Source organism: Microvirga sp. KLBC 81 (assembly GCF_003075415.1).
Classification (GTDB): Bacteria; Pseudomonadota; Alphaproteobacteria; order Rhizobiales; family Beijerinckiaceae; genus Microvirga.
This window is the reverse complement of the sequence record NZ_QDAH01000013.1, coordinates 1-57,671: the sequence shown is the minus strand read 5'-3', so window position 1 is coordinate 57,671 and position 57,671 is coordinate 1. Positions and strand designations below refer to the sequence as shown.

General features: G+C 62.3%; 48 protein-coding genes (1 of these 48 running past the window's edge). 16 read left to right on the top strand and 32 right to left on the bottom strand.

Translation table 11 applies throughout. The features are described from left to right. Together DC522_RS11415 and hutH are read left to right on the top strand one after the other, a co-directional pair. Positions 1–156 carry the 3' end of a sn-glycerol-3-phosphate import ATP-binding protein UgpC gene (locus tag DC522_RS11415; protein WP_116528835.1) on the top strand. Its footprint begins 924 nt before the window's first position, so the window shows 156 of its 1,080 coding nt (coding positions 925–1,080); the start codon falls outside the window, past its left edge; its stop codon occupies positions 154–156. Between the two features lie 360 nt (positions 157–516). Then, the gene (hutH, locus tag DC522_RS11410) at positions 517–2,148 is read left to right on the top strand and encodes a histidine ammonia-lyase (protein WP_116528834.1); all 1,632 of its coding nucleotides are present in this window, start codon (positions 517–519) and stop codon (positions 2,146–2,148) included. Positions 2,149–2,197: 49 nt separating this feature from the next. On the opposite strand, the gene DC522_RS34265 is transcribed toward hutH, so the two are convergent. Then, entirely contained in the window at positions 2,198–2,503 is a 306-nt protein-coding gene (locus DC522_RS34265) for a hypothetical protein (protein ID WP_133239262.1), read from the bottom strand. Between the two features lie 77 nt (positions 2,504–2,580). Here DC522_RS34265 and DC522_RS11400 point away from each other — a divergent pair, with 77 nt between their 5' ends. After that, positions 2,581–3,096: a GNAT family N-acetyltransferase gene (locus DC522_RS11400; protein WP_116528884.1), complete on the top strand. Its 516-nt coding sequence runs from the start codon at positions 2,581–2,583 to the stop codon at positions 3,094–3,096. Here the strand turns inward: DC522_RS11400 and DC522_RS11395 are convergent. The 8 genes from DC522_RS11395 to DC522_RS11360 all read right to left on the bottom strand — a co-directional run bounded on the left by DC522_RS11395 (position 3,054) and on the right by DC522_RS11360 (position 11,116). Then, positions 3,054–3,533 carry an N-acetyltransferase gene (locus tag DC522_RS11395; protein WP_245444095.1) on the bottom strand — a complete coding sequence of 160 codons (480 nt, stop codon included), beginning with the start codon at positions 3,531–3,533 and terminating at the stop codon, positions 3,054–3,056. The two genes, DC522_RS11400 and DC522_RS11395, sit on opposite strands and share 43 nt — an antisense overlap. Continuing rightward, entirely contained in the window at positions 3,530–4,768 is a 1,239-nt protein-coding gene (locus tag DC522_RS11390; protein ID WP_116528832.1) for an allantoate amidohydrolase, read from the bottom strand. Before DC522_RS11390 ends, DC522_RS11395 begins: the two co-directional genes overlap by 4 nt. Before the next feature lie 67 nt (positions 4,769–4,835). Next, complete coding sequence (locus DC522_RS11385) at positions 4,836–5,879, bottom strand: NAD(P)/FAD-dependent oxidoreductase (protein WP_116528831.1); 1,044 nt, start codon at positions 5,877–5,879, stop codon at positions 4,836–4,838. A gap of 73 nt (positions 5,880–5,952) precedes the next feature. Next, a complete protein-coding gene (locus tag DC522_RS11380; protein WP_116528830.1) occupies positions 5,953–6,267 on the bottom strand; it encodes a 2Fe-2S iron-sulfur cluster-binding protein in 315 nt (104 codons plus the stop codon). A gap of 133 nt (positions 6,268–6,400) precedes the next feature. Further along, positions 6,401–7,114, bottom strand: a complete 714-nt coding sequence (locus DC522_RS11375) for an ABC transporter ATP-binding protein (RefSeq protein ID WP_116528829.1) — start codon at positions 7,112–7,114, stop codon at positions 6,401–6,403. Beyond that, positions 7,111–7,887: an ABC transporter ATP-binding protein gene (locus tag DC522_RS11370; RefSeq protein ID WP_116528828.1), complete on the bottom strand. Its 777-nt coding sequence runs from the start codon at positions 7,885–7,887 to the stop codon at positions 7,111–7,113. The genes DC522_RS11375 and DC522_RS11370 overlap by 4 nt, the downstream gene beginning before the upstream one ends. Beyond that, a complete protein-coding gene (locus tag DC522_RS11365; RefSeq protein WP_116528827.1) occupies positions 7,884–9,731 on the bottom strand; it encodes an ABC transporter permease in 1,848 nt (615 codons plus the stop codon). Before DC522_RS11365 ends, DC522_RS11370 begins: the two co-directional genes overlap by 4 nt. A gap of 179 nt (positions 9,732–9,910) precedes the next feature. Beyond that, a complete protein-coding gene (locus DC522_RS11360; protein WP_116528882.1) occupies positions 9,911–11,116 on the bottom strand; it encodes an ABC transporter substrate-binding protein in 1,206 nt (401 codons plus the stop codon). A gap of 154 nt (positions 11,117–11,270) precedes the next feature. Between DC522_RS11360 and DC522_RS11355 the strand changes: the two genes are divergently transcribed. From DC522_RS11355 to DC522_RS11340, 4 genes are all read left to right on the top strand, one after another. Next, a complete protein-coding gene (locus DC522_RS11355) occupies positions 11,271–12,464 on the top strand; it encodes an amidase (protein WP_116528826.1) in 1,194 nt (397 codons plus the stop codon). Positions 12,465–12,540: 76 nt separating this feature from the next. Then, a complete protein-coding gene (locus DC522_RS11350; RefSeq protein ID WP_116528825.1) occupies positions 12,541–13,422 on the top strand; it encodes an SMP-30/gluconolactonase/LRE family protein in 882 nt (293 codons plus the stop codon). A 4-nt stretch (positions 13,423–13,426) separates the two neighbouring features. Further along, complete coding sequence (locus tag DC522_RS11345; RefSeq protein ID WP_116528824.1) at positions 13,427–14,437, top strand: aldose epimerase family protein; 1,011 nt, start codon at positions 13,427–13,429, stop codon at positions 14,435–14,437. 74 nt (positions 14,438–14,511) lie between these two features. After that, positions 14,512–14,718, top strand: coding sequence for a hypothetical protein (locus DC522_RS11340; protein ID WP_133239261.1), 207 nt, complete (start codon positions 14,512–14,514; stop codon positions 14,716–14,718). 21 nt (positions 14,719–14,739) lie between these two features. Here the strand turns inward: DC522_RS11340 and DC522_RS11335 are convergent, their stop codons facing one another. Both DC522_RS11335 and DC522_RS11330 read right to left on the bottom strand, forming a co-directional pair. Beyond that, on the bottom strand, positions 14,740–16,809 hold the full coding sequence (locus DC522_RS11335; protein WP_116528822.1) for a M3 family metallopeptidase: 2,070 nt from the start codon (positions 16,807–16,809) through the stop codon (positions 14,740–14,742). A 206-nt stretch (positions 16,810–17,015) separates the two neighbouring features. Further along, positions 17,016–17,795, bottom strand: coding sequence for a dienelactone hydrolase family protein (locus tag DC522_RS11330; RefSeq protein WP_245444093.1), 780 nt, complete (start codon positions 17,793–17,795; stop codon positions 17,016–17,018). A gap of 184 nt (positions 17,796–17,979) precedes the next feature. Between DC522_RS11330 and DC522_RS11325 the strand changes: the two genes are divergently transcribed. Further along, the gene (locus tag DC522_RS11325; protein WP_116528821.1) at positions 17,980–20,004 is read left to right on the top strand and encodes an AI-2E family transporter; all 2,025 of its coding nucleotides are present in this window, start codon (positions 17,980–17,982) and stop codon (positions 20,002–20,004) included. Positions 20,005–20,006: 2 nt separating this feature from the next. On the opposite strand, the gene DC522_RS11320 is transcribed toward DC522_RS11325, so the two are convergent. The 10 genes from DC522_RS11320 to bcsN form a co-directional block, all read right to left on the bottom strand. Beyond that, positions 20,007–20,990, bottom strand: a complete 984-nt coding sequence (locus tag DC522_RS11320) for a peptide ABC transporter ATP-binding protein (protein WP_116528820.1) — start codon at positions 20,988–20,990, stop codon at positions 20,007–20,009. After that, positions 20,987–22,003 carry an ABC transporter ATP-binding protein gene (locus DC522_RS11315; protein WP_116528819.1) on the bottom strand — a complete coding sequence of 339 codons (1,017 nt, stop codon included), beginning with the start codon at positions 22,001–22,003 and terminating at the stop codon, positions 20,987–20,989. The genes DC522_RS11320 and DC522_RS11315 overlap by 4 nt, the downstream gene beginning before the upstream one ends. A 2-nt stretch (positions 22,004–22,005) precedes the next feature. Continuing rightward, positions 22,006–22,917 (bottom strand): ABC transporter permease subunit, encoded by a 912-nt coding sequence (locus DC522_RS11310; protein ID WP_116528818.1) that lies wholly within the window; start codon positions 22,915–22,917, stop codon positions 22,006–22,008. After that, positions 22,914–23,924, bottom strand: a complete 1,011-nt coding sequence (locus DC522_RS11305) for an ABC transporter permease subunit (protein WP_116528817.1) — start codon at positions 23,922–23,924, stop codon at positions 22,914–22,916. The genes DC522_RS11310 and DC522_RS11305 overlap by 4 nt, the downstream gene beginning before the upstream one ends. A gap of 64 nt (positions 23,925–23,988) precedes the next feature. After that, positions 23,989–25,590, bottom strand: a complete 1,602-nt coding sequence (locus DC522_RS11300; RefSeq protein WP_116528816.1) for an ABC transporter substrate-binding protein — start codon at positions 25,588–25,590, stop codon at positions 23,989–23,991. 336 nt (positions 25,591–25,926) lie between these two features. After that, positions 25,927–27,993 carry a tetratricopeptide repeat protein gene (locus DC522_RS11295; protein ID WP_116528815.1) on the bottom strand — a complete coding sequence of 689 codons (2,067 nt, stop codon included), beginning with the start codon at positions 27,991–27,993 and terminating at the stop codon, positions 25,927–25,929. Then, positions 27,984–29,078, bottom strand: coding sequence for a glycosyl hydrolase family 8 (locus DC522_RS11290; RefSeq protein ID WP_245444092.1), 1,095 nt, complete (start codon positions 29,076–29,078; stop codon positions 27,984–27,986). Before DC522_RS11290 ends, DC522_RS11295 begins: the two co-directional genes overlap by 10 nt. Further along, entirely contained in the window at positions 29,075–31,291 is a 2,217-nt protein-coding gene (locus tag DC522_RS11285; RefSeq protein WP_165820124.1) for a cellulose biosynthesis cyclic di-GMP-binding regulatory protein BcsB, read from the bottom strand. Before DC522_RS11285 ends, DC522_RS11290 begins: the two co-directional genes overlap by 4 nt. Positions 31,292–31,651: 360 nt before the next feature. Beyond that, entirely contained in the window at positions 31,652–33,847 is a 2,196-nt protein-coding gene (gene bcsA, locus DC522_RS11280; RefSeq protein ID WP_116528813.1) for a UDP-forming cellulose synthase catalytic subunit, read from the bottom strand. A 175-nt stretch (positions 33,848–34,022) separates the two neighbouring features. After that, a complete protein-coding gene (gene bcsN / locus DC522_RS11275) occupies positions 34,023–34,982 on the bottom strand; it encodes a cellulose biosynthesis protein BcsN (protein ID WP_116528812.1) in 960 nt (319 codons plus the stop codon). Positions 34,983–35,335: 353 nt separating this feature from the next. Here bcsN and DC522_RS11270 point away from each other — a divergent pair, with 353 nt between their 5' ends. After that, positions 35,336–36,523: a multidrug effflux MFS transporter gene (locus tag DC522_RS11270; protein ID WP_116528811.1), complete on the top strand. Its 1,188-nt coding sequence runs from the start codon at positions 35,336–35,338 to the stop codon at positions 36,521–36,523. On the opposite strand, the gene DC522_RS11265 is transcribed toward DC522_RS11270, so the two are convergent. After that, entirely contained in the window at positions 36,514–37,413 is a 900-nt protein-coding gene (locus DC522_RS11265; protein ID WP_205769612.1) for a LysR family transcriptional regulator, read from the bottom strand. The genes DC522_RS11270 and DC522_RS11265 overlap by 10 nt on opposite strands. A 142-nt stretch (positions 37,414–37,555) precedes the next feature. Here DC522_RS11265 and DC522_RS11260 point away from each other — a divergent pair, with 142 nt between their 5' ends. From DC522_RS11260 to DC522_RS11250, 3 genes are read left to right on the top strand one after another with little or no spacing between them, the layout of a single operon-like run. After that, on the top strand, positions 37,556–38,755 hold the full coding sequence (locus DC522_RS11260) for an acyl-CoA dehydrogenase (protein ID WP_205769610.1): 1,200 nt from the start codon (positions 37,556–37,558) through the stop codon (positions 38,753–38,755). Between the two features lie 14 nt (positions 38,756–38,769). Continuing rightward, positions 38,770–39,576, top strand: a complete 807-nt coding sequence (gene dapB / locus DC522_RS11255) for a 4-hydroxy-tetrahydrodipicolinate reductase (RefSeq protein WP_116528808.1) — start codon at positions 38,770–38,772, stop codon at positions 39,574–39,576. 5 nt (positions 39,577–39,581) lie between these two features. Then, positions 39,582–40,754 (top strand): CaiB/BaiF CoA-transferase family protein, encoded by a 1,173-nt coding sequence (locus DC522_RS11250; protein WP_116528879.1) that lies wholly within the window; start codon positions 39,582–39,584, stop codon positions 40,752–40,754. 27 nt (positions 40,755–40,781) lie between these two features. Here the strand turns inward: DC522_RS11250 and DC522_RS11245 are convergent, their stop codons facing one another. Next, positions 40,782–41,351, bottom strand: coding sequence for a TetR/AcrR family transcriptional regulator (locus DC522_RS11245; RefSeq protein WP_116528807.1), 570 nt, complete (start codon positions 41,349–41,351; stop codon positions 40,782–40,784). A 144-nt stretch (positions 41,352–41,495) separates the two neighbouring features. Here DC522_RS11245 and DC522_RS11240 point away from each other — a divergent pair, with 144 nt between their 5' ends. After that, a complete protein-coding gene (locus DC522_RS11240) occupies positions 41,496–42,629 on the top strand; it encodes an efflux RND transporter periplasmic adaptor subunit (RefSeq protein WP_116528806.1) in 1,134 nt (377 codons plus the stop codon). Positions 42,630–42,640: 11 nt separating this feature from the next. Beyond that, the gene (locus tag DC522_RS11235; protein WP_116528805.1) at positions 42,641–45,724 is read left to right on the top strand and encodes an efflux RND transporter permease subunit; all 3,084 of its coding nucleotides are present in this window, start codon (positions 42,641–42,643) and stop codon (positions 45,722–45,724) included. A gap of 216 nt (positions 45,725–45,940) precedes the next feature. Here DC522_RS11235 and DC522_RS11230 read toward each other — a convergent pair whose 3' ends face one another. From DC522_RS11230 to DC522_RS11200, 7 genes are all read right to left on the bottom strand, one after another. After that, positions 45,941–46,393 carry a Fur family transcriptional regulator gene (locus DC522_RS11230; protein WP_116528804.1) on the bottom strand — a complete coding sequence of 151 codons (453 nt, stop codon included), beginning with the start codon at positions 46,391–46,393 and terminating at the stop codon, positions 45,941–45,943. 201 nt (positions 46,394–46,594) lie between these two features. Continuing rightward, a complete protein-coding gene (locus DC522_RS11225; RefSeq protein WP_116528803.1) occupies positions 46,595–47,002 on the bottom strand; it encodes a Fur family transcriptional regulator in 408 nt (135 codons plus the stop codon). 165 nt (positions 47,003–47,167) lie between these two features. Beyond that, positions 47,168–48,343, bottom strand: coding sequence for a Gfo/Idh/MocA family protein (locus tag DC522_RS11220; protein WP_116528802.1), 1,176 nt, complete (start codon positions 48,341–48,343; stop codon positions 47,168–47,170). A gap of 14 nt (positions 48,344–48,357) precedes the next feature. Next, a complete protein-coding gene (locus DC522_RS11215) occupies positions 48,358–49,419 on the bottom strand; it encodes a sugar phosphate isomerase/epimerase (RefSeq protein ID WP_116528801.1) in 1,062 nt (353 codons plus the stop codon). Between the two features lie 254 nt (positions 49,420–49,673). Next, positions 49,674–50,624: a substrate-binding domain-containing protein gene (locus DC522_RS11210; RefSeq protein ID WP_116528800.1), complete on the bottom strand. Its 951-nt coding sequence runs from the start codon at positions 50,622–50,624 to the stop codon at positions 49,674–49,676. Positions 50,625–50,690: 66 nt separating this feature from the next. After that, complete coding sequence (locus DC522_RS11205; protein WP_116528799.1) at positions 50,691–51,689, bottom strand: ABC transporter permease; 999 nt, start codon at positions 51,687–51,689, stop codon at positions 50,691–50,693. After that, positions 51,686–53,206, bottom strand: coding sequence for a sugar ABC transporter ATP-binding protein (locus tag DC522_RS11200; RefSeq protein ID WP_116528798.1), 1,521 nt, complete (start codon positions 53,204–53,206; stop codon positions 51,686–51,688). The genes DC522_RS11205 and DC522_RS11200 overlap by 4 nt, the downstream gene beginning before the upstream one ends. 259 nt (positions 53,207–53,465) lie before the next feature. Between DC522_RS11200 and DC522_RS11195 the strand changes: the two genes are divergently transcribed. After that, on the top strand, positions 53,466–54,584 hold the full coding sequence (locus DC522_RS11195; RefSeq protein ID WP_116528797.1) for a LacI family DNA-binding transcriptional regulator: 1,119 nt from the start codon (positions 53,466–53,468) through the stop codon (positions 54,582–54,584). Here the strand turns inward: DC522_RS11195 and DC522_RS11190 are convergent. Continuing rightward, positions 54,524–54,904: a hypothetical protein gene (locus DC522_RS11190; RefSeq protein ID WP_116528796.1), complete on the bottom strand. Its 381-nt coding sequence runs from the start codon at positions 54,902–54,904 to the stop codon at positions 54,524–54,526. The two genes, DC522_RS11195 and DC522_RS11190, sit on opposite strands and share 61 nt — an antisense overlap. Positions 54,905–55,248: 344 nt before the next feature. Here DC522_RS11190 and DC522_RS11185 point away from each other — a divergent pair, with 344 nt between their 5' ends. After that, on the top strand, positions 55,249–55,662 hold the full coding sequence (locus DC522_RS11185) for a VOC family protein (protein WP_116528795.1): 414 nt from the start codon (positions 55,249–55,251) through the stop codon (positions 55,660–55,662). 27 nt (positions 55,663–55,689) lie between these two features. On the opposite strand, the gene DC522_RS11180 is transcribed toward DC522_RS11185, so the two are convergent. Continuing rightward, entirely contained in the window at positions 55,690–57,321 is a 1,632-nt protein-coding gene (locus DC522_RS11180; RefSeq protein WP_116528794.1) for an alpha-D-glucose phosphate-specific phosphoglucomutase, read from the bottom strand. Positions 57,322–57,671: the final 350 nt, after the last annotated feature.

The window sequence follows — 57,671 nt, the reverse complement described above, 5'->3', positions numbered from 1 at the left end:
CAGCTCTTCCACGGCAAGGTCGCTGGCACGGAATTCGTGGTGCAGGCCTCCACGGGCCAGATCCCGGCGGAAACCCGCAAGCTGACCCTGTCCATCGACCCGGCCAACGTCCATCTCTTCGACCCGCAGACCACGAAGCGTCTCGGTCGGTTCTGAGAGTTCTGCACCCTTCCTTCCCCACGGACCTCGGGTGTTCCCGACTTGCGGCGGGGAGGGATGAAAGGCGGGGGGCGCAAAGTCGGAGCGCAGCGCATGATCCGGAGAGCGCACGACAGCCCTCCAGCGTCATGGCCGGGCGTGTCCCGGCCATCCCGATGAAGAAAAGCGCGACCCTCCACCGAAGCGGGATCACCGGCACAAGGCCGGTGATGACGCAATCCTGCTGGATAAACCTCTCATCCGGTCGCACCACCCCACCCCGGCCCCTCCCCGCAAGGGGGAGTCGCACCCTTGGGGCGGCTGTTGCGCGTTTACGGCTGCCCCATTATCCCTTTAGGAAGAACGTGAGGGATAGCGATGACGGTCAAGCTCGACGGAGCGACGCTTCAGATCCAGGATGTGGTGCGCGTGGCGCGGCCCGATGCCCAAGGGCGCTTTGCGCAGGCGGAGCTGGCGCCGGAGGCGCGCGAGCGGATTGCGGCGACGAGGGCCTATATCGACCGCACCTGGATGCATGACGACGCGCCGCTCATGTATGCCTTCAACACCGGTGTCGGCCTGTTCAAGGACCAGCGCGTGCTGATCGCCGACATGGCGGCCTATCAGCAGAAGACCGTCTATGCCCACGCCACCGGAATCGGCGAGCCCTTCTCGGAGGACGTGACGCGCGCCATGATGCTGTTGCGCGCCAATGCCTTTGCGTCGAACTATTCCGGCCCGCGCGTCGAGCTGGTCGAGCGTCTGCTCGCTTTCCTCAATGCGGGCCTGCACCCGGTCATCCCGCAGAAGGGTTCCGTCGGCGCTTCCGGCGATCTCGCGCCGCTCGCCCACATGGCGGGCGCCGTCTGCGGCTTCGAAGAGGCTCACATGGTCTATCAGGGCCGCGTGATGCCGGCGCGCGAAGCGATCCGTGCCGCGGGCTTCGAGCCTGATTTCGAGCTTGGCGCGAAGGACGCGTCAGCGCTCATCAATGGCTCGACGACATCGCTCGCCCTCGCCTCTCTCGCCACCAGCGACGCGTGCCGTATCCTGAAGCATGCGGATATCGCCATGTGCCTGTCGCTCGAAGCCATGCGTGGCGAGCTCGCGGCCTTCGATCCGCGCGTGCACAGGGCGCGCCCGCATCCGGGCCAGGCCCGCGTCGCGCGCAATCTCCTGCGCATTCTCGAAGGCTCGAAGCGCTGCTCGCAAGGCGCGCGCGACATCGTCTTCCCGGACGAGCTGCGCCAGCCCGGAACGCCGGCTGCTCCCCGCGTGCAGGACGTCTATTCGCTGCGCTGCACACCGCAGGTCCACGGGCCTGCCGTGGAGGCCGTGGAATATGTGGAGCGCATCATCGGCACGGAGATGAACTCCGCCACGGACAACCCGCTGATCTTCGACGATGGCCAGGGTGGCTATGTCTCGATCTCCGGCGGGCATTTCCACGGGCAGTACATGGCGCAGGCCATGGATTTCCTCGCCATCGCCATGGCCGATCTCGGGTCGATCTCGGAGCGTCGTCTCGCGCGCCTGATCGATCCCACCATGTCCTACGGCTTGCCGCGCAACCTGCTGGCCGGCAAGCGCGGGCTCAATACGGGCTTCGCGACGGTGCAGTGTTCCATGTCGGCATTGGTCATGGAAAACCGCGGCCTTGCCACGCCGGGCTCGGTGGATTCCATCCCGGGCAAGTCCAATGCCGAGGATCACATCTCCAACTCCACCTGGTGCGGGCGGAAAGCGCGGACCATCGTGGAGAACGTGGAGCAGATCGTGGCCGGGGAACTGCTGATGGCGGCACAAGCCCTCACGCTCGTGGAACCGCTCGCCAGGGATTATCCGCTCGGCAAGGGCTCACGCACCGCGATGGAAGCGATCCGCGCTGTCATTCCGCCTGCCCTCGACGGCGACCGTTGGTATGCCACCGAGATGCGCCAGGCGCTTGATCTCGTGCGCTCAGGCGCCGTTGTGGAGGCGGTCGAGAGCGCTGTTGGAGCTTTGGAATAAGAAAGGGCTCGGAATGATCCGAGCCCCTGAAATGTCCAGCGTCCTTGGATTAGCGGCAACGACGCACGTTGCGCACGATCACATTGCCATTCGGGCGATAAACCCGTTCCTGCACGACCCGGCAGCGGGTCGGTCTGAGTTGCCAGGCCGGTACACCACAGTTGCGGACGGTGCGATAAACGACACGGCCATTAGGGCGTACGGTACGGACGCGGCGGGTTACGCAGGCCACATTCTCGACGAGGGAAGGCGCTTCGATCTGCTGCGGGCTGAAACGGGCCTGCGCTTCCGGGGCAAGGCCGAGAAAACCGGCGCCGAAGACAACCGCGATGGCAGGGATGATGTACGCTCGCATAATCCTATCTTTCGTTGCAAGGGACAGACGACAACTTCAATGTCTAAGTCATGGTTCCTGAAGTAGGGATGAACCGCATGCAGCCGCGCGTCACCATCAACCATGTCCGGTCTGCCGATGGACCCGAATTGGTCTCCGCCAATCTCGCGAGCCTCGCGCTGCATGAACCATGGGTGTCGCCCTGCCGCGATCTTGCGAGTTTCCAGGGCTATCTCTCCCGGTGCGATGGAGACAGGTCCGTTGGGTTCATCGCGCGCGAGCGCGCGAGCAACAGGATCGTCGGCGTCATCAACTTGAGCGAGATCGTGCGCGGTTTCTTCCAGAATGCGTATATGGGCTATTATGCCGTTGCGGGCATGAATGGACGCGGCCTGATGAGCGAAGCCGTTGGGCTCGTGGTGACACATGCTTTCACTGAGCTCGGACTTCATCGCCTGGAAGCCAACATCCAGCCCGGCAACGAGCCGTCACGCGCTCTCGTGAAACGTCTCGGCTTCCGGCAGGAGGGATACTCGCCGCGTTATCTCAAGATCAATGGCGAATGGCGCGATCACGAGCGTTGGGCCATCCTCTCGGAAGATTGGCCCGGCTGAGAAACGTCCGTAGCGAGCTTCTTTTGCAGGAAGGTGCGGCTTCCGCCTTTCGGAAAATCCTTCAGTTCGCCGAAGCGCTCGTATCCAAGTCGCTCGTAGAGCGCGAGAGCCTCGGAGTTGAGCGTGTCGAGCCAAGCGGCGTGACAACCTCGCTTGATGGCCTCTTCCTCCGCCATGGCGATCAGGTTGCGTGCGATACCTTGCTTGCGCAGGCTCTCCGGCACGAAGATCAGCTCGATCGTCAACCATTCCCAACTGGTATGAGCCCATAATCCGCCGACGATGGTCTTGGAGTCGACAGCACGGATGACCACCGCCAGGTCCTCGGTCTTTAGATCCGGCATGAAAGCGTTGCGATTGAAGTCGGTGAGACCGTTGAGAATGATCTGACGGATGATCGAATGCGGCTTCGGCAGAAGCTCGAGATGGAAGTTCAAGCGACAATCCTTTTGACGGCCTCAAACAGGACGCGGGCCGCCGTGTCGGCATCTTCGATCGTGATCGACTCGGCCGGGTTATGGCTGATGCCGCCCTTGCAGCGGACGAAGAGCATGGCGGCAGGGCAGAGATTGGCGATAGCCACCGCATCATGTCCTGCGCCTGAGGCAAGCCGCATCGGCTCGATGCGCAGGCTTCTCACGGCCTCCTCCAATTGCGCCATGAGGTTCCTGTCCATGGGAGTTGCGGGCGATTCCATGAAGGGTTCGATGGTGAAGGAGACACCGCGCCGCTGAGCGGCGGCCTCGCATTCGGTGACGATGTCCTCCACCATGGCGTGGCGCACCGCATCGTCGGGCGCGCGGGCATCGAGCGTGAAATCGACGCGTGCTGGAATGACGTTGATCGCACCGGGCTGCACCTGGGCCACCCCCACGGTCGCTACCGTGTCGTTACGCGTGGAGCTTGCGCGCTCCACGATGCCGATCATCTCGGCGACGGCAGCAAGCGCATCGCGACGCATATTCATCGGCACGGTGCCCGCGTGTCCCGCCTCGCCAATCACGTAGGCGCGGGCGCGGGTGATGCCGTTGATGGCAGAGACGATGCCGACAGGAAGGTTGCGGGCCTCGAGCTGCGGGCCCTGCTCGATATGCACCTCGAGATAGCCGCGATAACGCGCCGGGTCGCGCGCAAGGGACGCAATGCCGAGAGGGTCGCCGCCGAATTCGAGCAGCGCATCCCGTAAACTGATGCCGTCCGCATCCCTGCCGTCGAGCCAGGCAGGATCGTAGCGGCCGGCAAGTGCATAAGACGTGGAGAGATTGGTGGGGAAGCGGACATTCTCCTCGTCCCCGAAGGCCACGATCTCGATGGGGCAGGAGGGTGTGATGCCTTCGGCCTTCAGGGCCTCGGCCACGACGATGCCGAGCACGACGCCGAGATTGCCGTCATAGCGGCCGGCATCCACGACGCTGTCGATATGAGAGCCGATGAGCAGGGCAGGGGCTTCAGGATTGGCACCCTCCAGGCGACCCACCACGGAGCCGAGAGCGTCGATATGAGCTCTAAGCCCGGCTCTGCGCATGAACTCCAGCGTCGTATCGGCTGCGGCGCGATGGGCGGGCGAGAGATAGAGGCGCGTCAGGCGCCCATACTCGTCCGTATGCTGGGCCAGATCCTCGATCATCGCCATCGCGCGGCGGCCGAGGGTGAGGTCGGGTTGATGTGTCATAGAGAGAGAGTTTCAGGAACGGGCCTGCTCCGCAAGAGGCGAGCAGGCCTGTCTCCATGGACTCTGATCAGGCCGCGACGCCCAGCTTCTTCTGCAGGCTGGTGGAGGACGTCGTGTATTGGAAGAGCAGCTTCTTCTCAGGGTAGACGTAGCGGTGCACCTTCTGGGCTGCCAGCGCACCCTCGTGGAAGCCGGAGAGGATGAGCTTGAGCTTGCCCGGATAGGTATTGATGTCGCCGATGGCGAAGATGCCGGGAACGTTGGTCTCGAACTTCTCCGTATCGACGGGGATCAAGTTCTCGTGGAGGTTCAGGCCCCAATCGGCGATGGGGCCGAGCTTCATGGTGAGCCCGAAGAAGGGCAGCATCACGTCGCAGTCCACCGTGAGCTCGGAGCCATCATCCTTACGGATCACGGCGCCCTCGAGCACGGGAGCCTCGCCCTTCAATGAGCCTACCTGGCCGAGATGAAGATCCATGTCGCCGGAGGCCACGAGGGAGCGCATCTTTTCCACGGTGTGCGGGGCGGCCCGGAAGGCGTCGCGGCGATGGAGGAGCGTGAGGCGCTTGGCGATGGGCTGCAGGTTTACGGTCCAGTCGAGGGCGGAATCGCCGCCGCCGACGATCAGCACCTTCTTGTTCCGGAACATCTCCATCTTGCGCACGGCATAGAAGACCCCGGTGCCCTCATAGGCCTCGATATTGTCGATCGGCGGCTTCTTGGGCTGGAAGGAGCCGCCACCCGCCGCGATGATCACCGCTTTGCATTCGAAGGTCGTGCCGTTCTCGGAGGTCTTCACCCGGAAGCGCGGAGCCTCGGGCGTGCCGATGGATTCCAGGCCCTCCACCATCTCGTTGAAGTGGAAGGTGGGGTGGAACGGCTCGATCTGCGCCATCAGGTTGTCAACGAGCCCCTGGCCCGTGACCATCGGAAAGCCCGGAATGTCGTAGATCGGCTTTTCCGGATAAAGCTCGGCACACTGGCCGCCCACTTTCGGAAGGATGTCGATCAAATGGCATTTGATGTCGAGGAGGCCCAGTTCGAACACGGCGAACAGGCCCACGGGCCCGGCACCGATGATGACGACGTCCGTTTCGATATGGTCGGTCATAAACAGGCTCCTTCGAGAGACCGTTTCGAAAAGCACGGTCTCATGATCTTGGCAATGCGGCAGGGAGGACGGCTTAGCTGCCTGTGGGGGCGAGGGTAACCTCCAGGCCGTCGAGTTCAGGGGTCCAGATGATCTGGCAGGAAAGGCGGGAATTGGACTTCGTCACGACCGTGTCGAGCTGGTCCTCTTCCTCCTCGGTCGGGGGATAGAGCTTGTCCAGCCACTCCTCGTCGACGAAGACATGGCAGGTGGCGCATTCGCAGGCCCCGCCGCACAGGCCTTCGATGGGCAGGCCCCAATCCCGGATGATCTCCATCACGCGCCAGCCCTCGATGGCCTCAAGGGTATGGCGCTGGCCGGCCCGGTCGGTCACATGGATGACGCCCATGAAGCGGGAATTCCTTAGCGTGAAGTCAGGGGAATGGCGCGGGAGCCCGCGCCGTTTGGGCTGGATATCGACCTTTCGGCTCGTCGCGTCAATGGTTTAAGATCACCCTTCGCTCCCAGAAGCTGAGCCGTTCCTAGATCCCCAGCGTCTCAACCCTCAGGGCCTCATTGGTCATGAGCTCGTCGATGGAGCCCTGGAAGCGCATTTCGCCACGCTCGATCACGATGGTGCGGTCGCTGATGCCGGCCGCGAAGGCCCAGTTCTGCTCGGAGAGGAGCACGGCGACACCCTCGGCCTTCATGGCGCGAATCGCCTCCGCCATCATCTGCACGATTACGGGGGCGATACCCTCGGAGGGCTCATCGAGCAGGATCGCATCCGGGTTGCTCATGAGGGTGCGGGCAATGGTGAGCATCTGCTGCTCGCCGCCGGACATCTGATTGCCGCGCCGCCCCCGCATCTCGGCCAGGTTGGGAAAGAGCCTGAACAGCCGTTCCGGGGTCCAGGGAGAGCGTCCCGGTCCCGCGGCCCTCCGCCCGACCTCCAGATTTTCCTCCACCGTCAGGTCGGTGAAGATGCGCCGGTCCTCGGGCACATAGCCAAGGCCAAGGCGGGCAATCTTGTAGCTGGGAAGGCGTGCGAGGGAGTGGCCTTTGAAGGTCGCCTTCTGGGCCGTTGCCGGCACGAGGCCCATGATGGCCTTCAAGGTGGTGGTTTTTCCTGCGCCATTGCGCCCGATGAGCGCCAGGACCTCGCCCGCATGCAGCCCGAAGGTCAGGCCGAACAGCACCTGGGCACGGCCGTAGGATGCGGTGAGATTCCAGATTTCGAGAAGCGGCTCGCTCATGCGGGATTCAACCCTTTCGGCTTTTCCAGCGCATGATCATCGCCCAGATAGGCGCGCCGCACTTCCTCGACCTGGCGGATTTCTTCGGGCGAACCGGTGGCGATGATCCGCCCGCGCACGAGGACGATCACACGCTCCGCATGGCCGAACACCACATCCATGTCATGCTCCGTGAAGAGAACGCCGATCCCCTTCGCATCCGCGATCTCAGCAGTCAGATCCATCAGGGCGGCCCTTTCCCGCGCCGCCATGCCGGCGGTGGGCTCATCCATCAGCAGGAGCTTCGGCTGCCCCGCCAGCGCGATGGCGAGTTCCACGCGCTTCACGTCGCCATAGGCCAGCGCCGAGCAGGGGTGGTCGGCGGCTTCCGTCATCCCCACCTGCTCCAACAGCGCAAGCGCCTCGTCGCGATAGCGCATGCGTGCCGGAGCCCAGAGCGAGGTGCTTTTCCGGTTGCGGCTGACAAGTGCCATCTGCACGTTCTCGGCCACGCTCATGGAGAGAAAAGTCTGTGCCACCTGGAAGGTGCGCCCGACGCCGAGACGAAAACGCTTTTGCGGCGAGGCAAGCGTGATGTTCTGCTCATCCAGGAGAACCGCACCACGATCGGGACGCAGCTGTCCGCCAACCATGTTGAAAACGGTCGATTTCCCAGCACCGTTCGGCCCGATGATGGCAAGCATCTCGCCCCGTTCAAGCGTGAAGCTCACATCACGCGCCGCCGCCACTCCGCCGAAGGATTTGCTCAGGTCTTGTACGGAGAGAAGCGTCATGCCTGCTCCTCCCACCATGCGCGGATGGTGCCCACGAGACCGCGCGGGAAGATGAGCACGATGGCGATGATGCTCAGACCCAGCAACAGACGCCACAGGGACGTGAGCGGCATGATCTGATCGCGCAGCACATGCAGAACACCGGCACCCACGAGCGGGCCGGTGACGGTCTGGATGCCGCCGATAAGGAGCATCGTCAGCGCATCGACGGATGTCGGAATACCGAGCAGGGTCGGATCCACAGAGCCGCGAGAGAAGGCGTAAATTCCGCCGGCGAGACCGGCGGCGGCACCTGATATCGTGAAGGCCAGCCAGCGCTGCCGGCGAATCTTCAGGCCGATGGCTTCGGCCCGGGCTTCAGAGTCCCTTGCAGCGCGTAGCGAATAGCCGAAGGGTGCGTTGATGATGCGCATCAACAGCAGAACGATCACTGCAGTGGTGACAAGCGTGAAGAGAAAATAGGGCACCTGGCCGCTCGCCCAGGCCGAAGGCCACACGCCGACGATACCGTTGTCGCCGCCCGTCACGTCCACCCATTGGAAGGCGACGGCAAAGATGATCTGCGCAGCGGCAAGCGTCATCATGGCGAGATAGATGCCCGACAGGCGCACCACGAAAGCGCCGATGATCAGTGCTCCAACTGCCGCGAGCAGGAGCCCGGCAGGGATTGCTGCCTCCATTGGCAGTGCGAACCACTTCACGGCGAGCGCTGCGCCGTAGGCCCCTAATCCGAAGAAGGCGGCATGACCGAAGCTCACGACGCCGCTGACGCCGATGAGAAGCTGCAGGCTGAAGGCGAAAAGCCCGAAGATCAGGATTTCGGTGGCGACCTTCAGCACATAGGCATCGCCGATGAGCGGGAGGCTCGCGAGGGTGCCGATGACGGCGACCAATGCGAGGGGAGCATAAAGTGAGGGCTTGTGGCTTGAGATGCCCACCGCATGCGTGCCGCCGATCACTTCAGGACGACCGAAGAAACCATAGGGGCGGACGGCGAGCACGACAGCCATGAGCAGGAAGACCACGACAAGCGTGCTCTTCGGAAAGATCAGAATGCCGAAGGCCTGCAACTGGCCAATAATGAGCGCCGCCAGAAACGCGCCAGGCACGCTGCCCATGCCGCCGACGACAGTGACCACGAAGGCTTCGGCGATGATCGAGAGATCCATGCCCGCATTGGCCGAGACCCGCGGGATCTGCAGTGCGCCGCCGAGACCTGCGAGGAACGCGCCGAGAAACAGCGTGCCGGTGAAGAGGAGCGCCTGATTCACGCCAAGCGCCGCGATCATCTCCCGATCCTGCGTTGCCGCGCGCACCAGAACGCCGAAGCGTGTCTTGCGCAAGAGCAGCCACACAAGCGCGAGCACGACGGGACCGGCCGCGATGAGAACGAGTTCATAAGACGGAAAACGTCGGCCGAGAATTTCGACCGGTGCGCGCAGGCCCGGGGCCCGGGGTCCGAGAATGTCTTCGGGGCCGAAGACCAGGATCGTGAGGTCCTGCACCACCAGCACGACACCGAAGGTGGCGAGCAGCTGAAAGAGTTCCGGCGCGCCGTAGATGCGGCGCAGGAGCAGAACTTCGATCAGCACCCCGATCAGGCCGACGATGATGGCGGAGGCGAGAATGCCGGCCCAGAAAGTCAGCGGGCCGAAGGAGAGTTCGAGCAGCCGCGGCACGAGGGTCGCGGCCGTGTAGGCGCCGATCATGTAGAGCGAACCATGCGCGAAGTTCACGATCCGCGTGACGCCGAAAACGAGTGTGAGGCCGCAAGCGGTGATGAAGAGCGACGAGGCGCTGGAGAGCCCGTTGAGAGCCTGAATGGCGAGGAAGGAAAGGTCCATGGGATCAGTGACCTCTCACTTCTGGCAAGCCGGTTGGGATAAACACCGACCGGCCCTCTTCCCCCTTGTGGGGGAGAGTTGGAGAGGGGGGGTGAGCGCCAAGACTTCAGAACAAAGCGCTTGCACCCCCACCCTGACCCTCCCCACAGGGGGGAGGGGATTTATGTGGGGTGTGTTGCTCACTCTTTCCGAACCGCCTTCACCTCGGCTTCTGTCGGCATGAACGACGTGCCGTCCTTGTAGACCCAATCCCTCATACCGCCATTGGCGCCTTTCAGCACGAGCTTGCCAACCCACGCGCCCATGGTGGACTGATTGTCTAGTCCACGCATGGTGACGGGGCCGATGATGGTGTCGAACGTCGCATCCTCCAGCGCCTTGATCAGCGCTTCGGTTTCGACGGAGCCTGCGCGCTCGATGGTATCGCGGATCATATGGACGACCATGTAGCCCAGGAGCGAACCGAGGCGCGGCGTATCGTTGAACTTCGAGCGATAGGTGTCGATGAAGGCCTTGTGCTTCGGATCGGTGATCTCGTCCCATGGGTAGCCCGTCACCGTCCAGCCTTCCGGCACTTCGTCCTTCAGCGGCAGAAGCCATTCGGGCTCGCCGGTCAGAAGAGACAGAACCGATGCGTCTTCAAAGAGGCCGCGCGTGTTGCCCTCGCGCACGAACTGCGTGAGGTCGGGTCCGAAGAGCACGTTGAAAATGCCGTCGGGCTTGGCCTGTTCGAGCGCGGAGACGGTGGCGCCTGCCTCGATCTTGCCGAGCGCCGGAAACTGCTCGGCAACGATCTCGGCTCCGGGCACCCGCTCCTTGATGAGGCGCTTGAACACTTCCGCCGCCGACTGGCCGTATTCGTAGTTCGGCGCAACAATCGCCCAGCGCTTCGCGCCGGAGGCCTTTGCCTGATCCACCAGCATGCCGACCTGCATGTAATTGCTGGGGCGGATTCGGAAGGTATAGCGGTTGCCCTGCGCCATGGTGATGGCGTCGGTCAGGGGTTCTGCGGCGACGTAGAGGATCTTCTTCTGGTTGGCGTAATCCGCCATGGCAACGCCGACATTCGACTGGAACGAGCCGAAGAGGAGGACAGCGCCTTCGCGGGTCACCAATTCGTCCGCTACGCGGGTGGCGTCTCCCGTGGTGGCGCCGTCATCGCGGGAGACGATCTCGATCTTGCGGCCGAGCACCCCGCCCTTGGCATTGATCTCCTCCAGGGCCATCTGCCAGCCGTTGCGGTAAGGTATCGTAAAGGCAGCCCAGCGGGCGTAGGAATTGAGCTCACCGAGCTTGATCGGAGCCTGCTGCGCCTGGGCGGCCGGGCTTGCGAATGCAAGTGCCAGTCCAAGAGCCAGCCAGCGGGTCATCGATGCCTTCGTCATCATGCGGTTCCTGTTTCAAGGATCGGCGTGGATGTAGGGCCGATCCTAGCCTGAAGAAAGCCTAAACTGCCAAGGTTCACGGATTCATACCTTGCTTGTTTCAGGGGAGGAATGACACATTCGCTGCTCTCGTTCCCTCAAGCTCTGTGATCCCATGCTTCTCGACGCCGATCCCGCCCGCGCCTTCATGCCCTATCCAGCCGTTGCTGTGCCTCATGCCGCGAGCGGGTCTCTCTCCGGGCTGACCTTTGCCGCCAAGGACTTGTTCGATGTCGCGGGCTACCCGACGAGCTGCGGATCGCCCCACATGCTGGCGGTGTCCGGAATCAAGACCCGCACCGCACCGACCGTACAAAGGCTTCTCGATGCCGGGGCGCGGTTCGTCGGCAAGACGATCACTGACGAGCTTGCCTTCTCCATGAGCGGCAAGAACGCCCATTTCGGCACGCCTGTGAATGGTGGCGCGCCAGATCGCATTCCGGGCGGCTCCTCCTCAGGATCGGCGGCAGCCGTCTCCAATGGTCTCTGCGATTTTGCGCTGGGCACCGATACGGGCGGCTCCGTGCGTGCGCCGGCCAGCCATTGCGGCCTCTTCGGCATCCGCCCCACCCATGGCCGGGTGAGCCTGGAACTCTGCCACGATCTCGCGCCCTCCTTTGACACCTGCGGGTATTTCACCCGCGACGGCGCGACCTTCGTGCGGGTGGGCGAGGTTATGCTCAGGACCGACGGCAATCCCTTGTCAGCCAACCCAAAAGTTCTTCTGGCCAGGGATGCCTTCGGCCTTCTGAGCCAAAAGGTGAAGGAGGCGCTTGGTCTCGCCGTCCGCCAGGTCGAATCCGTGCTTGGCGCATCCAAGGATGTGACTGTCGCCACCGAAGGCTTCACCGCTCTTTATTGGGCCATGCGCTACATCCAGAGCCGGGAGGCCTGGGGCGTCGATGGGCCGATGATCGAGCGCTACCATCCGCCCCTCGGGCCGGGCGTGGCGGACCGTTTCGAGTTCTCCCGCAGTGTCACCGATTCTCAAGTGGCCGAGGCGCAGGTGATTCGCAGCGCCTTCCGGGCACGCTTCAGCGCTCTTCTGGCCCGGGACACGGTGCTGATTCTGCCGACCATGCCGGATGTGGCGCCGCTGCTCTCCGAGAGCGACGATGCGCTCAACGATTACCGGAATAACGCCCTGAACCTGCTCTGCCTGTCGGTGCTCTCCGGCCTGCCGCAGGTCTCGATCCCGCTCGCATCGCGTCTCGGCGCACCGTTCGGCCTGTCCATCATGGGACCGGCGGGCTCGGATCTGAGCCTCGTGACCTTGGCCAAGCGAATCGCGGACGCCGCTTCGGCCTGATTGAACCGTGTCCGCCCTGTGCTCGTTACCGGCAGGCGCGGATGACGGCAGGCTGCCTGATTTGAAAGGGGACATCATGACAAATCCCATCGTTCACCCTCAGATGCCGCATGTGGCGGTGGCAAGCGCCTGCGTGCTCGGCGAAGGGCCTGTGTGGGACGAGCGCTCCAACACCCTGTTCTGGGTTGACATCAAGAACCCGGCCGTGTGGCGTTATCGACCCGGAACCAACGAGCATTCGCGCATCGCGGCTCCGGAGCGCATCGGCTTCATCGCGCTCACCCCCGATCCCGATGTGGTGGTGGCTGGCTTCAAGTCGGGCCTTTCCCGTTTCAACCTGAAAACGGGCGAAGCCGAGCCCATCGTTGCGCCGGAAAAAGACCTTCCCGGCAACCGCATCAACGACGGACATGTGGGGCCGGACGGCGCGATCTATTTCGGCACCATGCACGATGACGAGACGGACGAGAGCGGTTCCTTCTGGCGCTGGGACGGAAAGGAGCTGAGCCAGTTTCATTCCGGCTTCATCGTCACCAACGGCCCCGCCTTCAGTCATGACGGGCAGATTCTCTATGCCACCGATACGGTGAACGGCGTGATCTATGCCTTCGATGTGAGCGGGGGCCGGGTGGGCGAGCGGCGGCGCTTCGTGCATTTCGATGAGGGCTGGGGCCACCCGGACGGCATGGCCGTTGATGCGGAAGGCTATGTTTGGGTCTGTCATTGGGGCGGCTCGCGCATCACGCGCTTTGCCCCCGACGGATCGGTGGAGCGGACTGTCCCGGTGCCGACCGCGCAGGTCACGAAATGCGCCTTCGGCGGGCCGGACCTGACCACGCTCTACATCACCACCGCCGCCATCGGCCATGATCCCCATGTGGATCCCATGGCGGGCCATCTCTTCAAGGTCGAGACCGGCGGCATACGCGGCTTGAAGACCAACATCTTCGGAGGGTGAGATCATGGCGATCGAACGGTTCGGCTCTGTTGGCGGAGAGGACGTCCTGCAGATCACGCTCACCGGCCCCGATAGTGTCGAGATGCGTGTACTCACCTGGGGCGCCGTGATCCGCGATCTCGTCGTGCCCACCACGAACGGGCCGCAGAGCGTGCTGCTGGGGCTCAACTCCATCGAGGATTACATCGCCCATTCACCCTATTTCGGGGCCATCGTGGGACGTCATGCCAACCGCATCGGCGGGGCCCGGTTCACGCTGAATGATGAAACCTACAAGCTCGATGCGAATGAGGGGCCCAATCAGCTTCATGGCGGTTCCAGGGGCTTCGGCACGCGGCTCTGGAGCATCGTCGAGCACAGTGAGTCCAGCGTCACCTTGAGCCTCGTCTCCGATGATGGGGACATGGGCTATCCCGGACGGCTCGTTGCGACCTGCACCTATACCCTGCTGCCTTCCGCTACCGTACGCATCGAACTCACGGCCATCACAGACCGCCCGACCCCGGTCAATCTCACCACGCATGGCTATTTCAATCTCGATGGCAGCGCGGACATTCTCTCCCATCACCTGATGATCGCGGCCGATTACATCACGCCAACGTATCCTGATCTTATCCCCACCGGCGAGATCAGGCGCGTGGCGGATACGGCCTACGATTTCACCAGCCTAAGGCCCATTGGCGCCGAGCTGATCAACGACGATACGCTCTACGATACGAATTACGTGCTGCGCGGCTCTTATGGGGTACTCCGTCAGGCGACGGTTCTCAAATCTCCGAGGAATGGGCTGAGCATGGAGCTTTGGACGACCGAGCCGGGCGTCCAGTTCTATGCGGGTCATCTCATCAACGTGCCCGTTTCAGGCCTCAACGGCGCGCGATATGGCCGCCATGCAGGCCTCTGCCTGGAACCTCAGCGATTTCCGGATAGCCCCAATAATGCCCATTTTCCGTCGTCAATTCTCGAACCGGGGCAGGTTTCAAAGCAGGTCAGCGAGCTCAGGTTCCCAATCTAGTCGGGAACTTTGCCACAAGTTGGCCGTTTTTCCTGCAGTGTTGCGTTCCGTAAAAAACACCAACCAAGAAGGGAATGCTCCCTATGCCTGTGCTCGATGCGAAAGCCCTGGAGACCGATCCCAAGGGAATGGCTTTCCTCCTGAGCGTCCTGCGTCCAAGCCCTTCCGCTTCCTCTCTTCAGCCCAAGGAAGTAACTCCGCCGAAAAGCCTGCCGCACAATGTGCGGATGCATTTCCGCTTCACGCGCCGCATGAAGCAGCTTCTTCCCACTTTGATCTAGCAGGCGCTTTCGCGCCCGCTCTTATTCGCACAGCGCCGCCAGTCCGCGCTTGGCCAGAAGCGCGTCAGCCGTGGGCAGTCGGCCCCGGAAGGCCGTGTAGGCCTCCGCCGGATCGCGCAGGTTTCCGGCGGAATAGATGAAGCGCTGCAGCTTCTCCGCCATGTCCTTGTTGAACGCGTCGCCGGTCTCTTCGAAGGCCGTGAAGGCGTCCGCATCCAGCACCTCCGACCAGAGATAGCTGTAATAGCCCGAGGAATAGCCGTCGCCCGCAAACACATGGGTGAAGTGGGGCGTACGGTGGCGCATGATGATCTCGCGCGGCATGCCGATCTTCTCCAGTGTTTCCTTCTCGAAGGCCGGGACATCGAGCCCTGTCACGTCCTTGCGGCGGTGAAGCTCGAGATCGACGAAGGCGGAGGCCAGATACTCCACGGTGGCGAAGCCCTGATTGAAGTTACGCGCGGCCATCAGGCGTTCGAGCAGCTCCTCCGGAATCGGCTCGCCCGTCCGGTAATGGGTGGCGTAGCGACGGAGAATATCGGGCTGCGACAGCCAGTGCTCATAAAGCTGTGAGGGCAGCTCCACGAAGTCGGTCGAGACGGCCGTGCCCGCGAGCAGCGGATAGGTCACGTCGGAGAGAAGGCCGTGCAGGCCATGGCCGAATTCGTGGAAGAGCGTGCGCGCATCGTCGAAGCTCAGGAGCGAGGGCTCGCCCGCCCCACCTTTGGCGAAGTTCATGACGTTCACGATGACGGGCCGCACGTCGCCCGTGAGTTTTTCCTGCGAGCGGAAGGCGCTCATCCATGCGCCGCTGCGCTTGGACGAACGTGCGAAATAATCGCCGATGAAGATGCCGACGTGATGGCCGTTCGCATCCAGCACCTGCCAGGCGCGAATGTCCGGATGATACTTCGGGAAATTCTTCATTTCCTGGAAGCTCAGACCAAAGAGCCGATGCGCGGTCTCGAATGAAGCCTCGATGATCCGGTCGAGCTGAAAGTAAGGCTTGATCGTCGCCTCATCGAGGTTGTGGCGTGCCATCCGCACCTGGTCCGCATAGAAGCGCCAGTCCCACGGCTCGATAACAATGTTGTCGCCCTGCGACTGTGCCAGCGCCTGCAGGTCGTCACGCTCGGCCTCGGCGCGGGCGCGAGCGGGCGCCCACACGTCGTTCAACAACTTCTGCACGGCATCCGGTGTCTTCGCCATGGTGTCGGAGAGCTTGAAATCGGCGAAGGTCTCATAGCCCAAGAGCTTCGCGCGCTCGAGGCGCAAAGCTGCCATCTCGGCGATGATTGCCTTGTTGTCGGTGGCGTTGCCATTGTCGCCGCGCGAGGCCCAGGCCTTGAAAGCCTGCTCGCGAAGGTCACGGCGCTTGGAGAATTGCAGGAAGGGCTCGATGCTTGAGCGCGACAAGGTGATGACGTATTTGCCTCTCAGCCCGCGCTCTTCCGCAGCCTGCGCCGCTGCTTCGCGCAGGAACGAGGGAAGGCCCGCGAGATCCTCTTCGGTCTGGAGCACGAGCTGATAGGACTTCTCGTCCGCCAGAACATTCTGCGAGAACTGCGTGCCAAGGCTTGCGAGGCGCTCGGTGATGGCGGCGAGACGCTTCTTCTCGTCCGGTCCGAGCTTTGCGCCTGCGCGCATGAAAATGGTGTTGTAGCGGTCGAGGACGCGAGCCTGTTCTGCATCGAGACCGAGGCTCTCGCGCTTGTCGTAGAGAGCGGCGACGCGCCTGTAGAGCGCCTCGTTCATGAAAATGCTGTTGCGGTGCTTGGCGAGGATCGGCGCCATCTCGCGCTCGATGGCCTGGATCGCCTCGTTGGTGTGCGAGCCTGCGAGGTTGAAGAACACGCCGCCTACGCGCTTGAGGATAGCACCGCTGCGTTCCAGCACCTCAATGGTGTTGGCGAAGGTGGGCTCCTCCGTGCTCTCGGAAATCGCGGCGATCTCGGCCTGTTGCTCGGCTAACGCTTTGTCGAAGGCGGGCTTGTAATGCTCAGGAAGGATGCTCTCGAAGGGTGGAAGAGTGTAAGGTGTGTTCCAAGTGGACAGAAGGGGGTTCCCTGAGAGATCCGCGCTGGACGCCATTGCCGACATGCTCCGCTGAGAGTTTGTGTTGATTGACTTGTAGCGACCTTAGCGCATCGTGCGGAAAAGTGGACCTGGTATTCGCTAGCGCGGCCCTTCGGGTCGCTGACGCGGACCTCCGGTTCCGCTTTCAACGATGCTCTTCTCTATGAAGGGAGCATCGGATCGATCCCAAAAGTGCAGATCCACTTTTCTCGTCCGATGCTCTAGCCCCCCATCGGAAGAGGCGCGGTGTCGGCGCCGGACAGATGACGGCGCAGGAAGGCGAGCGCCCGCTGCGTGGCGTCCTTTTCCGCCGCCCCCCGGAAGCCGTGGCCCTGGCCCGGATAGACCTTCACCTCATGCGGCACGTTCTGCTGGCGCAGCAGCGCCTCAACCGCATAGGCGTTCGCCACGGGCACGATGGGATCGGCTGAGCCGTGCAGAACCAGGGTCGGCGGCAGGCGCGACGTGGTGGCGATCGCGCCCTGCGGCAGGGGACCGAAATAGTTCACGAGCGTCTTCACGCGCGGGTCTGTCGAGGAGACGGCCAAGCCGAGCGCCGCACCGAGCGAAATGCCGATGATGCCGACGCGGCTTGCATCCGCTCCAGGGTGGCTGGACGCGAAGGTCAGCGCATCCTGCACCGTGTCCATCCAGGGCATGAAGTTCTGGAACAGGGTGGCGAAGGAGGCCCGCTTCTCGCTCGTGCGGTCCAGGTAATGGACAAGGTGGACCTGATAGCCGGCAGCGGCCACGCCCCGGGCACCCTGGCGATACTCCGTATTGTAGCTCAACCCATCCGCACCGTGCAGCATGAGCACGGCAGGGCGGGCTGCGTCGCCGGCAGCCTGAAAGGTCTCGACGGCAATGGTCCTGCCGCCGCTCGTGAAGGTGTTGCGTTTTTCCGTCACCGGCATCGATTGGGCTTGGTCCTGTTGGGCATGAAGAGTGGAAGAGGCGGCGAGAGCCGCGCCGATCAGAAGGCTGCGTCTCGTGGGCGACATGGGCTGACGTTCGCTGGAATAACCGTGAGATGTCCTTGAGATGGGGACGAACGGCCTCGGTCCCCAGATGGCAAAAGGTCTCAAGTTTGCCTTGGCCTGAACGGCCAAGGATCGTTTTGCGGGGTCCATACGTTGTTTGCTGACCGGCGAGATGATCTCGCAGGCAGGAGAGACCTGAAAAACGATGCGTCCCGCACCCTTGCCCGTGCCGCCACCCCCAGAGACGGAGATCCAGCCTCCCGGAGTTCCGGGTCTGTCCGGATTGCTGACCCTGGCCGTGGGCGTGGTCGTGCTGGCGGCGCTCTATGTGGGACAGGAAGTCTTCCTGCCCGTGGTGCTCGCAATCCTGCTCGCCTTCGTGCTCGCCCCCTTCGTCGACCTGATGCGCAGGTGGCAACTGGGGCGAGTGCCATCGGTTATCATCGCGGTCCTCGTGACACTCGGAATCGTCGTCTCTCTTGGTGGTCTCATCGGGTTTCAGCTTGCGGGTCTTGCCTCGGACATTCCGCGCTATCAGACCACGATCGAAAGAAAGGTCGGCTCCCTGCGTGAGGGCACGTTGGGCAAACTACCGACCATGCTCCGGGATTTCGGCCGCCGGTTCGACCAAGCCGTGGGAGAACAGCCAGCGGAAGCACAGGCTCCTGCCTCTTCCAGCGCGGCCGAACCTCCGCCGGAGGCACCAAAGCCCATGCCTGTCGAGGTGCATGAGCCGGAGCCGACACCGGCGCAGGTCGCGCGCAATGTCCTGCTGCCCCTGCTCGAGCCCCTCGCGACCATGGGCATCGTGTTCGTGGTGCTGGTCTTCATCCTCATGCAGCGCGAGGATCTGCGTGACCGCATGATCCGCCTGTTCGGCTCGAGCGACCTGCACCGCACCACGGCGGCCATGGACGATGCCGCGCGACGCTTGAGCCGCTTCTTCCTCACTCAGCTTGCGCTGAACGCAGCCTTCGGTCTCGTTGCCGGTATCGGCCTTTGGCTGATCGGTGTGCCGAGTCCTGCCTTGTGGGGCGTCTTCGCGGCGCTCATGCGCTTCGTGCCCTATATCGGCTCGTTCGTGGCCGCCGCCCCTCCGATTCTTCTCGCCGCTGCGGTCGATCCCGGTTGGTCCATGGCCCTCATGACGCTGGCTCTGTTCGTGATCGGCGAACCTCTGATGGGTCACGTGGTCGAGCCTATCGTCTATGGGCAGAGCACCGGCCTGTCGCCTTTCGCCGTCGTGATTTCGGCGATCTTCTGGACGTGGATCTGGGGTCCCGTGGGCCTGCTCATCGCAACCCCTCTGACCTTGTGTCTCGTTGTGCTGGGACGGCACGTGGAGAGGCTCGAATTTCTCGACGTGCTGCTCGGCGACAGGCCTGCTCTGACGCCGGCGGAGAACCTCTATCAGCGCATGCTCGCAGGTGACCCTGATGAGGCGTTGGATTCGGCGGAAGTTCTGCTGAAGGAGCGCTCACTCACATCCTACTACGATGAGGTTGCGCTCAAAGGGCTTCAACTTGCCGCCAATGACGCGACACGGGGCGTGCTTACCCATCGCCAGCTTGATCAGGTGCGCGATGTGATCAAGGCTCTCGTGCAGGATCTCGGCTCTCACGAGGATATCGAGCCGCCGCCGCATGAAACCGAGGATGAGCCGGTGGCGTCACCGCCAAGCGAGAAGCCTGCGATCAAGGAACCGGCCGTCGTCGGCGAGATGCCTCACGAAGACAAGATCCCCGAGACATGGAAAGCGGAAGGCGCTGTCATGTGCATCGCTGGTCGCGGACCGTTGGATGAAGCAGCCTCCGAGATGCTGGCACAGCTTTTGAGCAAGCACGGGCTTGGAAGTCGTCTCGTGCCCCACGAAGCTGTGTCGCGCTCGGCGATTTACAATCTCGACATGACCGGCGTGCAGATGGTGTGCATCAGCTATCTGGAGATCAGGGGCACGCCTGCGCATCTGCGTTATCTGCTGCGGCGCCTGAGAAAGAAGGCGCCCAAGGCACCCATTCTCGTGGGGCTATGGCCTGCGGAAGATGCGGTTTTGAAGAGTGAGACGATGCGCGCAACGTTGGGAGCGGATTACTACGTCTCGTCCATGCGCGATGCGGTGGTGCAATGCCTGAAGGTTGCCACCGGTGAAGAGGAACTGCCGCAGACCGTGACAACCGGTCGGGCCGCGAATGAAGCAGCGGCAGGAACGCGCCTGCCGCTGCCTGCTTGAATTCAAGCTGCCGCTTCCTTCAGGAAGTTCTCGGCGTAGTGGCAGGCGACCTGGCGACCATCGAGTTCGCGCAGAGCCGGGCGTTCCACCTTGCAGCGATCCGTCACATAGGGGCAGCGTGTCGAGAACACGCAGCCCTTCGGCGGGTTGAGCGGCGAGGGGAGTTCACCTTTCAGCACGATGCGCTTGCGCTTCACGCCGGTGATGCCGGGCGTGGAGGAGAGAAGCGCCTGCGTATAGGGATGCAGCGGGCGGGCGTAGATCTTCTCCTTCGGCCCATGCTCGACTGCGTGGCCGAGATACATGACGAGCACGTCATGGGCGATGTGCCGGACGACGCCGAGATCGTGCGAGATGAAGAGATAGGCGAGGCCCATCTCCTGCTGCAGATCGGCGAGAAGGTTCAGCACCTGCGCCTGGATCGACACGTCGAGCGCGGAGACCGGCTCGTCCGCCACCACGAGCTTCGGCGAGAGCATCAGCGCGCGCGCAATCGCGATACGCTGGCGCTGGCCGCCGGAGAACATGTGCGGATAGCGGTTGTAGTGCTCGGGACGCAGGCCCACCTTCGCCATCATCGCCCGCACTCGCTCCTTGCGTTCGGCAGAGGAGAGATTGGTGTTGATGACGAGCGGCTCCTCCAGGATCGTGCCCACTTTCTTGCGCGGATTGAGCGAGCCGTAGGGATTCTGGAACACCAGCTGCACCATGCGGCGCAGCTCCTTGGCGTAGTTCGACGGCGGGTTCACCGCATCGATGCCGTCGAGGGAGAGTTGCCCCTCCGTCGGCTTTTCGATGAGGGTCACCATGCGGGCAAGCGTGGACTTGCCGCAGCCGGATTCGCCCACGACGGCCAGCGTCTTTCCGGGCTCGATGGAAAACGTGATGCCGCCGACAGCCTGCAGCTGGGCGGGCTCCTTAAAGAGACCGCGCTTGATCTTGTAGATCTGCTTCAGGTTCTTGGCTTCGACAACGGGAGCGCTCACGACGCGGCCTCCGTCTTCAGGGGATGATCGTGCTGGATATTGGCGGTCCGGTTCGGATCGCCGAGCGGGTAGTGGCAGCGGATGTGACCACCGGCCCAGGGACGCAGCTCTGGCCGCACATTGCGCGAATGCTCGGTGGCATAGGCGCAACGCGGGCTGAACAAGCAGCCCTTCGGACGGTCATAGAGGCCGGGCACCACGCCGGGGATCGTCGCAAGACGTCCGCCTTCGCTGCGCTCGGGAAGCGCTGCGAGAAGTGCTGCCGTATAGGGATGCTGCGGCGAGGCGAAGAGGTCGGCAGCGGAGCGCTCCTCCATGATCTGCCCCGCATACATCACCATCACGCGCTTCGCGGTGTCGGCCACGACGCCCATATTGTGCGTGATCATGACGAGACCCATGTTGCGCTCCTTCTGGAGCGTCATGAGCAGGTCCAGGATCTGCGCCTGGATCGTCACGTCGAGTGCGGTGGTGGGCTCGTCAGCGATCAGGAGCTTCGGATTGCAGGCAATCGCCATCGCGATCATCACGCGCTGGTTCATGCCGCCCGAGAGCTGGTGCGGGAAGGCGGAGAGGCGGCTTTCCGGCGAGGGAATGCCCACCTGCTCGAGCAGTTCGATGGCCCGGCGGCGCGCGCCCTTCCGGTCCATGCCCTCATGCAGGCGCAGCGTCTCCGTGAGCTGGAACCCGATGGTGAAGGACGGATTCAGGCTCGTCATCGGCTCCTGGAAGATCATGGCGACGTCCTTGCCCGTGAGCTTGCGTCGCTCCTTCTCCGAGATCGTCAGGAGATCGCGGCCGTTGAAGGTGAGCTTGTCCGCCTTCACGCGGCCGGGGAAGGGGATGAGGCCCATGAGAGCCAGCATCGTCACGCTTTTGCCGGAACCGGATTCGCCCACGACGCCGAGAACCTCGCCCTCTTCGAGCTTGAGGCTGACGCCATCCACGGCACGCATGATGCCGCCTTGGGTCGGAAATTCGACCGACAGATTTTCAATTTCGACAAGAGCCATGATCAGCGCTTCAGTTTGGGATCCAGGGCGTCACGAAGACCGTCGCCCAGAAGATTGAAGGCAAGCACCGTGACGAGGATCGCAAGACCCGGGAAGGTCACGACCCACCAGGCACGGAGCACGAACTCGCGGGCATCGGCCAGCATGGTGCCCCATTCCGGCGACGGCGGCTGCGCGCCAAGACCGAGGAAGCCGAGGGCCGCAGCGTCGAGGATCGCGGTGGAGATGCCGAGCGAGGCCTGCACGATGAGCGGCGCGGTGCAGTTCGGCAGCACCTCCTTGAACATCAGACGGGTTGTTCCGGCGCCGCTCACGCGGGCTGCCATCACGTAGTCCTTGGAGGTTTCCGTGATCACCGCAGCGCGTGCAAGACGCACGTAATGCGGCAAGATCACCAGGGCGACCGCCAGCATGGCGTTCATGAGGCCGGGGCCTAGCACCGCCACGATCACGATGGCGAGCAGAAGGCTCGGCAGCGTGAGGACGATGTCCATCAGGCGCATGATGAAGATCTCCGTCAGGCCGCGGAAGAAACCTGCCACGAGACCGAGCACGGTGCCGATGACGATGGAGAGCGTCACCACCGCGATGCCGATGAGGAGCGACAGCTGCGCGCCGTAAATCAGACGGGAGAGAATATCGCGTCCGATCGGATCCGTGCCGAGGGGATAGGAGATCGAACCTCCCTCCTGCCAGAACGGCGGCTGCAGGGCGATGGCGGTGTTGGTGAGGTTCGGGTCATGCGGTGCGATCACCGGCGCCAGCAATGCGACGAGCACCACGGCGACGATGATCACGAGGCCGGCGACAGCGCCATGATTGGCGCTGAAATAGCCCCAGAACTCGCGCAGGGGGTGGGGAGGGGTGGCCGTCGGAGCTGCGACGGCCGGAGCTTCCATGGTTTCAGTGGTCATCGCGTATGCCTGATACGAGGATTGATGAGGCCGTAGGCGAGGTCGACGAGAAGATTCACGCTCATCACCACGACGCCGAGCAGCAGAGCGCCGCCCTGCAGCACGGGATAGTCACGGCGGAAGATCGCGTCGATAAGCCATTTGCCCACACCGGGCCAGGAGAAGATCGTCTCGGTCAGGATCGCGCCGGTGAACAGCACGCCGATCTGCAGGCCGATCACGGTAACGACGGGGATCAGGGCATTGCGCAACGCATGCAGAGCCACGATGCGGAAGCGCGAGAGACCCTTCGCCTTGGCGGTGCGGATGTAATCCTCGCCAAGAACTTCCAGCATGGCGGAGCGGGTCATGCGGGCGATGACCGCGAGCGGAACCGTGCCGAGTACGATGGTGGGGAGGATCAGGTGCTGGACTGCCGACCAGAAGGCGTCCACCTCATCGGAGAGCAGCGTGTCGATCAGCAGGAAGCCTGTGATCGGTTCGATGTAATACAGCACGTCGATGCGGCCCGAGACCGGCGTCAGGTCGAACTGCACCGAGAAAAGCAGGATGAGGATGAGACCCCACCAGAAGATCGGCATGGAGTAGCCGGCAAGCGATATACCCATCACGCCATGATCGAAGATCGAGTTTCGCCGGATGGCCGCAATGATGCCCGCCGGAAGGCCGATGATGAGCGCAAAGAGAATAGCGCAGAGCGCCAATTCGATCGTCGCCGGGAACAGCGAAGAGAACTCGTTGAGGACCGGCTCCTGCGTGATCATCGACTTGCCCAGATCCCCTTGCAGGACACGGGACAGATAGATCCCGTACTGCACGAGGACCGGCTGATCGAAGCCGTATTCCTTGCGGAGCTGTTCGTGGCGGGCGGGATCGATGCCGCGCTCGCCTGCGAGTGTTTCGATCGGATCGCCCGGAACGAGGCGGATCAGGAAGAAGGCAAGCAGCGTGATCCCGATAAAGGTCGGGATGATCAGGCTGACGCGGGTAAGAATGAATCTGAGCATCGTCTGAACGTAAAAAGGCGGAGCGGCCGAGGAAGCCGCTCCGCCATAGGTTGAGTGAAAAGGCTTACTTGCCCTTGATGTCGACGCCGTAGAAGGTGTGGCGGCCGAACGGCGAGAGCTTGAAGTCAACCACTTCCTTGCGGACCGGCTTCAGCTGCACGGCGTGAGCCACCGTGAACCACGGAGCCTGCTCCTTGAAGATCTTCTGAGCTTCTTCATAGAGCTTGGTGCGCTCGGCCTGGTTCGTCACGATCTTCGCCTTCGTCACGAGATCGTCGAACGGCTTGTAGCACCACTTGGCGATGTTGGAGCCCGAAGCGCTCTGCGCCGAGGCGCAGCCCAGCAGGGTGTGCAGGAAGTTGTCCGGGTCGCCGTTGTCGCCCGTCCAGCCCAGCTGAGCCATCTGATGCTCACCGGCCTGAGCGCGCTTGCGGTACTCGCCCCACTCGAAGCTCTTGATCTCAGCCTTCACGCCGATCTTGGCGAGGTCGGCCTGCATCAGCTCGGCGATGCGGCGGGCGTTCGGGTTGTAGGGACGCTGCACCGGCATGGCCCAGAGGTCGGTCTCGAGACCGTTCGGGTAGCCAGCCTCCGCCAGGAGCTTCTTGGCGGCTTCCGGGTTGTACTCGTCTTCCTTCACGGAGTCGTTGTACGACCACATGGACGGCGGGATCGGGTTCTTGGCCGGAACGCCCGAGCCGAGGAACACGGCATCGACGATCGCCTTCTTGTTCATGGCCATGTTGAAGGCCTTGCGGACGCGCACGTCGTCGAAGGGCTTCTTCGTGGTCTGATAGGCGAGGTAGCCGACATTCAGGCCGGGCTGTTCCATGACCGTGACGTTCGGGTCCTTCTTCATCGCCTCGAGGTCAGCCGGGTTCGGATACGGCATGACGTGGCACTCGCCCTTCTGGAGCTTGGCCCAGCGGACGGAGGCATCCGGGGTGATCGAGAACACGAGGTCGTCGATCTTCGCCTTGCCGCCCCAGTACTCGGGGAAGGCCTTGAAGCGGACGATGGCGTCCTTCTGATACTGGACGAGGTAGAACGGGCCGGAGCCGATCGGCTCTTGGTCGACCTTCTCAGGGGTGCCGGCCTTCAGCATGGCGTCGGCGTATTCCTTCGACTGAACGCCGGCGAACTGCATGGCGAGGTTCGACAGGAACGGAGCCTCAGGCTGGTTGAGGGTCACGCGGACGGTGTAGTCGTCCACCTTCTCGACCGACTTCAACAGCTTGGGCATGCCCATGTCCGTGAAGTAGGAGTGGTTCGGGCTCGTGACCTTGAAGTAAGGATTCTCTTCCTTCCACTGACGCTCGAACATGAACACGACGTCGTCGGCGTTCAGGTTGCGGGTCGGCTTGAAGGTCTTGTTGGAATGGAACTTGGCGTTCTTGCGGAGATGGAAGGTGTAAACCGTGCCGTCCGCAGAGATGTCCCACTTCTCGGCGAGGCCGGGAACGACCTTGGTGCCGCCGCGCTCGAAATCCACGATGTTGTCGTAGATGTGCTCGTTCACGTCGAACGAGGTGCCGGTCGTGTTGATGCCGGGGTAGAAGTTCTCCGGGCTGCCCTCGGAGCAGTATACGAGGGTTTTGGCAGCCAGCGGGGCTGCTGCCAGGAAAGCCGGAACGCAGATGGCTGCGAAAAGGGCTGATTTCTTCATTTATTTAGGTCCTCTGAGACGGCACTACACATGGCCGTTCTGTGACGAAGTTAAGGTGCGAAGCCCCAATAATGTCAATCTATCCCGGCAACCTTGGCTAATTTTTAGAAGAAATTTACCATTTCGTGCCGTTTTCCCGCAGTTTTTTCAAAAACCGGGCCGTTTCAAATTTCCGCGATTCTGCGGGCTTACGGGCGGTTTGGAGCCTGCTCCATCCACAGCCTCAGACAAATCGAGTGCTCTTCCGAACGGATGGAGTGGTCTATTGGCAGCGGCTTGGGCCTCGAAGCCTAAGGGAAGCCCCGGTTTTGGAGAGGGCAGCTCCTCCTGGAGAGCCTATTGGCGGATGGAGGAGGTTGCCTCGAGAACGGCGTTCAGGCCGACGCTGGCTTCGTCCGAATAACCGGTGCGGTGAACGGCGCGGAACACTTTCTCGGCATCCCTGTAGCGACCAAGCTTATAATAGGACCAGCCGCGGATCAGCATGAGATCGTTCTGCTCCGGCACGATCCGGGCTCGTTCGCTCAAAGCCAGGAGCGTTTCCACGTAGCGCCCGTCGCGATAGGCAGCCAGGGCCCGCTGGGCCAGGATGGTGGCGCTGAGTTCGATCCGGCGCGGGCCGGTTTGCGGCGCTTCGGCGGCGGCGACTGCAGCCTCGGAGGTCAGGTTCTTGCGGAGATAGGCGAGGGACTTGCCATAGGCCGCTTCCTCTCGGGTGCGGCCACTGCCTCTGCGGATGGCCTGATCGAAGGCGCTCACCGCTTCCAGGGGCCGATCGGCCTCCATCAGGCACCAACCAAGGGTGAGCGCTGCATCCGGGGCCAAGCCTTCGGCGCTGCGGGTCATGATGCAATTGCGGCGTCCGTTGCCGGTGCGGGTCTCGACGGTTGCGGTGCGACGCTCGACCACCATGCGCGGCGTTTCCGCCTCGATCGGCACCGAGCGCATGGAGGCCTGCGGCACGCTTTCGACGAGCCGCCCCGTCAGAGCCGGTGTGATGCGCTGCCCGGAAACGCGGGCGCGGGTGATGCCGTCGGCCAGATCGGCGATACGCTCCGAGCGGTTGCGCCATTGCGCGATGATGGCGTTGAAGCCGGCACGGTCGTTCAGGCGCTGGGCGGAGAGGGCGAGGCCATAAGCGGAAGGCTCGTCATCGGGCTTCCAGCTCAAGCCTTGGCGGAACCACTCCCGAGCAGTTCGGAATTGGCTCGTATTGTAAGAGTACCAGCCGAGCGCCTGCGCGCCGTCGGGGGAGCGCTGGCTCGTGACCACGGGAACGATGCGCGAGACCACACGGGCTTCGAGACGCGGCGGCGGGTCCTGGCTCAGGAGGGCCGTCGCCACGTCGAGATAGACCTTCATGTTCTCCGGCGCCCTGTCGCGCCAGTCATAGGCAAAAGTCTCGGCCTCTCCGATGCGCTCGAGCGCACGCAGGGACATCGCATAGCCTTCCGCGGCCTTGTTCCCGCCATTGCGGTCGAGGGCGGTCTTGAACAGCTCAAGCGCCCGCGCGGGATTGCCGTGGTGATAGTTGTACCAGGCGAGGTTCAGCACCGGGCCCGGTTCGTTCGAATTGCGGACCAGCCGTTCGACCATCGCGAGATCCTCGGCGGAGGCGGTCGTCGTGCCGTCGTTCGAAGCGCGCTCTACGCGGCGGCGTGCCAGCTCCTCACGAATGGAGTCGAAGTCGTCGGGCTCGTTGCCGGTCTTGCGCTCGAATTGAAGAAGGTCCGCCACCTGGTTCTCAGGCAGCAGAGTCAGGGCCTTCTGCAGGGTCGCAAGGCGTTCGCCCGGGTTGCCGCAGTTGGTGAGGAGATAGGTATAGACGTCCCGCGTGCGGTTTTGTTGATCCGTCCTGACGAAGGCCTCGGCGACGCGCCAGAGCACGTCCACGTTCACGCAGGTCAGAAGGTTCGGGTTTTCCGTCGCGACGGACAGAACGGTGCGCCACTGGCCGGAATCGGATGCATTGATGAGACGGCGGCGCGCCTCTGTATTTTCAAGCGCCGTCACCAGTTCCTCTGGCGGCTTCCAGTTCGGGTCCGAAGCCTGTCGCTCGACGATGGCCGCGCGCACTTCCGCGATCCTGTCCTCTTTGTAGAGGTTCCATAGCCGCTCGACGATCGGATCGGCCTGAACGGCGCTGCCGGAGGTCAGTTGGGACAGGTCGCTCGGTGGCGTCCAGTTGGGATAAAGTGCGCGCAGGCGAGCGATTTCCGCATTCACGCGGCGCGTATCGCCCTGGGAGGCGAAGTAGCGGAGCGCCGATTCATCGACCTGAGGCCGGCCGTTGGGAGGCGTAGCGGAGGGGGATTGGCCGCTACCAGATCCGACTTGTTGCGCGATTGCCGCAAAGCCCAGAGCGAGGACCGCAATCGTTATGGCGCTGCGAGCTAGACGCATTGCGGATGTTTTTCACCAAGCCAGGACTTCGTCATCAGGTACAGGGTCGACGGATAATAGAGCTGCGGCTCGAACGTCCTCAGCGTGTCGGGAACAGGTGTTCCGTCCAGCGCGCAGGCCAGGGCAGCCGAGAGAATGGTGTAGCCGCTATCGGTCAAGCGCTCCCGGACATGTCCGGTCACCACATTGACGAGGGCAACGCCTTCGCTCTCCGCAGACCAGCGCTGCTTGAGCGCTCGCAACCACTCTAAATCGGTCATTCCTGCCCTGAGAAGGTAAAGCGGTATCCTTAAGGAGTTGTAACCGAATTCGGGAGGGAAGCCGTCGGCGGGTCTGGTCTGCATACGGCTTTGGATCGAGATCCAGTCGGCGGGAAGCCGCACCCGGCCGGAGGTTGCCTGCTGAAGCAGGGTGACGCCCTCCCGCCAGACGCCGTTCCACTCGTATTCAGGCGCGAGGCCGGCGAGCACCGGGAAAGCCTCGAAAACCCAATAGGAGAGATTGATGACCGGCCCATCCGGGCGTTCGCCTGCACCGAAGCCGTCGGCACCGGGCAGGAGGAAGACCGATCCGCCGGCACGACCAAAGGTATTTTGGCCGATGGCCTTCGCGAGTTTCTGCGCTGCAGCCGTGTAGCGGGGCTCTTTCCAGGCTGCTCCGGCTTTTGCCAAGGCATAAGCGATGAGAATATCGCCATCAGTCGCATTGTTGTGGTCCGACACGCGGGGCCTGGCATTGGGGTCCCACTTCCAGGAGACGAGGCCATCATCGCGGATCAGGAGGTCGGTGAAGATGAAGCTCCAGATCTTCTCGAAGTTGACGCGGTCATTGGCTGCAAGCGCCAGCAGCAGCCCATAGCCCTGTCCTTCACTGTGGCTGATATTGCCGTTGGCATTATCGACCACGCGGCCATTGTCCTCGACGAAGCGGGAGCGGTAGGCCTCCCACTCAGCAGGCGAAAGAGTACCGACTATATCCAAGGATTGCACGGAGAGGCTCTGAGCGTATGACCTCGGGCCGGCGATCATGAGCGCTCCGGCGAGAAGCCAGGGGAGGAACGAACGGAACCGCGCGAAGCTCCTCATGAGGGCCGTCCCAAGCGCTTGAGAAGCAGATAGGTTGCCGCTCCCAGGAACAGGCAGCAAGCCATCATGGTCAGAGCATATTGGAGAATGTTGGCCGACATCCAGTTCGCTGCGACGAGGCGAAGGTTCATGAACGAGAGAGGCTGCGTCTGGATGAAGTCGTAATCCTGAATAGGCTCCACTTGCAGCCGGGACTCGCGTGGATCGAGCGCGACTGCGCGGCCGGCAACATTCGACCACAGGATCGGATCCGCGATGCGCGCCATTTCCTCGGCCAGTGCGTCTTCGGTACGGGCCGTCACCAGGGTCCAGATTCCTGCTTCCGGTGTGCGGTTCTGAGCAATGAGGAGGCTTGAGCGCTGCGGCGGCTCATAAGGATCATCGATGCGCTTCTTCAGCGACAGGGACGTGGCGGACAGGCTGAAGGTCCTTTCCATCCAATCCTGAATCGAGCCGATGGTCTGTTGCAGGATGCCCTGCCTCCGGAAGGAATCCGACCAGCGCTTGCGAACCTCGTCCGTCGAGGCCGTGCCGTTGCGGTCCAGCGAAGTCGGCTTCACAAACATGGTGAAGCCGGCGTTTGCGACCTGCTGAGAGGACTCGGTTTGGAGCGGGGTCGCCGGCCAGATCATGCGCAGGTGTTCGGAGACCCTGACGCGGTTGAGAAGACCCGAAGGGATCTGGTCGACGGCGCCGATGAAGAGCACGGATTCATCCTCAGTCGAAGCGGCACTGGAGAACTGCACCCGCATGGGCTTGCCGGCGCTGCGTGCCATGCGGGACAGAAGCGTGCCCGCGGCGGAAACATTCAGCGTATCGGGACGAGCAAGCACCACGGTCGTTGGAATATCCTCGTCCGGGAAGTGGCCCGCGCTCAGCACGCCGAGATCGGGCTGGCGTCCGATGCGTCCGAAGTCAGGAAATTCGAGCGTGCTGGTATCGAAGAGAACGAACCGGTTCGTCTCTGACAGGGTCTCGCCTGGCGCACAGCGATCATCCGCATCCGTCAGGAGACCGACTTCAACCGAGATGGCGTTGAGACCCGATTTGAAATTCTTCAGCGGCACCCTGACAATGTGACGTTTGACGATGTCGCCCTGTGTGGTGATCACCAGCTGTGTGCTGATCTTGCCGTTGACGAAAACGTTCACATGGCTGCCCGGCTTGACGGCAGCGGTATAAGCGGCATCGAGGTAGATCAGCGCTTCGCCATATTCCGTTGCATAGAAATCCGGTGGAAGGTTGAGGATGAACTGCGCCTTCAAGCGACGACCGGAGAATTCCTGCGTCGAAATGCCAAGATCGGCAAAACGGAACGAGCGGCGGCCGAAAGCGGTGGGGACTTCAGGCCAGTGCCAGGAGGCCGTATCGACAACGCCACGCTCGACGCTCACGGTGTTGACGGCCTGTGCGCCGATGAGCGCAATGGCGGTGTCCAGATCACTCCAGTTGGGACCGGACACGACAAGGGTGGAACCGATCGAGCCTGCTTCCTGCATCACCATGGTCAAGGGCTGCGCCAAGGCCAAATCGGGCACGCCCGGAAGAAGCCCGCGTAACTCGCCAGCCAGTCCCATCACCACCTTGATCGTTCCGACAGGCGACGGACCAGGATCGGATTCCACCACCTGAATCACGGGGCGCGCATAGCGCCCACGCAAGGCGATCAACTGCACGAGGCGCAGCAGGCGATCGCGGATCTCAGGCCGATAGACCTTGGGTGCAACCACACGGATCGTTGTCGCACCTGAAGCATCGACGCCGATCGCGGGAAGATCGTCCAGGCTGCGCAGGGTCTTTGTCACACCTTCCGCAAAGATGAGCCTGGTGGAGGCTGAATCCACATCGGTCCAGAGTTCATAGGTGGCCTCGATCGTGCAATCCGTCCGGTGGCGCTGAAAGGCCTCCACACGAATGAAGTTCGATCCGGTACGCAGGAGGCCAGGCCGGATGGAGGCGCTCACGCGTCCAATGGCGTCGGCGGATTTGATCGGCGTATCGACGACGGTCTCGCCGTTGATGACGATCCTGAGCCGCGAGGCTTCGGGCATCACGACCACGGCATTCTTGTAGCCGACGGAAATGGATGCCCCGCTCGAGGCTTCGTCCTGCGTCAGGTGAAAGGTCCAGGACCGGGCATCCGTCTCGCCTTCAAGGCGGATCGTCTCGAACGGCAGGACCGGCCGCTCAATACGCGCTGCTGCGTTGGCCACGACCGGCTTCTGCGTAGAGGGTTGCACAGTGCTGCTTGGCGCAGGAGCGCCGGGCGTCATCCGGAAGGGAGTGGCGGAGTTCGCGCTCGCGGCATCGGGTGTGCCTGCATTGCGAGATGCGGCCGCGCCTTGAGGAGCCGTGGGCTGCGGAGCGGAAGAGGTGCCGCGCATGTCGTAGGCGGGAGCCGATGACGCTTCCGGTCGCGCGGGCTGTGGCTGGACGGGCGCGCGCCCACTTGGAGACGATGTTGATGATGAAGGATTCATGCTGAATGGAGCGACCTGCGCCGCCGCCATTCGCGCTCCTAGCAACTCGAAAGCAATGAGAAAAGGTAAGAGCAGGGAGCGCACGACACGCCTCTATTTGACAGCCGGTGCAATCGACGGAACCGGCGGCTTGGAAAGACCGATCCGCTGCAGGCCGAAGAGATAGGAAAGGCCCCGTCCCGTCTGATAGAGAGAGACCATGAAGAACCAGAGTGTGCCGCGCAGAACACCGATATCCTGATGGCGGCGCTTCTGGAACGTGCTCCACTGATCCGCATTCGCAAAGACGAGATCGGCGATGAGCCTGTGATGTTCAGGGCTGTCGATCAGGAAGCGGCAGCCCAGCAGCAGACCCTTGTCGTCCATGCCCACTTTGCGGATTTCAACCGGCATCTTCTGCATCGGCAGGTTGGCATAAGGCATGAATTCGAGGGTGCCATGCGCACCCTTCTTGAGTCTGGGCTCGGTGGAGGGGGGGACAAGCAAGCGCGCTCCTCCCACGGAGATGTCCCGCACCGAGGCGTCGATCACCTCGTCGCCGATCAGGAACTGGCAGGGCCGATCGATACGCACGCGATGACTCAGACGCCGTGAGGCGCGCTCGGATACGACGCCCAGCGCGCAGCCTGCAATGATGAGGTTGAGCAGATTCCATCCGCCGGTCACGAGGGTCAGGTCGGCCTTGTAGGGCTCCAACCACACGCGCACCCCCGTGGCGACAACGCCCAGCAACAGGATACCGAAGATCATGAAGTAAGGCTTGCCGAGTTCCGAGACGCGGCTCTCATGCATGGACTCGCCTTTGGACGTGACCTTGAAGGTCGGCTTTTTCGGATTGGCGATCACCGACAGAATGGCAGGCAGCAGGTAGATCGTCTGGATGTACTCGTAGAGATCCGAGATCCACGGCCAGCGATAGCGACCATAAAGATAATTCTGCATCATGAAGTTCACCACCATGTAGGTGAACGTGTAGGCGAGGAACTCGCCGCCCGATGCGGTGAAGATCTCGAGCGAAAAGAACAGATAGCACAGCGGCGATAGCAGGAAGCAGAAGCGCGAGAACGGGAACAGCCAGAACAGGGTGCTCGACATGTAGGCCAGACGCTGCGCAAACTTGAGGCCTCGCTTCAGGGGTGGGAAGCGGAAGCGCAGGATCTGCATCATGCCTTGTGCCCAGCGTGAGCGCTGGCCAATGAAGCTGGCGAAGGTATCCGGTTGCAGGCCGGCGATCAGCGGCCTGTCGACATAGACGCTGCTCCAGCCGCGCGAGTGGAGTTCAAGCGCGGTCTCGCAATCTTCGGTGATGCTCAAGCCGCTGAAGCCGTTCGTCTCCTGCAGCGCCTCGCGCCGGAGGAGGGCGGCGGAGCCGCAGAAGAAGGCGGCATCCCACTTGTCGAGCCCGCGCTGGATCACGCCGTAGAACATCTCGTTCTCGGACGGCATGGTCTGGAAAGTGCCCAGGTTGCGCTCGAGCGGATCGGGGTTGATGAAGAAATGCGGCGTCTGGACGAGAAACAGGTTCTTGTCGGCGCTGAAGAAGCCGACTGTCTCTTCCAGGAAACTACGCGCCGGCGCGTGGTCCGCGTCGAATACGGCGACGAGGTCCCCAGTAGAGTGATCGAGGCCATTGTTGAGATTGCCCGCCTTGGCGCTGATATTGCGCGCGCGGGTCAGGTATTTGACATCGAGAGCGGCGCAGAGAGCCTTGAGCACGGTGCGGCGTTCACGGGCGGCTTCGGCAGCTTTCGGGTCGGACGAACTGCATTTCTCATCTGTACCACCATCGTCGAGCAGCCAGACGGTGAGCTTATCGGCCGGGTAATTCATCGCCTTGGCTGCGGCGAGGGTTGTGGCGAGCAGGCTCGCATCTTCGTTGTAGCTCGGCACGAAGACATCGACGGTCGGCAGATTATTGGGATCGATCTGCGGCGACTTGCGCGAGGGCATCGGGCTCGACACCACGAAGACGCTTAAGAAAAGCATCATCACGCTGTACATCTCGGCAATGTACAGAAGAATCGCCGGTATAAAGTTCGCGATTTCCGTGATCGGCGGGATGGTGCTCGTGGTGCGCCAGAAAACGTAGCGCAGGACGATGGCCGTGCCGAGCGACAGCGCAATGATCCGCCAGACTCCCTGCGCGCGGAAGAACTTCAGCACGATCATGCAGGCCACGACCACGAGGCCTGCCACGAGATGGGTCTGAAGGCTGATGGGAAGGGCGACCAGCAGGACGACGAGCATCGCCGCGGCAGCCCACAAGGCTACGAGTGCACCCCTACGCATCGTCGAATGTTCTCGGTTAAGGTTGTTATGCGTTGAATCCTACGCATAAGCCAAGAACTGACGAAGGTCTATGAGGCTGGATACAATAGTGTTGCTACGCTTTTGGGATTTTTTGTCGCTCTAGTGAATATAGCCCACAGAAACGTTATTAAGATACATGAGCAAAACTTTGATTTTACTGCGTTGGTGAGGGCGGCGGCACAACCGGATAGCCGGTCTGCGGTGAAGCGGCTGGTTCCTGGGTTGCCGGAGCGCTCGGCCTGGGCGAGCTTGACGGAAGAACCGTATCCTTGTCGATTACCTGGGAGGCCGGTGCGGGGCTGGTCTCCACCCGAATACGGCGTTCACGCACAACGGATGTGGCGGCGCCGTTCAGGCCGAGCGGATAGATCGGTGCGTCGATCTCGCCCAGCTGGGCGGGTACCGGAGGCGGCGAGCCATAGGGATTCCAAGAGCCGGATAGGTAATAGGCCGAAATGGTGAAGCCATACATGCTGCGCAGGAGCTGCTCCTGGGTCGCGGCCGCATCGCACATGCGCAGGCGGATGGAGATGATCCCACCCGGCACCAGGATGGCCGGCTCGTTGGGCTCGATCCGCTGCCAGGCATAAAGGCAGACGTCGCCGCTGGCGGAGCGCCCGGTGGCGAAGCCGAAGGGACCGTACTTGTTCTGCACATAGACCAGGGACGTCTGCATCTCGATGCCAGGCAGACGATCTTCCATCTCCTTCTGGATTCTGTCCTGCGTCAGGGAAGGCAGGTTCAGAACGTCGTCGATCTCGGATTGCGGCGAGGTCCCGCTGGCCAGACTCACATAGAAGGCGTTCTGGCCCGGGGTCAGGGAGGCGGTCGAGAGAGCGATCTCCTGCGAGACTCCGTTCTGGTAACTGCGCTGCAGGACCGCGACAATGGCGGGGCCTCCCGGCGGCGGCACGATGATCGCCCGGGTGGCTGGAACCTCGTTCACGAGCGTGGCGAAGCCCAGCTCCGACTTGGTCGTGCAGGCTGCGGAAAAAAGTGGAATCGCGAGAGCTGTCGCCCGGATCGCCCTGCCCAGCCACTTCCCCGAATCACGGCATGGCTCCGGCACCATGGCGCCGAGGTCCGTTTGGCAATGAAAGGGGGAACACGTCATGTGTAATGCGTACTCTAGCGGCCGGCCGGACCGCCGGGATGGGCCCGCCCGTGAGATTGGCTCCCGCAGGGCTTGCGCGTCCGGTGAATCTTTAACCAGACATGGCCAAACATGGTTAACGAAGGGTAAGTAACCGTCCAATTGATGGATTATCGTCCCGCGAAACGTGGATGAGCCCGCTTGACGGGCGGCACTTGGGACATAAAAGCAAGATCGTGTCCTTCGCCGCGTGGCCTTTCACCATCGGCCCAGGCACGCCCTCCAGACGTTGTTTGCCCGAGTTGAGCCCCTTTCCGCCGGGCCGTTTTCTCAATCCTGCTTCACGTAAGCTTTAGGCCACGAAAGCCTTTGCCATGAGATCCGCCTTTCTGCGCAATGCCCTCGTCCTCGGAATGCTGTCCGCCATTGGACCCTTCGCCATCGACATGTATCTGCCTGCCTTCCCGGCGATTGCCCGCGAGCTCCAGGTCGATGTCAGCGCCGTGCAGATGAGCCTGATGAGCTTCTTCCTGGCGGTCGCCGTCTGCCAGCTGGCCTATGGGCCGCTCTCCGATCGTTTCGGCCGCAAGCCGCCTCTCTATGCGGGCTTGGGGCTCTTCATCCTCGGCAGCATCGGCTGCAGCTTCGCGCCGAATGTCGAGATGCTCATCGCCTTTCGCTTCCTGCAGGGCGTCGGCTCCTGCGCCGCCATGGTGATTCCCCGGGCGATCATTCGCGATTTGCATACCGGCCACGAAGCCGCTCGCCTGATGGCGACCACGATGCTGGTTTTCAGCGTGTCGCCGATCCTCGCTCCGCTCGCCGGCAGCACACTGACTGCGTTCTACAGCTGGCGCTTCATCTTCTGGGCCATCGCGGCGATCGGTCTGGTCGGCATGGCCGTGCTGTTTTTTCTGCTGCCGGAGACGCGGCCCGAGAGTGCAGGGCAGCGAGGCATCGGCCAGGCGTTCTCCACTTACAAGGCTCTTCTGAAAGACCGCCGCTTCTTAGGCATCGCTTTCACAGGCGGCTTCAGTCAGGCGAGCTTCTTTGCGTATCTCGCCGGCTCGTCCGTGATTTTCATCGAGCATTACGGTCTTTCGCCCTCGCATTACAGCATGATCTTTGCGTCGAACGCGATCGCTTTCATCGGCTCTGCGCAGTTCAACAGCATTCTCATGCGCCGCTTCGGTGCCGAGCGTTTGGTGCGCACGGCCATTTCCGGTTTCGTCGCTCTGGTGAGCCTGCTGTTCATTCTGACACTGGCCGGCATCGACAATGCCTATGTCCTCTGGGGACTTCTGTTCCTCTCCTTCGGCTGCCTCGGATACGTCATTCCCTCGACAGCGGTTCTGGCTTTGGAAGAGCATGGGCCGATTGCCGGGACCGCCTCGGCGCTCATGGGTACGCTGCAGCTCAGCACGGGCGCGGTGATGATCGCGCTCACGAGCGCGCTCTACGACGGAACGTCGCTGTCCATGGTGGGAGCTATCGTGTTCTGCGGCTGGGCCGCCTTTATCTTAAGCATGCGCACCTTGAAGCCGAAGCGCGTCTATCCCTGACGGCTTTCTTCGAGGATCCAATCGCGGAAGGAGCGCACCAAAGGCGCCTCGGCCTTGTGCTCGGGATAGACGAGATAATAGGCGCCGACGCTCAGGATGCTTTGAGGGAAGAGAATCTCGAGGCGCCCTGAGGCAAGCTCGTCTGCTATCAGGAAGTTGGGAATCAGCCCGACGCCGAGTCCTGCGGCGGCGGCTTGCGCCACCATGGCGAATTGCTCGAGCCGCGGGCCACGGATCGCATTGCCGGCTTCCACGTTCACGCTCGCGAACCATTCCGCCCAGGCGGTTGGTCGCGTGCTTTGCTGCAGCAGCGTCGCACGGGCGAGATCCTGAGGAGAATGAATCTTCTCGCGCTCCCGATAAGCCGGGCTGCACACGGGCACGGCTTCCTCCCGTCGAAGCAGCTCGCAGATCGCGCCAGGCCAATGAGGCTCGCCGAAGTGGATGGCGGCATCGAAAGGCTCGGTGGCGAAGTCGAAGGGCACGAGGCGCACGCCGAAATTAACCGTCGCGTCCGGGTGCTTGCCAAGAAAATGCGGAATGCGCGGTATGAGCCAGCGGGTGCCGAAGGTCGGAAGTGTCGCGAGATTCAGAACGCCCTTCGTGCCTGAGAGCGCAATGGCCTGATGGGTGGCGTCCGAGAGTTCAGTCAGGGTGCCGCGCACCTGGGAGGCGTAAAGACGCCCCACATCGGTCAGCACCACCCGCTGGCGGGACCGGCTGAAGAGGGAAACGCCGAGCGAATCCTCCAGCTGCTGGATCTGCCGGGAGACGGCGCTCTGGGTCAGGTTCAGCTCTTCGGCGGCGCGCGAGACGCTGCCATGCCGGGCCGTGGCCTCGAAGGCGAGAAGATTGCCGATATTGGGCAGAAAGCCGCGACGGAGCACCAGTTCATTCCAATTGCGAATAACCTGCTGCGAAGATGTCGCTTTACATCGGCCCTGTCCAGCGCGATTTTCCGGCACAATTCAAGAGGTTTACCCGGCGCTCCGGAACAGCCTTCCGCGTCGGCTCACAAGAGGAATGCTCATCATGGCTGTTGCACATCAGGAAATCGCAAAGCTCAAGTGGGACGACCCGCTGCTCCTCGACGAGCTGCTCACCGACGACGAGCGCATGATCCGTGACACGGCCCGCGCCTATGCCCAGGAAAGACTCCTGCCGCGGGTGATCGAGGCCTACCGCGAAGAGCGTACGGATCGCGAGATCTTCAACGAGATGGGCGAGCTCGGCCTTCTCGGCGTGACTCTCCCCGAGGAATACGGCTGCGCCGGCGCGTCTTACGTCGCCTACGGTCTCGTGGCCCGTGAGGTGGAGCGCGTCGATTCCGGCTACCGCTCGATGATGAGCGTGCAGTCCTCCCTCGTGATGTATCCGATCTATGCCTACGGCTCCGAGGAGCAGCGCCAGAAGTACCTGCCCAAGCTCGCCTCGGGCGAGTTCGTGGGCTGCTTCGGCCTCACCGAGCCGGACGCCGGTTCCGACCCTGGCGGCATGAAGACTCGCGCCGAGAAGATCGATGGCGGCTATCGCCTGAAGGGTTCGAAGATGTGGATCTCGAACTCCCCCATCGCGGACGTGTTCGTGGTGTGGGCAAAGTCGCAAGCCCACGATAACGAGATCCGTGGCTTCGTGCTGGAGAAGGGCATGAAGGGCCTTTCCGCACCGAAGATCGGCGGCAAGCTCAGCTTGCGCGCCTCCATCACGGGCGAGATCGTCATGGACGGCGTCGAGGTGAGCGAGGATGCGCTGCTGCCGAACGTGTCGGGCCTGAAGGGTCCGTTCGGCTGCCTCAACCGCGCGCGCTACGGCATCTCCTGGGGCGCCATGGGTGCGGCGGAAGATTGCTGGCACCGCGCGCGCCAGTACACGCTCGACCGCAAGCAGTTCAACAAGCCGCTCGCAGCGACCCAGCTCGTGCAGAAGAAGCTCGCCGATATGATGACCGAGATCACCCTCGGCCTTCACGCCTCGCTTCGCGTCGGTCGTCTCTTCGACGAAGGCCGGATGGCTCCCGAGATGATCTCGCTCGTGAAGCGCAACAATTGCGGCAAGGCGCTCGATATCGCACGCATGGCCCGTGACATGCACGGCGGCAACGGCATCCAGGAAGAATACCATGTGATGCGTCACGCGCAGAACCTGGAGACGGTGAACACCTATGAGGGCACGCACGACGTGCACGCTCTCATCCTGGGCCGCGCGCAGACGGGCCTGCAGGCGTTCTTCTAAGAAAGGAAAGAGCCATGCCTCTTCGAATCACCCTGGCGGGATCGACAGGCTGGGTCGGCAAGGCGCTGGTGGCTGCCGTCGCAGCCTCCGACGACCTGGAACTCGCAGGCGCCGTCAGCCGCAGCGCGGCGGGCCAGGACGCCGGCGAAGCCGCCGGTCTTCCCCGCCTTGGCGTTGCGATCAGCGCAACGCTCGAAGAGGCATTGAAAGCACCGTCCGACGTGGTGATCGACTACACCAGGCCCGGCGCGGTCAAGGCGCACGCTTTGACGGCGCTGGCGCAGGGCCGGCATGTGGTGATCGGCACGTCGGGTCTCTCCGCTGAAGACTATGCGGAGGTCGATGGTTACGCGCTCAAGGCCGAGCGTGGCGTGCTCGCCGCCGGCAACTTCTCGATAACGGCGACGCTGCTGCGCCGCTTTGCTCTCGAGGCTGCGCGCTACGTGCCCGATGTGGAGGTGATCGATTACGCTTCGGCGAAGAAACCCGATACGCCTTCAGGCACGGCGCGGGAGCTGGCGGAGCTTTTGAGCGAAGTGCGCCAGCCTGCGACCTCGAAGCCGGTGAGCGAACTCACCGGTGTGCGCGAGACGCGTGGTGGCGCTCTCGGGGCGAAGGAGCCGGTGCAGGTTCATTCACTGCGCATGCCTTCTTTCGTGCTTTCATGCGAGGCCGTGTTCGGTGCCGACAATGAGCGGCTCGTGATCCGTCATGATGCAGGATCATCGGCTGCGCCTTACGTGGCCGGTACGCTTCTGGCAGCCCGCCGCGTCTCGTCTTTCGTTGGATTGAAGCGCGGCCTCGATGCCGTGATGGATTGATTTTCATGAAACCGCTTGCAGGTCTCAAAGTCCTCGAACTCGCCCGCATTCTCGCCGGTCCCTGGGTCGGGCAGCTGCTCGCCGATCTCGGCGCGGATGTGGTGAAGGTGGAGCGGCCCGGCGCGGGCGACGACACGCGCGGGTGGGGTCCTCCCTTCGTGGAAGCGGCCGATGGCGACGATCTGTCGGCGGCGTATTTTCATTCCTGCAATCGCGGCAAGCGCTCCATCGCGGTTGATTTCGAGAGCGCCGAGGGTCAGGCGCTTGTGCGCAAGCTCGCGGCTCACGCCGATGTCGTGATCGAGAACTTCAAGGTTGGCGGCTTGAAGAAATACGGCCTTGATTACGAAAGCCTGAAAGCTGTCAATCCGCGTCTCATCTATTGCTCCATCACGGGCTTCGGCCAGAACGGGCCTTATGCGTCGCGCGCGGGTTACGACTTCATGATCCAGGGTCTTGGCGGCATCATGGATCTCACCGGCGATCCTCAAGGAGAGCCGCAGAAGATCGGCGTTGCTTACGTCGACATCTTCACCGGCGTTTATTCTGTGGTCGGCATTCTCGCTGCGCTCCGCCGTCGTGATCAGACAGGGGAGGGCGCGCATCTCGACATGGCGTTGCTTGATGTGCAGACGAGCGTGCTCGCCAATCAGGCGATGAACTATCTCGCCTCCGGCAGGTCACCCCGGCGCATGGGCAATGCGCATCCCAATATCGTGCCTTATCAGGTGTTCCCGGTTGCTGATGGTCACGTCATCGTGGCCGTAGGCAACGATGGTCAGTTTTCCCGCTTCGTGGCCGTTCTCGGGAACCCCGAGCTCGCGCAGGACGAGCGCTTCTCCACCAATGCGGGACGCGTGCGGCATCGCGCCGAACTCGTGCCCATCCTCACGGGGCTCACGCTTCAAACAACGCGCGAGGCCTTGCTGTCTCTGCTCGAAAAGCAGGGCGTGCCGGCAGGGCCGATCAACACGGTTGCCGATGTGTTCGCTGATCCTCAGGTGGTCGCGCGCGGCATGAAGATCGATCTGCCTTCGCCCGTTGCGAAAGGCGGCGCGATTCCGTCCGTGCGGTCGCCCATCGTCATGAATGGAGAGCCGATGGCGGCCGCGCGTCCCTCGCCGCGCCTTGGCGAGCACACGGACGAAGTCCTGAACGACCCGTCCTGGATGGCTTAAAAGCTTAAGCCTACTTGAAGCTTAAGCCTACTTGGCAATGCCCTTCGTGAGCAGGCGATTGATCGCCTGCACGATCCGCTCACGATCCTCATCCGAGAACGGGCTGAGATTGTGCATCTCGAGATCCCTCAAGCCTTCGACTGCGAGCCAGCCGAGAAGGGCCGAATCCAGATCGTCGGAACTCGCCTTAAGCTGTTCCAATGTCGCGGCGATGATCTGGCGCACGGGATCGAGCAGACGCGGATTCTCAGCTGACGCCGCCATCATGCCGGTCGCGAATTCCTGCATTTTGCCGCCGCAGCACATGTTGAGCAGCGTCGTTGTGGTCAGACGAGCTTCCAGGTTGGGGCCGGGCTCCATCTGAGCGCGCAAGGCTTCTTTGGACTCCGCCACCTGGTCGATCATGCGCTGGATCATGGCCTGCAGCAGCGCATCCTTGGAGGGAAAGTTATAAAGTAGCCCACCCTTGCTGAGGCCGGCGCGCTCAGCCACGGCATCGAGGGTCAGACGGCCCGCGCCGATCTCGGCAACGAGTTCCGCAGCCGCGTCGAGAATCTTCTCGCGGGAACTCTTGCGGCCTCGGACATTTTCCAACATTGGCAACTCTTGCAACTAAACCGTCCAGTCGGTATATAAATGCTTGCCGCAGCATCAGCGTCAAGGGCAAGTTGAGCTAATGCCGCACTTTCACTTTATAAGTCTGCAGCCCGCCCGGCGGGTCCTAACTCTCGGAAGAAGCCCATGAAACGGCGCATCGTAGTCAGTCTCGTTTTCATTCTCGCGGTCCTGCTCTGTGCCGGGCTGGTTGGGTTCAACATCTTTCGGGACAAGATGATCACCCAGTTCTTCGCCAACATGCAGCCCCCGCCGCAAACGGTGTCGGCTGCCAAGGTGGAGGCGAAGACCTGGACGCCGAGCATTGCCGCCATCGGCACGGCCAAGGCGGCGAACGGGGTCGAGCTTGCCTTCGAGACGGCGGGCATCGTCAAGGAAATCAAGTTCAAGGCCAACCAGAACGTCCGCGAGGGCGATGTTCTCGTCCAGCTCGACGATACGGTCGAGCGCGCCGACATTCAGGATGTTCAGGCAGCGGTGAAGACGGCCGAAAGCGCGTTCGAACGTGCCAAGACGCTGTCGTCGCGCGGCTTTGGTACCGAGGCGAATCTCGATCAGGCGAGCGCCCTGCTTGCCGCAGCGCGCTCCCGTCTTGCACGCCTGCAGGCCACCCTCGAGCAGAAGGCCCTGAAGGCGCCGTTCTCGGGCGTGATCGGCATTCCGCGGATCGATGTTGGACAATATCTCCAGCCCGGATCGGTGATTGCGAGCTTCCAGGATCTCGATTCCATGAAGGTCGACTTCACGGTTCCTGAGCAGCTGGCGGATGACGTCAAGCTCGGCCAGGAGGTGCGACTGGGCGTGAGCGAGACGGATCTTCCCTTCAAAGGGCGTGTGACGGGTAAGGATCCGCGCGTCGATCCGAAGACGCGCCTCGTCTCCGTGCAGGCTCTCATCGAGGACAACAAGGACAGGGCCATCCTGCCGGGGCAGTTCCTGCACGTCGAAGTGATCCTGCCGGAGCAGCCCAACGTCCTTACCGTGCCACAGACGGCGGTTATCACCAGCCTCTATGGCGACTATGTTTACACGATCGAGCAGGAAGAAAGGGCAGGCAACCAGGTTCAGGTCGTCAAACAGGTTTTCGTGAAAACCGGCCGCCGCCGCGGGGGCACTCTCGAGATCCTCTCCGGCATCACACCCGGTCAGCAGGTCGTGGCTTCGGGGCAGAACAAACTGCAGGCCGGCTCGACGGTGAAGATCGACAACACCATTGATGTGACGAAGCTCGACGCGACCAAGCTCGCAAACGGGCAATAGGCAAAAACGCCATGAGTTTCACAGAACTTTTCATACGCCGCCCCGTCCTGTCGATGGTGGTGAGCCTCCTGATCCTGCTGCTCGGTGCGCAGGGTCTGATGAGCCTGCAGGTGCGTCAGTATCCTGAGGTCGAGGAAACCACGATCACGATCACGACGGCCTATACGGGTGCGAGCGCCGACCTGATCCAGGGCTTCATCAGCACGCCCATCGCCAAGTCGGTATCGAGTGCCGAAGGTGTCGATTACGTCACGACGCAGAGCCGCCTCGGCGTGAGCACGGTGTCGGTGCGCATGCGCCTGAACACGGATCCGAACGCGGCGCTCACCGAAGTCACCGCCAAGGTGCAGCAGGTGCGCGCGCAGCTTCCTTCCGAGGCCGAGGATCCGGTGATCGTGAAGGGCACGGGCCAGACCTTCGCCCTCATGTACATCACCTTCGCCAGCACGGAGATGAATCCCGAGCAGGTGTCGGAGTTCCTTACTCGCGTGGTGCAGCCGCGCTTTGCCACGCTCGAAGGCGTCGGCAATGCCGAAATCCTTGGCGGCCGCGACTTCGCCATGCGCGTCTGGATCGATCCTGTCCGCCTCGCTGCTCGTGGCGTGACGGCCGGCGATGTGGTGCAGGCGATTGGCGCCAACAACTTCCTCGCGGCACCCGGCAAGACGCAGAACGAATACGTGGCGTATTCGCTACAGATGCAGACCACGCTCCAGACGCCCGAGACCTTCGGCGCATTGCCGATCCGCTCGAACGGCGATCAGGTCGTGCGCCTGCGCGATGTGGCCGATGTGGAGCTTGGTCCGAAGAGCACGGACGTGAAGGTGAGCTTCAACGGCAAGGAAGGCACCTTTATCGGCGTCACGCCGACCCCGTCTGCGAACCCGCTGACAGTTGCCGATCAAGTGACCAAGGAGATTGAGAGCATCCGCCCGACCCTGCCCAAGGGCATGACGGTGCAGATCGTCTACGATGCGTCTGACTTCATCTCGGCCTCCATCGAAGAGGTGTTCAAGACCATCGGCGAAGCTGCGCTCATCGTCGTGATCGTGATTCTGCTGTTCCTTGGATCTTTCCGCTCGGTGCTGATCCCCATCGTCACGATTCCGCTTTCGCTCATCGGCGTGTGCTTCTTCCTCTATGCGCTGGGCTACTCGATCAACCTCCTGACCCTGCTGGCGATGGTGCTCGCCATCGGTCTCGTGGTCGACGACGCCATCGTGGTGCTGGAGAACATCCACCGTCATATCGAGGAAGGGCTCAAACCCGTCGATGCCGCCATCGTCGGCATGAAGGAAATCTTCCTTCCCATCGTCTCGATGACCATCACGCTGGCGGCGGTGTATGCGCCCATCGGCTTCACGCAGGGCCTGACAGGTTCGCTCTTCCGCGAGTTCGCCTTCACGCTGGCTGGCTCAGTGATCATCTCGGGCATCATCGCGGTGACGCTCTCGCCCATGATGTCTTCGAAGCTCCTGAAGCCTCATGCGGCGCAGAGCCGGTTCGCGAGCTTCGTGGACCGCACCTTCACGCGGCTCGAGAACTGGTATGGTCGTCGCCTGAAGGGCTCGCTGGATTATCGCTGGGTCACACTCACTATCGTGGTGGTGCTGCTCGCGACCACGGGTTTCCTGTTTTCGAAAACGTCGTCCGAGCTTGCGCCGGAAGAGGATCAGGGCGCCTATCTTGGCCTCGTCAACGCACCGAAATATGCGACCGCCGATTACACGCAGGAATTTTCGAAGCAGTTCACGGGTGCGGCTGAGAAGATTCCTGAGATCGACGCCAGCTTCTTGATCGTTGGCATCGATGGCGGCGGCGGCGGCTTCGTGGGCTTCAAGTTGAAGCCATGGGACGAGCGCGAGAAGAAGGGTGCGCAGACCAAGCAGGAGATTCAGAATCTTCTGGATCAGAACGGCGGTGTCCAGGCCTTCGTCTTCGCACCTCCGTCCCTCCCGGGCGCGGGCGGCGGCCTGCCGATCCAGTATGTGCTGCGCACCATTGGCGATCCGTCGCAGGCTTATGAGGTTGCCGAACAGGTGCGCCAGCGCGCGCAGAAGTCCGGCAAGTTCATCGTGGTACAGAACTCGATCTCCTATGAGACGCCTCGTGCGCGCATTACCGTGGATCGGGACCGCGCGGCGGCCCTTGGCGTGCCGGTGAGCGAGATCGGCAACACGCTCGGCGCGCTCGTCGGCGGTGCTCCGATCTCCAAGTTCGATCGGGACAACCGCAGCTACGACGTGGTGAGCCAGGTTCGTCAGTCCGATCGCCTGAACCCCGAACTGTTGGGCCGTTACTATGTGCGGGCTTCCGACGGCTCCATGGTGCCGCTGTCTGCCCTGGTGAACATCACGACGGACGCCTCGCCGGCTTCCATCGAGCAGTTCAATCAGCTCAACGCCGCGACCATCTCGGCGCTGCCCCTGCCTGGCGTGACCACGTCCGAGGGCCTGGCCACCCTGCGCTCCATCGCGCAGGAGGTCATGCCTCAGGGCTTCTATGAGGATTATGCCGGTCAGTCGCGTCTCGAGGTGCAGGAAGGCAGTTCGATTCTGCTCGCCTTCGGTCTTGCCATCATCGTGATCTATCTGGTGCTGGCGGCGCAGTTCGAGAGCTTCCGCGATCCGTTCATCATCATGATGTCGGTGCCGCTCTCGGTGTTCGGTGCCATGATCTTCCTGAACCTCGGCTTGGCGACGCTCAACATCTACACGCAGGTAGGCTTGATTACCCTGGTGGGCCTGATCACCAAGCACGGCATCCTGATGGTGGAGTTCGCCAACGATCTGAAGGCGAAGCATGGCGTCAGCAAGCGCGAGGCGATTCAGGAAGCGGCCCGCGTCCGCCTGCGCCCGATCCTCATGACCACGGCCGCCATGGTGCTTGGCGTCGCTCCTCTGCTCTATGCCAGCGGCGCGGGTGCGGCGGCCCGCTTCTCCATGGGTCTCGTGATTGCGGCCGGCATGTCCATCGGCACGATCTTCACGCTCTTTGTGGTGCCAATGTTCTATACCTACATCTCCAAGGAAACCGTGCGGAGCGGGAGGGCGAGCGAGAGACACGCTCACCATCCGGCCCTGGCAGCGGAGTAACAGGGAAAAGGCCGGGCAATGCCGCCCGGCCTTTTTCGTGATGCCTTTAAAAAGACTTTAAAAAGAAAGGCGGAAGCGACCAGCGCTTCCGCCTTTTTCGTATTCAGTCAGGCAGGCCTTCGCGGACCTTCGGTTCGCTGTCAACGATGCGCTGCTCTATGAAGGGAGTCTCGGATCAAGCCCAAAAGTGCAAGTCCACTTTTCACGTCCGAGGCTCTAGCGGGTCAGTTCGCCTTCAACTTCCATGAAGGGGGAGATCGACTTGAAGCCGGCCTGCTCGGCGGCCTTGCGGACGGCTTCGGCCACTTCCGTGGAGTGGACCTCGATGGTCTCGCCCGTCTTGGAATCCACGAACATGATCTTCATGGCGTTCACTTCAGGCTGCCCATGGGAGACCACATAGGAGTTCTGCGTGGCGAGGCGGTGAACGAGACCTGCATCACGCAGGAAGTCCAGAGCGCGGTAGATCGTGACCGGAGCCAGGCGCTTCTTGTCGCTGCTGAGTCGGTCGACGAGATCGTAGGCTCCCACGGGGCCGCCGCTCTGAACCAGCTCACGGTAGACCCGCTCACGGATCGGCGTCAGCCGAAGGTTGTTCTGACGGCACAGATCGTCTGCACGGCGAAGGAGGTTTTCTTCTTCTTCTTTCCTGAGGGCTCGGGTGCTCATAGGCGACGCTCCTGTTATTTCAAAACCTACATATTCATATAGGGGAAGCGCCCCGCAAACAATGTGCTATCGTTGCAATAAAGTCTTGCAATTCTGCATATTCCTCTGCGGAAGCTGGCGATTTGGCAGACAAGTCCCTGAAAATAGTACGTTATGTTGAAACATAACGCGTAACTTGGCAAAAAATTCCAAGACTTATGTTTATTTTGAGCAGGCTTCACAGAGGCCGCGGATCTCTACGGTAACCTTCTTGGAACAGAACGAATGATCGTCACTCCATTGTGAGAGGCGCTCATTGATGTCCGGATCACTGAATTCGGTGACCAGGCCGCAACTCTCGCAGATGGCAAAGGCCGCCATTTCGTGGTGATGGGGGTGCTTGCAGGCCACATAGGCATTGAGGCTCTCAAGGCGGTGGGCCAAGCCCTTCTCGATGAGCTTGTCGAGGGAGCGATAGACCGTTGGCGGCGTGACCGCGCCCTTGGCGCGCATCTTGTCCAGCACCTCGTAGGCCGAAAGTGGATTCTGAGCGGCGGTCAGAATCCGGTGAACGCGCTTTTGCGTGTCGTTCAACTCCTCAAGGGCATGGTGATGATGGTTTGCGGCCATGACGGATCGGTTTTCCAAAGTAGGCTTGGTTGATCCTATACGTCATGATTATGGGGCTGATTTCAAGGCGGGAGACGACAACCCGCCCTTAAAAGGGGTCCATCTCCATGCCAGGCACGCCCGCTGTCCCGCCGGCTGCGGCAGGACAGCGGGCGTGGATAAGGCTTAAACATCCACCCAGGCAGCCTTTTTCTGTGACGACCGAACCGCCGCCTCGATGAAGCGCACGCCGCGCACGCCGTGCTCGACGGTCGGCACCTGCAGCGAGAAGGGATTGGGCTCACGCCCCTCGATCGTTGCTGCGATCTGCTCCGCCACATCCGTATAAAGCTGCGCGAAACCCTCCAGATATCCTTCAGGATGTCCGCCGGGGATGCGCGAGGCTGCGCGCGACACCTCGCTGGCGCCGTAGCCGTTGCGGCGGATGATGCGGGGTGGTTCACCGAGGGGCGAGAAGAGCAGCACGTTGGGATTTTCCTGGTGCCATTCGAGGCCCGCCTTCTCGCCATAGACGCGAATGCGAAGACCGTTCTCCAGGCCCGCCGCCACTTGACTGCACCAGAGCATGCCTTTCGCGCCTGAAGCAAAGCGCAGCATCATATGCGCATTATCGTCGAGCCTGCGGCCTTCCACGAAGGTGTGCAGTTCGGCCGACAGCGATGCGACCTCGTCACCGACAATGAACTCGGCGAGATTGAATGCATGCGTGCCGATATCGCCCACTGCGCCTGCTGGACCTGAGCGAGAAGGATCGGTGCGCCACTCGGCCTGCTTGCTGCCGGTCTCTTCAAGCCGCGTGGCAAGCCAGTCCTGCGCATATTCCACCTGCACGACGCGGATGGCGCCGAGCTCTCCTTCCGCCACCATGGCGCGGGCCTGCCGCACAAGGGGGTAGCCCGTATAATTGTGCGTGACGGCAAAGATCAGGCCCGACTCTCTTGCGAGTTCTGCAAGCCGTTCAGCCTCTTCACGCGTCGTGGTGAGAGGCTTGTCGCAGATCACATGGATGCCGGCTTTCAGAAAAGCCTCGGCTGCGGGAGCATGTGCATGGTTCGGCGTGACGATGGCAACCGCATCGATCCCATCCTCCCGCGCCGCCTCACGCTGCGCCATGTCCTCGAAACTGCCATAGATGCGATCGGATGGCAGAAGCAGATCCTCGCCGGAGAGGCGAGCCCGCTCCGGATCCGAGGAGAGCGCACCCGCCACCAGCTCCCAACAGTCGTCGAGACGGGCGGCGATGCGGTGCACCGCGCCGATGAAGGCGCCACGTCCGCCGCCGACCATGCCGAGGCGGAGACGGCGGTCGAGTTTCTGGTCGCGCGATCCTGCAATGGTCATGAGCGTCCCCTCCCTCAAGCCGGGTTGATGCCGAGAAGGCGGCGATTGGCCGCCTCGTCCGTCCCGCCAGCCGCGAAATCGTCGAAGGCTTTCTCCGTCACGCGGATGATGTGGGCCTTGATGAATTCCGCACCTTCCCGTGCACCGTCCTCCGGATGCTTCAAGGCGCATTCCCATTCCAGTACGGCCCAGGAATCGTAATCGTACTGCGCGAGCTTGGAGAAGATGGCATTGAAATCCACCTGTCCATCACCCAGCGAACGGAAGCGGCCCGCGCGGTTGATCCAGCTTTCGTACCCGCCATAGACGCCGACGCGCCCGGACGGATGGAACTCGGCGTCCTTCGCGTGAAATGCCTTGATGCGCTCATGATAGAGATCGATGAACGCCACATAGTCGAGTTGCTGCAGAAGAAAATGGCTCGGATCGTAATTGATGCAGGCGCGCCTGTGCCCGCCCACAGCATCGACGAAGCGCTCGAATGTTGCGCCGTCGTGAATGTCCTCGCCGGGATGGATCTCGTAAGCCACGTCGCAATCCGCATCCTCGTAGGCATCGAGAATGGGCCGCCAGCGGCGTCCAAGCTCTTCGAATGCCGTCTCGATGAGACCGGCCGGGCGCTGCGGCCAAGGGTACATGAAAGGCCAGGCAAGCGCTCCGGGGAAGGTGACGCTTGCTTTGAGCCCCAAGCGCTTTGAGGCCTTGGCCGCATGAAGCATCTGCTCCACCGCCCAGGCCTGCCGCACCTTCGGATTACCGCGAACCTCCGGTGCCGCAAAGCCGTCGAAGGCTTCGTCATAGGCCGGATGCACGGCGACAAGCTGGCCTTGAAGATGCGTGGAGAGCTCCGTGATCTCCAGGCCATGAGAGCGGACGACGCCCTGGATTTCGTCGCAATAGGCTTCCGACTCGGCAGCCTTCTTCAGGTCGAAAAGGCGCGCGTCCCAGGTGGGTATCTGGACGCCCTTGTAGCCAAGGGAGGCGGCCCAGCGGCAGATGGAATAGAGCGAGTTGAACGGCGCCTCGTCGCCTGCGAACTGGGCGAGGAAGAGGCCCGGGCCCTTCATGGTCTTCATGGGTGAACTCCCAATGCTCTCCTCCCCCTTGCGGGGAGGAGATGGAGGTGGGGGTGGTTCGACTGGGTGAAGGTTCGACAGGTTAGGCGCTGTAGTAGTCTCGCGCTTCCATAACGGAGTGGAGCGCTCTGACTGAACGACCCTCACCCTCGATCCCTCCCCGGGACAAGTCGGGTGTTCCCGACTTGCTTTTACCTGAGCCCATCTCGGGAACACCCGAGATGGGTGGGGAGGGAACAGGAGTGTGCAGCCGATTAGAACGGCGAGTCGGGGAAGTAATGCTCCTTGGCGTTGTCCTTCGTGATCAGCTGGGCGTTCAGCGTGTAGGTACCGCGCATGGGCGCGTTGGTGTAGAAGTGCGCTGCGGTCACGCCCATGGCAGTGGAGATCATCGACGGCGGATAGGACACGTTGGCGGGGCTCATCTTGTCGCCGTCCATCACCTTCTTGATCATGTCCTTCATGCCGGCGCCGCCGAGAACGAACTTGATGTCCTCGCGTTTGGCCTGACGGATCGCCTCCATGACGCCGAGCGCCATGTCGTCGTCGGACGCCCACACGGCGTCGATCTTGGGATGCTTGGAGAGGAAGTCCTGCATCACCTTGAAGGCGTCGTCGCGGTTCCAGTTGGCGTATTGCTTGTCGATCACCTTCACGCCCGAGCCTTCGAGGGCCTTCTCGAAGTTGGACACGCGCTCCTCGTCAATCACGGTGGGAATGCCGCGGAACACGACGACGTTGCCCTGCTTCAGGTTTTCGACGAAATACTTGCCCGCCACGCGGCCGAATTCAGGGTTGTTGCCGGCGACATAGATGTCCTGGATCGACGGGTCCTTCAGGCCACGGTCGACGACCGTCACGAACGTGCCGCGCTTCTTCACTTCGCGGACCGGATTCGTCAGCTCGTCCGAGTTGAAGGGCAGGACCACGAGAGCGTCGACTTTCTGAGCCATCAGGTCGTCAAGGGCGTTCGCCTGGGCTGCGCCATCGGGCGACGTCTTCACGATCACCTTGAGGCCCGGATAGCCCTTCTCGAGCTGCTTGGCGGTTTCCTGCGCGTGATAGACCACGCCGCCGGTCCAGCCGTGGGTGGCAGCCGGAATCGAGACCGCGATCGTCACGTTCTTCTGCTGTGCCATCGCTCCTGTCGCGACACCGGCCATGAGACCGGCTGCAACGGCGATTTTCAGAAACGTTGTTTTCATCTGTTCCTCCCTCGAGGGTTTGGTTTCAAGCCCTTCGTCCTTTTGTCCGGTGGACTTCACCCCGGTTCATCGCCCGCGGTGGACTGACCGCTGTACGAGCATGGCGATAATGATAATGGCGCCTTGAACCGCGCCCACGAGAAACTCGGAGACGAAGTTCGACAGCACCATGATGTTGGCGACGAGTTCGAGGATCACCGCGCCGACGACCGTACCCCAGACACGGCCGACGCCGCCTTTGAGCGCCGTGCCGCCGATGACGACGGCGGTGATCGCCTGCAATTCCCACAAAAGGCCGGTGGTTGGGGTCGCCGAGCCAAGGCGCGGCACATAGACCAGCACGGCAATGCCGACGCAGATGCCCTGAATGATGTAGGTGAGGGTGCGCACGCGCCAGATCGGCACGCCGGAATAGCGCGCCACATCCTCGTTGGAGCCCAGCGCCACCACATGCCGCCCGAAGGAGGTGCGATAGAGGATCAAGGCGCCGATGGCGGCGACGACCAGGAAGGCGATAATCGGCACGGGGATGCCGAAGATGCTGCCGAAATAGACCGGGCGATAGAGTTCGCGCAGCTCGAAGTTGCGCATGGTGATGGTGCCGCCCGCAGCGAGCCACACTACGAGCGAGCGGAAGATGCCCATGGTGCCGAGCGTGACGATGAAGGGCTCGATGCGCCCGAACGTGACGATGAGCCCATTGGCGAGACCGCACGCGGCGCTTAAGCCGATGGCCGCCAGCATGCCGATGGCAAGCGTGCTCATATCGGCGCCACCAAGCGAGTTGAGAGTGAGGATCATGACGCCCGCCGTGAGCGCAGCCATGGAGCCCACTGAAAGATCGAGGCCGCCGGCTGCGATCACGAAGGTCGCGCCGACTGCGATGATGGCGATGAAGGCCGAGCGCGTGACGACGTTGAGAATGTTCGACGCGGTCAGGAAGTCGGGATTGATGAGCGCACCCGCAATCGCCAGCACGATAAGGGCGATGAAGGGCGAAAGCGCCCGCATGTCGATCTTGAGCTTGCGCTTCTCGGCGCCGGTGCGAAGCACGGTTTCGGTCATGCGTGGCCTGCGGCGATTTCTGCCGCCCTTTCTTCATGAACGCCAGTGGCGAGATAAACAATGGAATCTTCAGACAGATCGGCTTGGGCGACCTCGCCTGCGACGCGTCCGTTGCGCATGACGATCACACGATGACAGAGGCCGATGAGTTCCTGCATCTCGGAGGAGATAACGATGACAGAAAGGCCGTTCTCGGCGAGCCCCGCGATGAAACGGTAGATCTGTTCCTTGGTGCCGATATCGACACCGCGCGTCGGCTCATCGATGATGATGATGCGTGGATTGAGCAGCATCATCTTGGCGAGCAGAAGCTTCTGCTGATTGCCGCCGGAGAGCTGGCCTGCGAGCAGATCGCGGCTTCGGGTGCGGATGTCGAAATCCCTGATCGCGCCGTCGAGCGCCTTTTCTTCTGCCCCGACATCGATGAATGAGCCGCGGCTGAACTTGTCGAGAGCCGCAAGGGAGAGATTGACGCGCAGGTTCTGTTGCAGCAGCAGGCCTTTGCCTTTGCGATCCTCGGAGAGATAGACGATCCCCGCCGCCATGGCCTCGCGCGCATCACGGAAATGCACGCTTTTTCCATCGAGGCTGATTGTGCCCTGGCTCTGGCGAAGGCCGACGAGGCCCTCGAAGAGCTCCGTGCGGCCTGCGCCGATCAAGCCCCCGAAACCCAGGATCTCGCCACGCTTCAATGTGAAAGAGGCATTCTCCACATAGCCGGGAACCACCATGTCGCGCACCGCGAGAATGACCTGATCGGAGGCGGTAGCCGGCTTGTCCGGATAGAGCTTGGACATGTCGCGCCCGACCATGAGACGGGCCATTTCGAGGGGTTCGAGGCCTTCGATGTCACGCGTTGCGATATGTCGTCCATCGCGCAAGACCGTCACCCGGTCGGCGATGGCTTTTACCTCGTTGAGGCGATGGGAGATATAGAGTACCGCCACGCCATGCTCGCGCAGCTTGCGGATGATGGCGAAGAGGCTTTCGGCTTCGATAGGCGTGAGAACGGCGGTCGGCTCGTCGAAGGCCACGACCTTGTGCGGCACCAACAGAGCGCGGGCGATCTGCACGAGCTGCCGGTCGGCGATGGAGAGACGGCGCACCTCGCGATCCGGGTCGATCCTCGTGCCGAGTTCCGTCAGAATGCCGCGCGTGCGCTCACGCATCGTCCTGTCGTCCACGAAGCCGAAGCGCCTGATCTCACGGCCGAGAAAAAGGTTCTGCGCAACCGTCAGATCCTCGGCGAGCAGGATCTCCTGGTGCACCAGAACGATGCCATGGCTTTCCGCATCCGTCGGGCCAGCAAAGGTGATCGGCTGGTCGTTGAGGTAAAGGTTGCCCTTCGTGGGGTCGAGATGCCCGGAGAGAATGCGCATGAGGGTCGACTTGCCCGCGCCGTTCTCGCCGATGACCGCATGAATTTCGCCGGGCCGGAGATCGAGCGAAATGCCGCTCAGGACCTCGATCGGCCCGAAGGATTTCGAGATGGTCTCTGCGCGAAGAACGGAATCCATGTGCGGCTCCGGGTCAGCAACACCGTTCGCTGGCGCGGTTGCGACAGCGGTGGTTCAGGCAATAAGGAGTGGCGATCAGCTGGACGTGGCGCGTGCTGGCATTCGTTTCCTCCGATTTGTCATGTGGTCCTCTGGCGGGACTTGTCTTATTCGAACTAGGAGCATTCCATTCTTTGGCAATGCGGTCATGTAAACGATTACATCAGAACTTTACCGCAATGAAAGGTTCTGTCAAACAGAACAAAGGTAGGGGAGCCTCATGGACGAGAGCGGAGCCTCAGACAGACAGGAAGAGGACGGCGCCGCAAGCCACCGCGCCGTGCGTATCCAGGATGTGGCCAAGCTTGCCGATGTCTCCACTGCCACGGTGAGCCGGGCGCTGGCCACGCCGGAACGGGTGTCGCCGGAGGCGCGCGCCCGCGTTCTGGAGGCCATCGCCAAGACCGGCTACGTGCCCAATCCCGCCGCACGCTCACTCCGTTCGCAAAAAACCTATATGGTGCTCGTCGTCCTGCCGGACCTGTCGAACACGTTCTTCTCCAAGATCCTGCGCGGCATCGAGGAGAGGCTGTTCGAGGCAGGCTATGGCATGATCATCAGCGATCTCGACGGCTCACCCGAGAAGGAGGCGCATTTCGCAGCCTTCACTGCGGCGGGGCGCGTCGATGGCGCGATTCTCCTCAACGGTCATCTGTTCGGCCAGACCCGGGAGGGAACGGGAGTGCCCGCCAAGACCGGCATTCCGCTCGTGGCACTCTGCGAGGCCATTCCATCAGCCGACATTCCACAGATCGAGATCGACAACCGCGCCGCCGCAAGCCGCATGACGCAGCATCTCTCGTCACTCGGTCATCGCAGCATCGCTTATCTCAGCGGCCCCTCCAGTAATATCCTCGAGAAAGAGCGCTTCCTCGGGTATCAGGACGGCTTGAAGGCAGCGGACCTGCCCTTCGATCCCACGCTTGTTCTCCCAGGCGACTACACCATCGAATCCGGCATCAAGGCCGGGCGGGATCTGGTGGCGCGGGCAACGCGCCCGACAGCCGTGTTCTGCACCAGCGATGAGATGGCGATCGGTTTGATGCGCACGTTGCTGTCAGCAGGGCTGAGGGTTCCCGAAGATATCTCGGTGGCTGGCTTCGACGACATCGAATTCGCAGCCGTGGCTGAACCTGCGTTGACCACAATTCATCAGCCGCGGCGGGAATTGGGGCAGGCGGCAGCCGCCGTCCTCATCGATCTCCTGCAGGGGCGCCCGTCGCCCAAGCGCATTCGACTGGAAACCGAACTGATCATCCGCGACAGCGTCGCGCCGCCTCAGAACATCGAGAAGGCGCCGGCAAAGAGCACGAGAACGAGGGCGATGAAGCCCACATAGGCATAAAGCGCCTTGCGCGAGTGCTGGTGGGCGTAGCTGTCCCTGTCGTTGCCGTTCTGCCAGCGGGCCACGCTTTCCTGGTGGCGCGCGAGATCGACCTGATCCGAACTCGGTGAAACACCTCCAGCCTCGTCGTCGGTGCCCAGCGGCGACAATCCGGGATCGAAAACCTCGTTTTTGTCACCCGTGCGCCCGCTGTTGATGTCGCCCTTCAGCTGCGCCGAGGTCGAGCCCGCATTCATGGGCGGTGCATCCATAGGCTTGATGGTGTGCGTGCGCGGAATGTCTCTGTGATTGGGGTTGTCTGAACGGGTGGACATCGAAACTCTCCCGGACTCTCTTGATGGGGAAACCACCGGGAGTGCACGAGGTTCCTGAGGTGAGACCTCCGGCCTCAACCCGTTCTGAACCCAAGAAAAAAGGCCGCTGGTGACAGCGGCCCGAAGTTTAGGGAGGAAACGCCCAAGAAGGGCAGCTGCACTGCGACGCCAATCGCCGTGCTGCACTGCAATAACTAAGAGCTGCTCATTAAGTTCGCAAGATTAAAAGGTCAGCAAAGCTGCCCATTTTTTCGCCTATGAAAAAGGCGGACCTGTAAGGGAGAGCGGGAGCGCCTTAAGATAAACCGATCAAAATTGATGCAATATTGCTTTGCGAGCTGCCGATGACCCGGGTGAATTCCGTTCTCGAAACCGCCCTCTACGTGGACGACCTGATACGAGCGCGAGCTTTCTATGAAGGCGATCTTGGATTGCCGCTCCTGTTCGAGAACCAGCGCATGTGTGCCTTCGATGTCGGTGGAAGGAGCGTGCTGCTTCTCTTCCTACGCGGGGCATCGGCTCAGGACATGACGACACCGGGAGGCACGATCCCCGGTCACGATGGGCAGGGGCCGCTCCATATCGGCTTTGCCATCTCAGGCGAAGAACTTGTCGCGTGGGAAGAGAGACTGAGCGCACGCGACATTCCGATTGCCAGCAAGGTCACCTGGCCGCGCGGTGGCACAAGCATCTATTTCCACGATCCGGATGGACACGTGCTGGAGCTGGCAACACCGGGCCTTTGGGAGACCTATTGATCGCCCAAGGGAAGGCCATCAGAGGTTTCAGGTGATGACGCTCGGCTCGTTGCGGCCGGTACGCGACGCGATTTCCGCGATGGCGTTCGCGGCCTCGATCACGGGAGCCAGCATCTCGGCGGTCGGAAGGTTATGGCGTTCCGCGTTCGGCTCGAAGCGTTCGAGATAAACACGCAATGTGGCCCCCGATGTGCCCGTGCCCGACAGGCGGAAGACGGCACGGGCATCTTCCTTGAACAGGATGCGGATACCCTGCTTCGGCGTCACTGAATTGTCGACCGGATCAGTGTAGGCGAAGTCGTCGCATTCCTGGACCGTCAGCTCGCCGAAGCGCTGACCGGGAAGGGTCGCGAGCTTGGCGCGCAAATTGTCCATCAGCTCGTTCGCCGGTGCCGTCTCGAGTTCCTCGTAGTCGTGGCGGGCGTAATAGTCGCGCCCATACGCCGCCCAGTGCTCGCGCACGATCTGATCCGCCGGCTTCCTCGTCACGGCCAGAATGTTGAGCCACAGCAGCACGGCCCAGAGCCCATCCTTCTCGCGGATATGGTTGGATCCCGTACCTGCGCTCTCCTCGCCGCAGATCGTAATCAGTCCTGCATCGAGGAGATTGGCAAAGAACTTCCAGCCGGTGGGTGTCTCGAAGAAGTTGATGCCGAGCTTTTTCGCCACGCGATCGGCGGCGCGGCTCGTCGGCATGGAGCGCGCGACGCCCGAAAGACCCTTCGCATAGCCCGGCGCGAGATGTGCGTGGCTCGTGAGGATCGCAAGACTGTCGCTCGGCGTCACGAAAAGCCTGCGCGCCACGATCATGTTACGGTCGCCGTCACCGTCTGACGCGGCGCCGAAATCGGGTGCGTCCGGGCCCATCATCAGCTCCATCAGGTCATGGGCATGGACCGGATTCGGATCGGGATGATGGCCGCCGAAATCAGGCTTCGGCTCGCCATTCACCACAGTGCCGGCCGGCGCGCCGAGGCGGCCTTCCAGAATGGTTTTGGCATAGGGGCCGGTGATGGCGTTCAATGCGTCGAAGCGCATGCGGAAGCCCGAGCGGAAGAGCTCCGAAATGGCGTTGAAGTCGATGAGCTTCTCCATCAACTCCACATAATCGGCCACCGGGTCGATCACCTCGACGATGGTATCGCCAATCTTCGTTTCACCGATGCGCGCGAGATCGACATCAGGACCCTCGGCGATCTTGTACTCGGTCATCGCGCTGGCGCGCTTGAACACCGCCTCGGTGAAGGACTCCGGTGCCGGTCCGCCATGGGACATGTTGAACTTGATGCCGAAGTCGCCGTCAGGGCCGCCGGGATTGTGGCTGGCCGAAAGCACGAGGCCGCCGATCGCCTTGTGCTTGCGGATCACGCAGGAGGCGGCAGGCGTGGACAACAACCCTTTCTGTCCGACGAGGATGCGCCCGAAGCCGTTGGCCGCCGCCATCTTGAGCGCGGTCTGAACTACCGCCTCGTTGAAGAAGCGTCCATCGCCGCCGATCACCAGGGTCGCGCCCGTCGCGCCGTCCACGTTGTCGAAGGTCGCCTGTATGAAGTTCTCCACGTAGCGAGGCTGCTGGAAGACCTTCACCTTCTTGCGCAGGCCCGACGTGCCGGGGCGCTGGTCGGAAAACGGGGTGGTCGGAACGCGGGTGATCGCCATCGGTGCTTGCCACTTCCTTGTATCGGCTCTGGGCGGCCTGTCCTTGAAGTCTCGGTGCGACCCTGAAAATGGATCAGGATACCCAATTTAGGGTCGTTGCCGTGAGATGCCACTGCCAAGATGAAGGTGAGATGAAGATCCTATGGTGGCCGGTGAACAGGGCATTTCCTCACGCACGGTCAACAAAAAAGGCCCGGGCTTCTGCCCGGGCCTTTGCCGGTAGGTCGGCGGTCAGTGGCCGCTGGTCGACTGGGCCGACTTCTGCGGATTGTAGTCCTTGAACACGGTGGGGTTCTCAGGCCCTTCCACCTGCAGAAGGCCCGCCAGCCCGCGCTCGACCCGGCTCAGGG

What these genes read in the sequence shown, in the direction of transcription:
- hutH (WP_116528834.1), top strand. Translation starts at nt 517, where the DNA reads ATGACGGTCAAGCTCGACGGAGCGACGCTTCAGATCCAGGATGTGGTG.
- DC522_RS34265 (WP_133239262.1), bottom strand. Translation starts at nt 2,503, where the DNA reads ATGCGAGCGTACATCATCCCTGCCATCGCGGTTGTCTTCGGCGCCGGT.
- DC522_RS11400 (WP_116528884.1), top strand. Translation starts at nt 2,581, where the DNA reads ATGCAGCCGCGCGTCACCATCAACCATGTCCGGTCTGCCGATGGACCC.
- DC522_RS11390 (WP_116528832.1), bottom strand. Translation starts at nt 4,768, where the DNA reads ATGACACATCAACCCGACCTCACCCTCGGCCGCCGCGCGATGGCGATG.
- DC522_RS11385 (WP_116528831.1), bottom strand. Translation starts at nt 5,879, where the DNA reads ATGACCGACCATATCGAAACGGACGTCGTCATCATCGGTGCCGGGCCC.
- DC522_RS11380 (WP_116528830.1), bottom strand. Translation starts at nt 6,267, where the DNA reads ATGGGCGTCATCCATGTGACCGACCGGGCCGGCCAGCGCCATACCCTT.
- DC522_RS11375 (WP_116528829.1), bottom strand. Translation starts at nt 7,114, where the DNA reads ATGAGCGAGCCGCTTCTCGAAATCTGGAATCTCACCGCATCCTACGGC.
- DC522_RS11370 (WP_116528828.1), bottom strand. Translation starts at nt 7,887, where the DNA reads ATGACGCTTCTCTCCGTACAAGACCTGAGCAAATCCTTCGGCGGAGTG.
- DC522_RS11365 (WP_116528827.1), bottom strand. Translation starts at nt 9,731, where the DNA reads ATGGACCTTTCCTTCCTCGCCATTCAGGCTCTCAACGGGCTCTCCAGC.
- DC522_RS11360 (WP_116528882.1), bottom strand. Translation starts at nt 11,116, where the DNA reads ATGACGAAGGCATCGATGACCCGCTGGCTGGCTCTTGGACTGGCACTT.
- DC522_RS11355 (WP_116528826.1), top strand. Translation starts at nt 11,271, where the DNA reads ATGCTTCTCGACGCCGATCCCGCCCGCGCCTTCATGCCCTATCCAGCC.
- DC522_RS11350 (WP_116528825.1), top strand. Translation starts at nt 12,541, where the DNA reads ATGACAAATCCCATCGTTCACCCTCAGATGCCGCATGTGGCGGTGGCA.
- DC522_RS11345 (WP_116528824.1), top strand. Translation starts at nt 13,427, where the DNA reads ATGGCGATCGAACGGTTCGGCTCTGTTGGCGGAGAGGACGTCCTGCAG.
- DC522_RS11340 (WP_133239261.1), top strand. Translation starts at nt 14,512, where the DNA reads ATGCTCCCTATGCCTGTGCTCGATGCGAAAGCCCTGGAGACCGATCCC.
- DC522_RS11335 (WP_116528822.1), bottom strand. Translation starts at nt 16,809, where the DNA reads ATGGCGTCCAGCGCGGATCTCTCAGGGAACCCCCTTCTGTCCACTTGG.
- DC522_RS11330 (WP_245444093.1), bottom strand. Translation starts at nt 17,795, where the DNA reads ATGTCGCCCACGAGACGCAGCCTTCTGATCGGCGCGGCTCTCGCCGCC.
- DC522_RS11325 (WP_116528821.1), top strand. Translation starts at nt 17,980, where the DNA reads ATGCGTCCCGCACCCTTGCCCGTGCCGCCACCCCCAGAGACGGAGATC.
- DC522_RS11315 (WP_116528819.1), bottom strand. Translation starts at nt 22,003, where the DNA reads ATGGCTCTTGTCGAAATTGAAAATCTGTCGGTCGAATTTCCGACCCAA.
- DC522_RS11310 (WP_116528818.1), bottom strand. Translation starts at nt 22,917, where the DNA reads ATGACCACTGAAACCATGGAAGCTCCGGCCGTCGCAGCTCCGACGGCC.
- DC522_RS11305 (WP_116528817.1), bottom strand. Translation starts at nt 23,924, where the DNA reads ATGCTCAGATTCATTCTTACCCGCGTCAGCCTGATCATCCCGACCTTT.
- DC522_RS11300 (WP_116528816.1), bottom strand. Translation starts at nt 25,590, where the DNA reads ATGAAGAAATCAGCCCTTTTCGCAGCCATCTGCGTTCCGGCTTTCCTG.
- DC522_RS11295 (WP_116528815.1), bottom strand. Translation starts at nt 27,993, where the DNA reads ATGCGTCTAGCTCGCAGCGCCATAACGATTGCGGTCCTCGCTCTGGGC.
- DC522_RS11290 (WP_245444092.1), bottom strand. Translation starts at nt 29,078, where the DNA reads ATGAGGAGCTTCGCGCGGTTCCGTTCGTTCCTCCCCTGGCTTCTCGCC.
- bcsA (WP_116528813.1), bottom strand. Translation starts at nt 33,847, where the DNA reads ATGCGTAGGGGTGCACTCGTAGCCTTGTGGGCTGCCGCGGCGATGCTC.
- bcsN (WP_116528812.1), bottom strand. Translation starts at nt 34,982, where the DNA reads ATGACGTGTTCCCCCTTTCATTGCCAAACGGACCTCGGCGCCATGGTG.
- DC522_RS11270 (WP_116528811.1), top strand. Translation starts at nt 35,336, where the DNA reads ATGAGATCCGCCTTTCTGCGCAATGCCCTCGTCCTCGGAATGCTGTCC.
- DC522_RS11260 (WP_205769610.1), top strand. Translation starts at nt 37,556, where the DNA reads ATGGCTGTTGCACATCAGGAAATCGCAAAGCTCAAGTGGGACGACCCG.
- dapB (WP_116528808.1), top strand. Translation starts at nt 38,770, where the DNA reads ATGCCTCTTCGAATCACCCTGGCGGGATCGACAGGCTGGGTCGGCAAG.
- DC522_RS11250 (WP_116528879.1), top strand. Translation starts at nt 39,582, where the DNA reads ATGAAACCGCTTGCAGGTCTCAAAGTCCTCGAACTCGCCCGCATTCTC.
- DC522_RS11245 (WP_116528807.1), bottom strand. Translation starts at nt 41,351, where the DNA reads ATGTTGGAAAATGTCCGAGGCCGCAAGAGTTCCCGCGAGAAGATTCTC.
- DC522_RS11240 (WP_116528806.1), top strand. Translation starts at nt 41,496, where the DNA reads ATGAAACGGCGCATCGTAGTCAGTCTCGTTTTCATTCTCGCGGTCCTG.
- DC522_RS11235 (WP_116528805.1), top strand. Translation starts at nt 42,641, where the DNA reads ATGAGTTTCACAGAACTTTTCATACGCCGCCCCGTCCTGTCGATGGTG.
- DC522_RS11230 (WP_116528804.1), bottom strand. Translation starts at nt 46,393, where the DNA reads ATGAGCACCCGAGCCCTCAGGAAAGAAGAAGAAGAAAACCTCCTTCGC.
- DC522_RS11225 (WP_116528803.1), bottom strand. Translation starts at nt 47,002, where the DNA reads ATGGCCGCAAACCATCATCACCATGCCCTTGAGGAGTTGAACGACACG.
- DC522_RS11220 (WP_116528802.1), bottom strand. Translation starts at nt 48,343, where the DNA reads ATGACCATTGCAGGATCGCGCGACCAGAAACTCGACCGCCGTCTCCGC.
- DC522_RS11215 (WP_116528801.1), bottom strand. Translation starts at nt 49,419, where the DNA reads ATGAAGACCATGAAGGGCCCGGGCCTCTTCCTCGCCCAGTTCGCAGGC.
- DC522_RS11210 (WP_116528800.1), bottom strand. Translation starts at nt 50,624, where the DNA reads ATGAAAACAACGTTTCTGAAAATCGCCGTTGCAGCCGGTCTCATGGCC.
- DC522_RS11205 (WP_116528799.1), bottom strand. Translation starts at nt 51,689, where the DNA reads ATGACCGAAACCGTGCTTCGCACCGGCGCCGAGAAGCGCAAGCTCAAG.
- DC522_RS11200 (WP_116528798.1), bottom strand. Translation starts at nt 53,206, where the DNA reads ATGGATTCCGTTCTTCGCGCAGAGACCATCTCGAAATCCTTCGGGCCG.
- DC522_RS11195 (WP_116528797.1), top strand. Translation starts at nt 53,466, where the DNA reads ATGGACGAGAGCGGAGCCTCAGACAGACAGGAAGAGGACGGCGCCGCA.
- DC522_RS11190 (WP_116528796.1), bottom strand. Translation starts at nt 54,904, where the DNA reads ATGTCCACCCGTTCAGACAACCCCAATCACAGAGACATTCCGCGCACG.
- DC522_RS11185 (WP_116528795.1), top strand. Translation starts at nt 55,249, where the DNA reads ATGACCCGGGTGAATTCCGTTCTCGAAACCGCCCTCTACGTGGACGAC.
- DC522_RS11180 (WP_116528794.1), bottom strand. Translation starts at nt 57,321, where the DNA reads ATGGCGATCACCCGCGTTCCGACCACCCCGTTTTCCGACCAGCGCCCC.